General features: G+C 62.8%; 52 protein-coding genes and 1 pseudogene (1 of these 53 running past the window's edge). 28 read left to right on the top strand and 25 right to left on the bottom strand.

The window, feature by feature from the left end; genetic code table 11:
• Positions 1 to 168: 168 nt before the first annotated feature.
• From JNG39_RS04170 to JNG39_RS04195, 6 genes are read left to right on the top strand one after another with little or no spacing between them, the layout of a single operon-like run.
• Positions 169 to 1,275 (top strand): enolase C-terminal domain-like protein, encoded by a 1,107-nt coding sequence (locus JNG39_RS04170; RefSeq protein WP_368309873.1) that lies wholly within the window; start codon positions 169 to 171, stop codon positions 1,273 to 1,275.
• Complete coding sequence (locus JNG39_RS04175) at positions 1,272 to 2,111, top strand: hypothetical protein (RefSeq protein WP_368309874.1); 840 nt, start codon at positions 1,272 to 1,274, stop codon at positions 2,109 to 2,111. The genes JNG39_RS04170 and JNG39_RS04175 overlap by 4 nt, the downstream gene beginning before the upstream one ends.
• Complete coding sequence (locus JNG39_RS04180; protein ID WP_368309875.1) at positions 2,108 to 2,749, top strand: gluconate 2-dehydrogenase subunit 3 family protein; 642 nt, start codon at positions 2,108 to 2,110, stop codon at positions 2,747 to 2,749. The genes JNG39_RS04175 and JNG39_RS04180 overlap by 4 nt, the downstream gene beginning before the upstream one ends.
• Complete coding sequence (locus tag JNG39_RS04185; protein ID WP_368309876.1) at positions 2,739 to 4,379, top strand: GMC family oxidoreductase; 1,641 nt, start codon at positions 2,739 to 2,741, stop codon at positions 4,377 to 4,379. Before JNG39_RS04180 ends, JNG39_RS04185 begins: the two co-directional genes overlap by 11 nt.
• Before the next feature lie 10 nt (positions 4,380 to 4,389).
• The gene (locus JNG39_RS04190; protein ID WP_368309877.1) at positions 4,390 to 5,376 is read left to right on the top strand and encodes an SDR family oxidoreductase; all 987 of its coding nucleotides are present in this window, start codon (positions 4,390 to 4,392) and stop codon (positions 5,374 to 5,376) included.
• Positions 5,361 to 7,121, top strand: a complete 1,761-nt coding sequence (locus tag JNG39_RS04195; protein WP_368309878.1) for a glycoside hydrolase family 15 protein — start codon at positions 5,361 to 5,363, stop codon at positions 7,119 to 7,121. The genes JNG39_RS04190 and JNG39_RS04195 overlap by 16 nt, the downstream gene beginning before the upstream one ends.
• Here the strand turns inward: JNG39_RS04195 and JNG39_RS04200 are convergent.
• The 4 genes from JNG39_RS04200 to JNG39_RS04215 form a co-directional block, all read right to left on the bottom strand.
• Entirely contained in the window at positions 7,118 to 8,896 is a 1,779-nt protein-coding gene (locus tag JNG39_RS04200; RefSeq protein ID WP_368309879.1) for a thiamine pyrophosphate-requiring protein, read from the bottom strand. The genes JNG39_RS04195 and JNG39_RS04200 overlap by 4 nt on opposite strands.
• Positions 8,897 to 9,521: 625 nt before the next feature.
• Positions 9,522 to 9,896 carry a hypothetical protein gene (locus tag JNG39_RS04205; protein WP_368309881.1) on the bottom strand — a complete coding sequence of 125 codons (375 nt, stop codon included), beginning with the start codon at positions 9,894 to 9,896 and terminating at the stop codon, positions 9,522 to 9,524.
• 232 nt (positions 9,897 to 10,128) lie between these two features.
• Positions 10,129 to 10,875, bottom strand: coding sequence for an alpha/beta fold hydrolase (locus JNG39_RS04210; RefSeq protein WP_368309882.1), 747 nt, complete (start codon positions 10,873 to 10,875; stop codon positions 10,129 to 10,131).
• 68 nt (positions 10,876 to 10,943) lie between these two features.
• Positions 10,944 to 12,062 carry a mechanosensitive ion channel family protein gene (locus tag JNG39_RS04215; protein WP_368309883.1) on the bottom strand — a complete coding sequence of 373 codons (1,119 nt, stop codon included), beginning with the start codon at positions 12,060 to 12,062 and terminating at the stop codon, positions 10,944 to 10,946.
• A 155-nt stretch (positions 12,063 to 12,217) separates the two neighbouring features.
• Between JNG39_RS04215 and JNG39_RS04220 the strand changes: the two genes are divergently transcribed.
• The 3 genes from JNG39_RS04220 to JNG39_RS04230 all read left to right on the top strand — a co-directional run bounded on the left by JNG39_RS04220 (position 12,218) and on the right by JNG39_RS04230 (position 16,499).
• A complete protein-coding gene (locus tag JNG39_RS04220; protein ID WP_368309884.1) occupies positions 12,218 to 13,558 on the top strand; it encodes a DUF2254 domain-containing protein in 1,341 nt (446 codons plus the stop codon).
• Positions 13,551 to 14,792 (top strand): cation:proton antiporter, encoded by a 1,242-nt coding sequence (locus JNG39_RS04225; protein ID WP_368309885.1) that lies wholly within the window; start codon positions 13,551 to 13,553, stop codon positions 14,790 to 14,792. Before JNG39_RS04220 ends, JNG39_RS04225 begins: the two co-directional genes overlap by 8 nt.
• A gap of 240 nt (positions 14,793 to 15,032) precedes the next feature.
• Complete coding sequence (locus tag JNG39_RS04230; protein ID WP_368310807.1) at positions 15,033 to 16,499, top strand: SulP family inorganic anion transporter; 1,467 nt, start codon at positions 15,033 to 15,035, stop codon at positions 16,497 to 16,499.
• Positions 16,500 to 17,070: 571 nt separating this feature from the next.
• On the opposite strand, the gene JNG39_RS04235 is transcribed toward JNG39_RS04230, so the two are convergent.
• The 6 genes and pseudogenes from JNG39_RS04235 to JNG39_RS04260 form a co-directional block, all read right to left on the bottom strand.
• The gene (locus JNG39_RS04235; RefSeq protein WP_368310830.1) at positions 17,071 to 17,337 is read right to left on the bottom strand and encodes a hypothetical protein; all 267 of its coding nucleotides are present in this window, start codon (positions 17,335 to 17,337) and stop codon (positions 17,071 to 17,073) included.
• A gap of 80 nt (positions 17,338 to 17,417) precedes the next feature.
• A pseudogene (locus JNG39_RS04240) lies at positions 17,418 to 17,804 on the bottom strand (SDR family oxidoreductase); the annotation flags it as partial.
• 31 nt (positions 17,805 to 17,835) lie between these two features.
• On the bottom strand, positions 17,836 to 18,639 hold the full coding sequence (locus JNG39_RS04245) for a carboxymuconolactone decarboxylase family protein (protein ID WP_368309887.1): 804 nt from the start codon (positions 18,637 to 18,639) through the stop codon (positions 17,836 to 17,838).
• The gene (locus tag JNG39_RS04250) at positions 18,617 to 19,072 is read right to left on the bottom strand and encodes a cupin domain-containing protein (RefSeq protein ID WP_368309888.1); all 456 of its coding nucleotides are present in this window, start codon (positions 19,070 to 19,072) and stop codon (positions 18,617 to 18,619) included. Before JNG39_RS04250 ends, JNG39_RS04245 begins: the two co-directional genes overlap by 23 nt.
• 66 nt (positions 19,073 to 19,138) lie before the next feature.
• Positions 19,139 to 19,549, bottom strand: coding sequence for a cupin domain-containing protein (locus tag JNG39_RS04255; protein WP_368309889.1), 411 nt, complete (start codon positions 19,547 to 19,549; stop codon positions 19,139 to 19,141).
• A 48-nt stretch (positions 19,550 to 19,597) separates the two neighbouring features.
• Positions 19,598 to 19,948 (bottom strand): cyclophilin-like fold protein, encoded by a 351-nt coding sequence (locus tag JNG39_RS04260; RefSeq protein WP_368309890.1) that lies wholly within the window; start codon positions 19,946 to 19,948, stop codon positions 19,598 to 19,600.
• 330 nt (positions 19,949 to 20,278) lie between these two features.
• On the opposite strand from JNG39_RS04260, the gene JNG39_RS04265 reads away from it, so the two are divergent.
• Entirely contained in the window at positions 20,279 to 21,226 is a 948-nt protein-coding gene (locus JNG39_RS04265) for a LysR family transcriptional regulator (protein ID WP_368309892.1), read from the top strand.
• A gap of 749 nt (positions 21,227 to 21,975) precedes the next feature.
• On the opposite strand, the gene JNG39_RS04270 is transcribed toward JNG39_RS04265, so the two are convergent.
• Positions 21,976 to 23,214 (bottom strand): hypothetical protein, encoded by a 1,239-nt coding sequence (locus JNG39_RS04270; protein ID WP_368309893.1) that lies wholly within the window; start codon positions 23,212 to 23,214, stop codon positions 21,976 to 21,978.
• Positions 23,215 to 23,484: 270 nt separating this feature from the next.
• Here JNG39_RS04270 and JNG39_RS04275 point away from each other — a divergent pair, with 270 nt between their 5' ends.
• The gene (locus JNG39_RS04275) at positions 23,485 to 24,528 is read left to right on the top strand and encodes a hypothetical protein (RefSeq protein WP_368309894.1); all 1,044 of its coding nucleotides are present in this window, start codon (positions 23,485 to 23,487) and stop codon (positions 24,526 to 24,528) included.
• Between the two features lie 113 nt (positions 24,529 to 24,641).
• Entirely contained in the window at positions 24,642 to 25,634 is a 993-nt protein-coding gene (locus JNG39_RS04280; RefSeq protein WP_368309895.1) for a hypothetical protein, read from the top strand.
• 38 nt (positions 25,635 to 25,672) lie between these two features.
• Here the strand turns inward: JNG39_RS04280 and JNG39_RS04285 are convergent, their stop codons facing one another.
• The gene (locus tag JNG39_RS04285) at positions 25,673 to 26,797 is read right to left on the bottom strand and encodes a hypothetical protein (protein ID WP_368309896.1); all 1,125 of its coding nucleotides are present in this window, start codon (positions 26,795 to 26,797) and stop codon (positions 25,673 to 25,675) included.
• Positions 26,748 to 27,776, bottom strand: coding sequence for a DNA-processing protein DprA (locus JNG39_RS04290; RefSeq protein WP_368309897.1), 1,029 nt, complete (start codon positions 27,774 to 27,776; stop codon positions 26,748 to 26,750). Before JNG39_RS04290 ends, JNG39_RS04285 begins: the two co-directional genes overlap by 50 nt.
• Before the next feature lie 502 nt (positions 27,777 to 28,278).
• On the opposite strand from JNG39_RS04290, the gene JNG39_RS04295 reads away from it, so the two are divergent.
• The 3 genes from JNG39_RS04295 to JNG39_RS04305 all read left to right on the top strand — a co-directional run bounded on the left by JNG39_RS04295 (position 28,279) and on the right by JNG39_RS04305 (position 32,380).
• Positions 28,279 to 28,881 carry a hypothetical protein gene (locus tag JNG39_RS04295; RefSeq protein ID WP_368309898.1) on the top strand — a complete coding sequence of 201 codons (603 nt, stop codon included), beginning with the start codon at positions 28,279 to 28,281 and terminating at the stop codon, positions 28,879 to 28,881.
• Positions 28,838 to 29,863: a hypothetical protein gene (locus tag JNG39_RS04300; protein ID WP_368309899.1), complete on the top strand. Its 1,026-nt coding sequence runs from the start codon at positions 28,838 to 28,840 to the stop codon at positions 29,861 to 29,863. Before JNG39_RS04295 ends, JNG39_RS04300 begins: the two co-directional genes overlap by 44 nt.
• A gap of 864 nt (positions 29,864 to 30,727) precedes the next feature.
• Positions 30,728 to 32,380, top strand: a complete 1,653-nt coding sequence (locus JNG39_RS04305) for a MobA/MobL family protein (RefSeq protein WP_368309900.1) — start codon at positions 30,728 to 30,730, stop codon at positions 32,378 to 32,380.
• Positions 32,381 to 32,454: 74 nt separating this feature from the next.
• Here the strand turns inward: JNG39_RS04305 and JNG39_RS04310 are convergent, their stop codons facing one another.
• Positions 32,455 to 32,772: a hypothetical protein gene (locus JNG39_RS04310; RefSeq protein ID WP_368309901.1), complete on the bottom strand. Its 318-nt coding sequence runs from the start codon at positions 32,770 to 32,772 to the stop codon at positions 32,455 to 32,457.
• A 38-nt stretch (positions 32,773 to 32,810) separates the two neighbouring features.
• Between JNG39_RS04310 and JNG39_RS04315 the strand changes: the two genes are divergently transcribed.
• Together JNG39_RS04315 and JNG39_RS04320 are read left to right on the top strand one after the other, a co-directional pair.
• Positions 32,811 to 33,281 (top strand): hypothetical protein, encoded by a 471-nt coding sequence (locus tag JNG39_RS04315; RefSeq protein WP_368309902.1) that lies wholly within the window; start codon positions 32,811 to 32,813, stop codon positions 33,279 to 33,281.
• Between the two features lie 210 nt (positions 33,282 to 33,491).
• The gene (locus JNG39_RS04320; RefSeq protein ID WP_368309904.1) at positions 33,492 to 34,118 is read left to right on the top strand and encodes a hypothetical protein; all 627 of its coding nucleotides are present in this window, start codon (positions 33,492 to 33,494) and stop codon (positions 34,116 to 34,118) included.
• A 42-nt stretch (positions 34,119 to 34,160) separates the two neighbouring features.
• Here JNG39_RS04320 and JNG39_RS04325 read toward each other — a convergent pair whose 3' ends face one another.
• Both JNG39_RS04325 and JNG39_RS04330 read right to left on the bottom strand, forming a co-directional pair.
• A complete protein-coding gene (locus JNG39_RS04325; protein ID WP_368309905.1) occupies positions 34,161 to 34,607 on the bottom strand; it encodes a hypothetical protein in 447 nt (148 codons plus the stop codon).
• Between the two features lie 391 nt (positions 34,608 to 34,998).
• Complete coding sequence (locus JNG39_RS04330; RefSeq protein WP_368309906.1) at positions 34,999 to 39,327, bottom strand: hypothetical protein; 4,329 nt, start codon at positions 39,325 to 39,327, stop codon at positions 34,999 to 35,001.
• A 339-nt stretch (positions 39,328 to 39,666) separates the two neighbouring features.
• Between JNG39_RS04330 and JNG39_RS04335 the strand changes: the two genes are divergently transcribed.
• The 5 genes from JNG39_RS04335 to JNG39_RS04355 all read left to right on the top strand — a co-directional run bounded on the left by JNG39_RS04335 (position 39,667) and on the right by JNG39_RS04355 (position 44,223).
• Positions 39,667 to 40,272 (top strand): hypothetical protein, encoded by a 606-nt coding sequence (locus tag JNG39_RS04335; protein WP_368309908.1) that lies wholly within the window; start codon positions 39,667 to 39,669, stop codon positions 40,270 to 40,272.
• Positions 40,265 to 41,011 (top strand): hypothetical protein, encoded by a 747-nt coding sequence (locus JNG39_RS04340; RefSeq protein ID WP_368309910.1) that lies wholly within the window; start codon positions 40,265 to 40,267, stop codon positions 41,009 to 41,011. Before JNG39_RS04335 ends, JNG39_RS04340 begins: the two co-directional genes overlap by 8 nt.
• Before the next feature lie 158 nt (positions 41,012 to 41,169).
• Complete coding sequence (locus JNG39_RS04345) at positions 41,170 to 41,478, top strand: hypothetical protein (RefSeq protein WP_368309911.1); 309 nt, start codon at positions 41,170 to 41,172, stop codon at positions 41,476 to 41,478.
• Positions 41,479 to 41,682: 204 nt separating this feature from the next.
• Positions 41,683 to 43,344 (top strand): site-specific integrase, encoded by a 1,662-nt coding sequence (locus tag JNG39_RS04350; RefSeq protein WP_368309912.1) that lies wholly within the window; start codon positions 41,683 to 41,685, stop codon positions 43,342 to 43,344.
• 54 nt (positions 43,345 to 43,398) lie between these two features.
• Positions 43,399 to 44,223: a hypothetical protein gene (locus JNG39_RS04355; RefSeq protein ID WP_368309913.1), complete on the top strand. Its 825-nt coding sequence runs from the start codon at positions 43,399 to 43,401 to the stop codon at positions 44,221 to 44,223.
• A gap of 476 nt (positions 44,224 to 44,699) precedes the next feature.
• On the opposite strand, the gene JNG39_RS04360 is transcribed toward JNG39_RS04355, so the two are convergent.
• Positions 44,700 to 44,936 (bottom strand): hypothetical protein, encoded by a 237-nt coding sequence (locus tag JNG39_RS04360; protein WP_368309915.1) that lies wholly within the window; start codon positions 44,934 to 44,936, stop codon positions 44,700 to 44,702.
• Between the two features lie 448 nt (positions 44,937 to 45,384).
• Between JNG39_RS04360 and JNG39_RS04365 the strand changes: the two genes are divergently transcribed.
• Positions 45,385 to 45,825, top strand: coding sequence for a hypothetical protein (locus JNG39_RS04365; protein ID WP_368309916.1), 441 nt, complete (start codon positions 45,385 to 45,387; stop codon positions 45,823 to 45,825).
• A gap of 4 nt (positions 45,826 to 45,829) precedes the next feature.
• Here the strand turns inward: JNG39_RS04365 and JNG39_RS04370 are convergent, their stop codons facing one another.
• The 5 genes from JNG39_RS04370 to JNG39_RS04390 all read right to left on the bottom strand — a co-directional run bounded on the left by JNG39_RS04370 (position 45,830) and on the right by JNG39_RS04390 (position 49,249).
• On the bottom strand, positions 45,830 to 46,738 hold the full coding sequence (locus JNG39_RS04370) for an MASE1 domain-containing protein (protein ID WP_368309917.1): 909 nt from the start codon (positions 46,736 to 46,738) through the stop codon (positions 45,830 to 45,832).
• Positions 46,739 to 46,982: 244 nt separating this feature from the next.
• Positions 46,983 to 47,342 carry a hypothetical protein gene (locus tag JNG39_RS04375; protein WP_368309918.1) on the bottom strand — a complete coding sequence of 120 codons (360 nt, stop codon included), beginning with the start codon at positions 47,340 to 47,342 and terminating at the stop codon, positions 46,983 to 46,985.
• Positions 47,339 to 47,938: a hypothetical protein gene (locus JNG39_RS04380; protein WP_368309920.1), complete on the bottom strand. Its 600-nt coding sequence runs from the start codon at positions 47,936 to 47,938 to the stop codon at positions 47,339 to 47,341. Before JNG39_RS04380 ends, JNG39_RS04375 begins: the two co-directional genes overlap by 4 nt.
• A gap of 124 nt (positions 47,939 to 48,062) precedes the next feature.
• Entirely contained in the window at positions 48,063 to 48,713 is a 651-nt protein-coding gene (locus JNG39_RS04385; RefSeq protein ID WP_368309921.1) for a hypothetical protein, read from the bottom strand.
• A gap of 164 nt (positions 48,714 to 48,877) precedes the next feature.
• Positions 48,878 to 49,249: a hypothetical protein gene (locus JNG39_RS04390; RefSeq protein ID WP_368309923.1), complete on the bottom strand. Its 372-nt coding sequence runs from the start codon at positions 49,247 to 49,249 to the stop codon at positions 48,878 to 48,880.
• 110 nt (positions 49,250 to 49,359) lie between these two features.
• On the opposite strand from JNG39_RS04390, the gene JNG39_RS04395 reads away from it, so the two are divergent.
• On the top strand, positions 49,360 to 49,668 hold the full coding sequence (locus JNG39_RS04395) for a helix-turn-helix domain-containing protein (protein ID WP_368309924.1): 309 nt from the start codon (positions 49,360 to 49,362) through the stop codon (positions 49,666 to 49,668).
• Between the two features lie 369 nt (positions 49,669 to 50,037).
• On the opposite strand, the gene JNG39_RS04400 is transcribed toward JNG39_RS04395, so the two are convergent.
• Complete coding sequence (locus JNG39_RS04400; protein WP_368309925.1) at positions 50,038 to 50,526, bottom strand: hypothetical protein; 489 nt, start codon at positions 50,524 to 50,526, stop codon at positions 50,038 to 50,040.
• 345 nt (positions 50,527 to 50,871) lie between these two features.
• Between JNG39_RS04400 and JNG39_RS04405 the strand changes: the two genes are divergently transcribed.
• From JNG39_RS04405 to JNG39_RS04420, 4 genes are all read left to right on the top strand, one after another.
• Entirely contained in the window at positions 50,872 to 51,147 is a 276-nt protein-coding gene (locus JNG39_RS04405; protein ID WP_368309927.1) for a hypothetical protein, read from the top strand.
• Positions 51,148 to 51,255: 108 nt separating this feature from the next.
• Positions 51,256 to 51,810, top strand: coding sequence for a Panacea domain-containing protein (locus JNG39_RS04410; protein WP_368309929.1), 555 nt, complete (start codon positions 51,256 to 51,258; stop codon positions 51,808 to 51,810).
• A 5-nt stretch (positions 51,811 to 51,815) separates the two neighbouring features.
• Positions 51,816 to 52,403: a hypothetical protein gene (locus tag JNG39_RS04415; RefSeq protein WP_368309930.1), complete on the top strand. Its 588-nt coding sequence runs from the start codon at positions 51,816 to 51,818 to the stop codon at positions 52,401 to 52,403.
• A gap of 186 nt (positions 52,404 to 52,589) precedes the next feature.
• Positions 52,590 to 53,405 (top strand): hypothetical protein, encoded by an 816-nt coding sequence (locus JNG39_RS04420; protein WP_368309931.1) that lies wholly within the window; start codon positions 52,590 to 52,592, stop codon positions 53,403 to 53,405.
• Positions 53,406 to 53,483: 78 nt separating this feature from the next.
• Here JNG39_RS04420 and JNG39_RS04425 read toward each other — a convergent pair whose 3' ends face one another.
• A complete protein-coding gene (locus JNG39_RS04425) occupies positions 53,484 to 53,810 on the bottom strand; it encodes a hypothetical protein (RefSeq protein ID WP_368309932.1) in 327 nt (108 codons plus the stop codon).
• A gap of 521 nt (positions 53,811 to 54,331) precedes the next feature.
• Positions 54,332 to 57,007: the 3' portion of a DEAD/DEAH box helicase family protein gene (locus JNG39_RS04430; RefSeq protein WP_368309934.1), read on the bottom strand. Its footprint extends 810 nt past the window's final position; 2,676 of the gene's 3,486 nt are visible here — the last part of the coding sequence; its start codon lies beyond the right edge, outside the window; its stop codon occupies positions 54,332 to 54,334.

The following is a 57,007-nucleotide window of genomic DNA, read 5'->3' on the forward strand; positions in this document are numbered from 1 at the left end:
AAGATTAAAGGATCCCTTGTCGCGCTCTTCACGCCGTCGCACAGCTCAAGTTGACACCGCCGTGGAATAGAGCAAGTCGCAGGAGCTTACGTTCGTATTGCCTTCTATGAGCCACCCTCGTACGCTTTGACCACGCCCTGTCCACGTTAGCGCAGCTAGCGTCGACGAATGGCTGTCGCTGTTTCCCCTTCGGTTGATGAAGTCCACGCGCAAGCGTGGACCGTTCCTACGCCCGAGCGCGAGTCTGACGGTACGCTCGGGTGGGCCTCGACCACCTTGGTCGCGGTACATGTTCGCGGCGGCGCATTAGCCGGATTCGGGTACACATACGCAAGTGCCGCAGCGGCGGACCTTATCAACGAGGTGTTAGGTCCCGCGGTTCGCGGTGCAGCCCTGACCGGCATCGAGCGGATCTGGGATCTTTGCTGGCAGCGCACGCGAAACCTTGGTCAGCCCGGCTTGGTCGCGATGGCCGTCTCCGCCCTTGATGTGGCGCTGTGGGACGCCAAAGCGCGCTGGCTCAGCTTGCCGTTGGCTCAGCTACTGGGGCCGCTGAGAGACGTCGTGCCCGTTTATGGCAGTGGCGGCCTAACCAGCATGACCGTGTCGGAGCTGAAGGCGCAATTAGGTGACTGGGTTCATGAGAACGGTTGCCGAGCCGTCAAGATGAAGATCGGCGCCGACCTTGAGAAAGATCTGTCGCGCGTGGAGGCCGTGCGCTCCGCGATTGGCGACGCAGCCCTCATGGTGGACGCCAACGGCGCCTATGCGCGGAAAGACGCGGCGAGGCTCGCACATGAGTTGGACAGCTTAGGCGTTATCTGGTTCGAAGAGCCGGTGTCTTCGGACGACGTGGACGGCCTAGGTCGCTTGGTGACAACGGTGCCGGCGGGTGTAGCCATCGCCGCTGGCGAATACGTCTACCGCCCCGACGATGCACTTCGCCTGCTGCGCGCCGGCGCGGTCGACGTCCTGCAAGCCGACGCTACGCGATGCGGAGGGATCACCGGCCTACGCCGCGTCGCTGCGCTGGCAGACGCGTTCCATGTACCGCTATCGTTGCACTGCGCACCCGCACTGCACCTTCATGTCGCCTGCGCGCTGCCGGGCCTGATGCATGTGGAGTGGTTCGTTGATCATGTGCGCATTGAGCAAGCATGGATCGATGGGGCGCCGTCTCTGCGGAACGGTGAAATGGCGCCGAACTGGAGCGAGCCGGGGCATGGCTTAACCTTGAGGCCGCCGGTCGACGCCGACCAATGGAGGGTGCGATGAGGGCGCTCGCTGCCATCGCGTGCGGGGCGTTGTGCCTAACCTTGGCGCGGCGCAAGAAGAACGTTGCGGCGCTCGGTGCGAACAATCGGTTGCGTCAAGCGACCGCGCTCTTGGCCACATCAGTCCTGACCGACAGTGCCATGGAGCATTACCGCGGATCGTATGCCAATCCTGCCATGGTCCTTCCTCCCGCCGCCGCAACACTGGCGCTGGCGGCCAGCGCCACCTCAGGGAGCGAGCCCAGCCATTGGCGTTCTTCGATTTTCGCCGCGGTGGCGGCGACCGGCATGCTCGGCACGGGCTTCCATCTCTACAACATCACCAAGCGACCAGGCGGATGGAGTTGGCAAAACCTCTTTTACGCCGCGCCCGTGGGTGCGCCCGGTGCGTTGATGCTGGCGGGACTATTGGGTGTGAGCGCAGAGGCGATGCACAGGCGGCCATCCAGCGGGCTTGGGCGCATGGTCGCGTTGCTGTCGGCGACGGGTATGGCGGGCACCTGCGCTGAGGTCGCGCTCCTACACTTTCGCGGCGCCTTTCAACATCGCGCGATGTATTTGCCGGTGACCATTGCGCCCTTGACAACCGTGGCCCTGCTCCACGCTGGCGTAGCGAATCATCCGACGTGGCTGGCACGGTGGGGCCTACGGACGACCGCTTTGCTCGGAATGGCCGGCAGCGCATTCCATATCCGAGGCGTTGCACGCAATCACGGCGGATGGCGGAACTGGAGTCAGAACCTTTTCAATGGACCGCCGGTGCCCGCGCCACCGGGACTCACCGCCTTGTCCATTGCCGGTCTGGCAGCGCTAGACGTACTGGATCAATCGCCATGAAGGTGTCCCGATATCCTGGGTACGATGTGCTGGCCAAGCGGAACAGCCCATCGTGGGATGCGATCACCCGCCAAGTCATCGAGGATCGGTTGCGGCCGACGGCCCCTGCGAGATTTTGCACGGCCACCGAATGGGCCATCCTTCAAGCGTTGTGCGACACCGTGGTGCCGCGCGATGCGAATCACGCCCCGATACCCACGGCAGCGCTGGTTGATGCGCGACTTTCGATGGATGCACGTGACGGCTACCGAGACGCGCGTTTGCCGCCGCTCCAGCAGGCGTGGCGTATTGGGCTTTCTGCATTAAATGCGGCGTCCAACCAGATCTCCGGCGTAGCTTTCAGTCGTGCTTCGAGCGAACAGCGCACGGCGCTCGTTGCACTGATGGAGCAGGGGCTGCTCACGGGAGATGCTTGGAAGGGCATGCCCGCAGAGGTGTTTTTCAAGCAACGCGTGCTGCCCGATCTATGTGGCGCGTACTACGCGCATCCCCATGCTTGGAACGACATGGGTTTTGGCGGTCCCGCGAACCCACGCGGGTATGTGCGTCTGCAAGCCGATCGGCGCGACCCATGGGAGGCGATCGAAGCGGGTGAAGATCCGGAACGGGTCGCACGGCAGAACCGTCGTGTCCGTTGAAGCACTGGCAACACCGCGAGGCAAGGACGGTCGGGCGCCCGATGTGATTCGGCCCGGCGCCTGGGTCCCGATGCGGGAATATCGCGACACGGATGAGATTGACTTTGCGATCGTAGGCAGCGGGGCCGGCGGGGGCACGCTGGGATGCCGATTGGCCGAAGCGGGTTTCCGCGTGGTGATGTTCGATGCGGGCGCTTGGTGGCGGCCGCTTGAAGAGTTTGCGTCGGACGAGACCCACCAGCGGAAACTCTTTTGGACCGACGAACGGCTGGTTGATGGGGCCAATCCCCTCAAGCTCGGGCACAACAATTCGGGCAAAGCCGTCGGAGGCAGTACGGTGCATTTTGCCATGGTGTCCTTGCGCTTTCGTCCAGAGTGGTTCAAGGCACGCCGTCTTCTCGGGTATGGCGTGGATTGGCCCATCGAGTGGCAAGAAATGTGGCGCTATTACGCGGAAGTCGAACGAACTCTGCGCATCGCCGGGCCAATTCATTATCCTTGGGGCCCTGCGCGGGGCCGATACCCGTACCGCGAGCACGAGCTGAACGCCGCAGCGCACGTGTTGGCCCGGGGTGCCGAGGCGATGGGTATCCCGTGGACGCCTACGCCCCTGGCGACGCTCTCGGCCCCTGCGGGCCTGGCGCAACCGTGTGTCTACCGGGGCTTTTGCGTGTCCGGGTGCGCCACCAATGCCAAGCAAAGCGTGCTGGTCACTTGGATTCCTCGGGCCCTACAAGCCGGCGCCGAGGTGCGGGATCTGGCGATGGTGGGCCGCATCGAAATGAATGCGGCGGGCCGCGCGACCGGTGTTCACTACCACCGCGAGGGCCGCTGGCGGTTCCAGCGCGCGCGGCACGTGGTGGTGGCTGGATATGCCATCGAGACACCGCGGCTGTTGTTGATGTCGGCGACCGATCGCTATCCGGACGGGCTAGCCAATTCCTCTGGCCTCGTGGGAAAAAATCTCATGGTGCAAGCGAATCAGGCGGTCTGGGGCGTGATGCCGGAGGAGATCCGCTCGTACAAGGGGCCGCCCTCGCTTGCGCTGACCGAACACTGGAACTACGAGGACAATAAGGACTTTTTTGGGGGATATGCATACATGAGCCAAGGCCCATTACCGGTGCTGTGGTCCTCGGCGCAAAATGGCCGGGGTCTGTGGGGGCAAGCGCTGCAGGACGAAATGCTGCGCTACAACCATGTCGCTGGGCTCAAAATGGTCGGCGAGATTTTGCCCAGCGAGCGCAATCGGGTCAGCTTGGCCGACGAGCCCGACGCGCTGGGCCTACCTATCCCGCGCGTGACCTTCTCGTTGGGCGAGAACGATCGGCACCTCATCGCGCATGGATTGGGGTTCATGCATCAAGCGCTGGCCGCCGCAGGTGGCCAGGAGATCTGGCGCGAGACCGACGATACCTGCCATCTGAACGGAACGGCCCGCATGGGTACAACACCGGAGGCGAGCGTGGTCAATGCCGACTGCCGCAGTTGGGACATTCCGAATCTATGGGTCTGCGACGGATCGGTGTTTCCGACCGTTGGCGGGGTCAACCCATCCTTGACCATTCAAGCGATCGCATGCCGCACGGCCGACCGTATCCAAACTCTGGCAAGCCGCGGTGAACTTTAGGGAGCCACTCATGACCACACGTCATCGTCCTCAAACCGTAGTGATCACCGGCGCATCTGCGGGAGTGGGCCGCGCCACCGCCGAGGCTTTTGCCCAACGGGGCGCCAAACTGGCGCTGCTGGCCCGCGATGGCGAGGCCTTGGCGTCCTTTGCGCGGGAGCTAGAAGCGCATTGGGGCGTTGAGGTGATGACGCATCCTGTCGATGTGGCCGATGCCCGCGCGGTAGATCGGGCGGCGGATGCCATCATGCAGCGATTTGGCGCCTTCGATGTGTGGATCAATAACGCGATGGTGACAGCATTTGCGCCACTGTCCGCGCTGTCCGCCGACGATTATCGCCGGGTGACCGAGGTCACCTACCTCGGCTTCGTACACGGCACGATGGCGGCGTTGCGCCATCTGCGCCGGCGCGGGAATGGCGTCGTGGTCCAGGTGGGCTCGGCCTTGGCCTACCGAGCGATCCCGCTTCAATCCGCTTATTGTGGCGCAAAGCACGCGATTCGAGGCTTCACTGACGCGGTCCGATCGGAGCTTTTGCATGAGCGCAGCCAGGTTCGCCTGACGATGGTGCAGATGCCCGCACTCAATACACCACAGTTTGACTGGGCTGCATCGACGCTCGAGGGCGCTCCGCGCCCTGTCCCGCCGGTCTATACGCCGGAGGCAGCTGCGCGTGCGATCGTCTGGGCGGTGGACCATCCGCGACGGGAAGTGTACGTCGGGCGCATGACGGTGCTCGCGGTCGTGGCCAACAAGTTTTTTCCAGGCCTGCTCGACCGCTATCTGGCGCGCAACGCGTTTAAGGCACAACAGCGTGCTGATCATGTTGGACCACATTCCGGAAACCTGCGTGAAACAATGCCGGGCCATCGCACACGGGGCAGCTTCACCATGGAGACATCGCGCCGTGCCCCCATCCGCATGAGCGACCGCAGCTTGGCTGTCGTTGCAGGCGGGTTAGCCTTAGGTCTCTGCGCGCTATGGCGCCGCCGGTGACCCGAGCGTTGACGACTATTGAGGGGCATGCCCTCCTCGGGGATGGGCGCGCAACGGCGCTGGTCGATCGACATGGCACCGTTGACTGGCTGTGCTGGCCTCACTTTGACAGCGCGCCCACCTTTCGAGCATTGCTTGGAGAACCGAAGGATGGGTCATGGTCACTTCGTCCCCAGCGGATCGTGAGTTATGCCCGCGATTACCTTGCGGACGCCTTGGTGCTGCAATCTTGGGTGCGCACAGAGGACGGTGAGCTTGGCATCGTGGATTACCTCGCCTGGAACACAGCCACTCCCACGTTGGTGCGTGAGATTGTGGGTGTCGAAGGCCAGGTGGAGGTTGCGGGCGCGTTGAGCATCCCCTTGTCACATGACCGATCGGGGCCCGCCAGAACGACCGAGGGATGGCGTATTGATCAGGCCGGCGGATCTCTTTACCTCCTCGGTGCAAACGACTGGGTGTGGGACGCGACCGGCTTTCACCTGACCTTCCATGTGGCGGCCGGTCAACGGCGCCGCTTTTTCCTGACCTGCGGTGACCCCGTTGTTGCTGCACAGCCGGATGGTATGACCTCGGAGGGCACGCTCGCGGCGTGGAAAGCGTGGGCCACGCCGGTGATTGCAGCGTCTCTGTTCGAGAACGAGGTGCAGCGTTCCTTGATGGTGCTGCGAGCCTTGATGGACCGCGAGACCGGCGGCATTGCCGCCGCTGCAACGACCTCGCTTCCCGAGCATCCGGGGGGTACGCGGAACTGGGACTACCGGTATTGCTGGCTCCGAGATGCCAGCTTTACGCTCCGCGCGTTTGCGCTGGCCGGATGCCGCGATGAAGCCGCCCGTTGGCGAGATTGGCTGCTACGCACGGTAAATCCTGAGCGCCTTCAGGTGCTCTATCGGACGTCCGGCGATCAGGCTGCGGGCGAACGTGAGTGCGAAGATCTGGAAGGTTACCGGGACTCGCGACCCGTGCGCATGGGCAACGATGCGCTAACCCAGCATCAAGGCGATGTCGCGGGCGAAGTCTTGGCGTCCCTCTACGAAGCGCGCTGCCACGGCCTTCCACCTGACCCCGCCGCATGGCACTGGGAATGTTCCTTGGTCGACGCCATCGAAGCGTCATGGCAGGCACCAGGACATGGCCTCTGGGAAGTGCGCGGCCAGCCCAAGCACTACACGTCGTCGAAGGCCTTGGCGTGGGTAGGCGTGGATCGCGCCATTCGCACGGCCCTCGAGTTTGGCCAGTCCGCACCGCTGACACGTTGGCGCGGTCTGGCTGACCGCATCCGTGCAGACATTCTGACGCACGGCTACTCCTCCGGTGAAGGTCGGTTCGTGAGCGCCTACGGCGAGCGATCGCTGGACGCGAGCTTGCTTTTGCTGCCACTCTACGGCTTTCTGCCGCCGGACGATCACCGGATTGTAGCGACTGTTGACGCCATCGAAAGCCAGCTGATGGCCGAGGGATTGCTGTATCGCTACACCGCTGCCACATTCGACGATGGCGTCGGTGAAGTCGAGGGGACCTTCACCGCGTGCGGATTTTGGTTGGTGCAAGTGCTTGCGCTCCAGCGGCGACGGCACGACGCCCAACGGTTGGGGCACCGTCTGAGACGGCTTTGCAATGATCTGGGATTGCTCAGTGAGGAATACGACGTGCGAGAAAAGCGCGCTTGCGGCAATTATCCGCAAGCGCTCTCACATGTGGGCCTCATCAACGCGGCCTACGCGCTGGACGCACTGAACTAGGCACCCAGGCCCGCCCACACCTCGCGCAGGGCCTGTCGAACCATGCTGCCGGCATTCGGATCGCCCGCAGCGATCGATGTCATAAACGCGCGCGCTTGCGCGAATGTGATGTGCGGGGGCAGCGGCGGCACATTGGGATCGGTCACGAATTCGATCACCACGGGCCCCTGTGTGGCGAAAGCTTCCTCCCACGCATCCAAAATGTCCTCCGGGCGCTCGACCCGGATACCTTTGAAACCGAGCATTTCGCCATAGCGCGCGTAGGGGAAGTCCTCCACGTCCTGCGCTGCGGCAAATTTGGGGTCGCCGGCAAGCGCGCGCTGCTCCCACGTCACCTGATTGAGGTCTCGGTTTACCAGGACCATCACGACGAAATTCGGGTTGGACCAGCGCCGCCAGTACTGCTTCACCGTGACCAGTTCGGCATTGCCGTTCATCTGCATGGCGCCATCGCCGACCACGGCCAGGACGGGACGATCAGGATGGGCCATCTTGGCGGCAATGGCATAGGGCACCCCGCTTCCCATCGTAGCGAGCTTGCCTGAAACCGATGCCATCATGCCCTCGCGTACCTTCATGTCGCGAGCGAACCAGTTGGTGTGCGAGCCACTGTCCCCGGTGATGATGGCACGGTCAGGCAGCGCCCTGGATAGCTCCCAGAATACGCGCTGCGGGTTGATGGGCGATGCCGGCTCCAGGGCCTTGAGTTCAAGCGCCCGCCACCACTTGCGCACGTTGACCTCGATGCGCTCGCGCCAGTCCGAGTCGTTGCGAGGTTTGAGCAGAGGTAATAAGCGCCGCAAGACGTCCTTGGCATCACCGATCAGATTGACTTCCGTCGGATAGCGCATCGACACATTCCGAGGTGCCAGATCGATTTGTACCGCACGCGCCTGACCGTCCTGGGGCAAGAACTCGGAATAGGGGAAGGTCGTTCCGATCATGAGCAGTGTGTCGCAATCGTCCATCATGGACCAGCTGGGCTTCGTGCCCAAAAGGCCGATCGACCCGGTCACGTAGGGGATGGCGTCAGGCAAGACCGCCTTGCCCAAAAGGGCTTTGGCCACGCCGGCTTGCAGCTTATCGGCGACCAGTGCGACTTCGGCCCCCGCCCCCAGCGCGCCCGCACCGACCAGGATGGCCGGCCGCTCGCCCGCATTGAGAATATCGGCGGCGCGCTGGACTTCGACTTGCGAAGGCACGGGGTGGGCGGGCGCTTCTCCGACGCCGGAATACACGTTGCCATGGGCTCGCGGAGGGCTCTTGATCGCAGGCATCTCTTGGACATCGTTGGGCACAATGATGCAGGCGACAGCGCGGTCAGCCTGCGCTATGCGAAACGCGCGGTCGATCACATGACGCACCTGTGCCGGGCTGACGACGGTCTCGACATAACTGCACACATCCTTGAACAGTGTCTGCAGGTCAACTTCCTGCTGATAGTCGCTTCCCAGTGCTGAGCGCGCCTGCTGGCCCACGATGGCGACAACCGGTACGTGATCCATTTTGGCGTCATACAAGCCATTGAGGAGGTGAATAGCGCCGGGACCCGAGGTGGCCAAACATACACCCACTTCTCCCGCGAACTTGGCATGGCCGCCGGCCATGAAGGCGGCCATTTCCTCATGGCGCACTCGAATGTAATCAAACCGGTCAGCAGCCCGGCCCATCGCACCCATGATGCCGTTAATGCCATCTCCCGGGTAACCATAGATGCGATGGACGTGCCATGCGCTCAGACGTTCCAGTAGAAAGTCGCCGACCGTCTTGCTCATGATGCGCTCCAGCAGTGCGAAACCATCAGGCTGCGCCGCGCTACATGGAACACGCGTGAAACTCTTGCCGTTATGCCGTTATGCCGCAATGAATTGCGAAGCGGTCCGTGTCGCACCAGCCTTGTGAAGGCCGCTCACGCCGGTCCGCGCTGCAAGCACATCGAGTTTGGCAAAGGTTGTAGAGGCGAAAGCGGACGACCGCGCTTGGCCTAAGCCCTCATCGGAGCCAGATTTGCCGCCTATTGCGCATCCATGACCGAGCGAAATCTGGGCTCGTCAGGCGATAGACGACCTACAAATGGAGCGAGTTCTTACCCAAGCCTTTGAAAAGTACGCGCTCCAGGCGTTAGCTCCCGCCTAGGCATCGTCTCGCTGCCGCACCAGGGGGTGGGCCGTGTGGGCTCTTGCTTGCCGCAAGTTGACGTATCGACACCGACGGCAGTCACAGGGACGCCGTAAAGAGTGACAGGGGTGTATTCTGACGACACGTGTTCCTATCCCGCTACCTGATTGTCCGAGCCGGGCACGTGCGGGGGCAAGCTTCCGCCGCGGCTACTTTGGGCTCATGTTGGCGGTGCTGGATCTCACCGATAGCGAAGGCCAGAGGGATCGTGCCTTGCCGCAGTCAAGCAGCGGTATGGGCTTGATCGATCGCCCGCGTCAACTGCTCCAGGTCAAACGGCTTGAGCAACCGAACGGCCGTCAGGGGAGCATCTTCGGTCGGCTCGTCTGGATCCGAAAGCATAATGACGATGGCCATGCCTGGGTTCTTGAGGCGGGCCTTCGCCAAGTAGGCGCCGGATCGGTCCTCCCCGGGGGCTGGGACGGCGGCGATCAGGAACTCGACGCGTTCGCGTGCGATGACGGAGGCCGCTGCGCCGGTGTGCGTGGTCGCCACCAACACATCGTAGCCGCGTGCGCGCAAAAAATCGGCCACGGCGTCCGCGACGATGGCGTGAGGCTCAATCACGGCAGCAAATAAGGACGGGCCGTGGGTCATGGAGGTCTACATGACGGCGGAATGCCGAGCGCCTGCCAGTTTAATCGGTTTACGAGCGAGAAGTGAAACTCGATGGCCTCCCTGCTTTCGGGCAGGGGCCTGTTGCCCGGACAATCACGCGCTCCCGCTGCCAGCGTGCAGCCGAGGTGCCACGCCCCAGGGCCTGTGGACACCGGGCAGCCCGTCCAGACCCCTTGCCTTGGGGCATTTCATCGACCAAGGGCAGGATGGATCATTGAATGCGAGCAAGCACCTGGGCGACGACATGGGCCACCGATTCCGGTCGCTCGACGACCATGGCGTGTCCCGTGCCCGCGATGACAAACTCCTGCGCCGCCAGCTCGCGCAGCCGGGGAGGCACGCCCAAGCCCAGCGGCGTGCGCTCGCCATGGATGAGAAAGGTCGGCACATGAGCCATCACGCTCATGACATCGGCGGCATAGCCCGGGCGCAAGGTTTCCATCAGTACGGCACGGGCCGCTCCGTGGATCGTCTGGGCACCTTGGTGGTCCAGCCACTCGCTCAGTCGGGCAAGCGCCATGTTGGACAAGCGGTGCTCATCGGAGGCCAGCAAGCTGCCCGGATTGCGTCGAGCCGCCGCGAGCCAAGCCTCCACGCCACCGACCGTCATCGGGGCAAGCCGCGAGGAGAGAAACGCGTCGCTGGGTGCCAGATTCCCTTCGGCGCTGACGACGGCAGCGACTCGCTCCGGGTGGTTGTGGGCGTAAGCGATGGCCACGGCTGCCCCAGCCGAATGGGCCACCAGCACCGCAGGCGTGGGCCCCGCCTCTCGTTGAATCCACTGCCTCAGATGCGCCGCTTGGTGGGCGATGCTCACGTGTCCGATTGGGGCTTCAGCAAAGGCCCCATAGCCCAACAGATCGGGGGCATAGACCCGGCTTGAAGACAGCCCCGTGGACAGCTCCGGAAAACGCAGATGCCCAAGGAACCCATGGATGTAGACAACTGGCCTGCGCATGCGCTTCCTCCCTGACCTTTTATCGGCCAAATCGCACGTCCTTGCAATGGGCACGCGGCCAAGGCATCTCACGCGGCCGGGGATCCCTCGCTGGCCGCGACGGCCTTCGCAGATGCGCGCGTCACCGCCACAGGTTCAGCCAATAGGAGTGTGCGGGTGGGGAAGGCGAATTCGATGCGCCGCTTCACGAATGCCTCCATGAGCGCCAAATTCATTGCTTGCTGAGCGTCCATGTAGCGGTTGAAGTCGGGATTGGTGACAAAGTACACGACCTCGAAATCCAGCGAGCTTTCTCCAAACCCCTTGAAGTGCACCCGATCCAGGCGCACCTCCGGCGTGGCCTCGGCTATCGCGCGCACCATGCCGGGAATGGCGCGCATCGTGTCGGCATCGGTATCGTAGGTCACGCCAAAGCCGAATACGATGCGCCGCTCACGCATGCGGGCATAGTTGTGCAGCGTGTTGCCCAGCAGCTCGGCATTGCCGATGATAATCTCTTCGCCGCTGATCGCTTTGATGCGGGTGGTCTTCACGCCAACATGCACAATGGTGCCGGCGACATCGCCGAAGGTGATGAACTGGCCGATCTCAAACGGCTTGTCGAGCCCGATGGACATGGATGCGAACAGGTCACCCAAAATGTTTTGCAATGCCAGCGCGACGGCCACGCCTCCCACGCCCAAGCTGGCCACGAACGCCGTGATGTTGACGCCTGCCACGCTGAGGGCTGCTAAGAGCAAGGTGGTCCAGATCATGATGCGGGCAAACCAGCTCATCATGGACAGTACAACCGGATTGTGGCTGTGCGCGCCATCCGCTTCGGCTGCCAAGGTGCCGGTCGTCCAAGAGCGCACCAAGCTATTGGCCCACAGGCCCACCTGAATCGCGATGGCGACAGTGCCGATCAAACCGATGAAGCGACTTGCTCGATCGGACAGACCGAGGGCCTGGGTGCCAAGCACGAGAAATGCGATGAGCACGAGCCACCAGCGCGTCCGCGTGGCCGCCACGCCCAAGGCTCGCGCAACGGTAAGGTGGCGTTGGGCCAAGGCACGCGCGGCCAGATGCAGGGCGGTGAGGGTGACTAGGGTGCCACTTGCGGCGGTGGTGGCACCGACCAGCCAGCGCCAGGCGGGAATACCGAGAAAGGTGACGTGGAGGGCCCACTGGTGAAACGAGTCGAACATGGATGCTCCTTGTTGCACCCGAGAGGTGCTCGTGGCAAAGGAACGCGGCATGATCGCACGGTGGGTGTGGACGCCACGTGGGCACGGGTGACGTGCGCCGACGCTGGCGCAGCCGCCCCCTTCCCGCTTACAGTCATGGCTGCAAAGGGGAGCGCATGAAAGCACGCATTCGGCAATGGTGGGAGCAACTGCGCGAGTCATTCTGGCTCGTTCCTGCCGTGATGGTGCTGTTGGGCATCGGTGTGGCCTTGGCGCTGTTAGTGGTGGACCGCCGCGGTTGGGTCCCCATGTCGGTGGGCGGTTCGTCCTGGCTGTATAACGGCGGAGGCACGGGAGCGCGCACCTTGTTGGGGGCCATCGCGTCCTCGACCATCGGCGTCGCAGGCACCGTGTTTTCCATCACCATAGCGGCCCTTTCCCTGGCAGCGGGACAAATGGGTCCGCGCTTGCTGCGCAACTTCACGCGAGACCGCGGCAATCAGTTCACCCTCGGCGCCTTTCTGGGGACCTTTTCGTATGCACTGATGGTGTTGCGCAGCGTGCGTACCCAGGAAGAAGGGGCATTCACGCCCCATGTGGCGCTGTCGTTCGGCATGCTGCTGGCGTTTGGTTGCGTGGCAACGCTGGTCTATTTCGTCGGGCACATGGCCTCCCGCATCAATGTCGATACCGTCATCGCTTTGGTCAGTGATGATGTGACTGACGCGCTCGAAGCATGGGTGGTCGACGCCTCCGCCTCGCCTCCCTTGAATGATCGTGCCTGGGATGACGCCACCCCCGTGATCGATGGCCGAAGCGGTTACCTTCAGCAATTGGAGGAATCCCGCCTGGCGGATTGGGCGGCGGAGCACGGCACGGCGCTGCGATTGCTGGTGCGTCGCGGTGACTACATCGCTCCGGGCGCGCCCGTAGCGCTCATGACCGTTCCCGTGGACGGCGCGGCCGAGGCCATCGCGCAAGCCACCGCTCTGGGCGGATCGCGCGGCAGCTACGGTGACGTTGAGCAAACGGTGCGCCAGTTGGTGGAGGTGGCCGTCCGCGCGCTGTCGCCGGGCATCAACGATCCGCATACCGCGATGAGCGTGCTCGACCGGCTGGGCGCTGCGCTGTGTGGCTTGGCCGGCAAACCTTTGCCCGGAGGGGTGCATTCTCGCGGTGGCCGCGTGGCGCTACAGGTGCCCACCGTGACCTACGAGAGCCTGTGTGCGGTGATGTTTCACATGATCCGGCAACATGCGCAGGGCAATGCAGCCCTGTTGATCAAATTGACCGATGTGCTGACGGTGGTACTGTCCGCCGAGTCCGACGCCGGCCGAAAGGCCGTACTCGACGCGCACATTGCGCAAGTGGGCGCCGACGCCGCGCGAAGTCTTACTAACGAAGGCGATGCAGCCGAGGTGCGCCGACGCATTCGCCGCTTTGAAGCCTTGCGCTCGGCCGGTGGGGCCCAGCGCGCAACGGCCCGGGCTCTGCTGGGGACGCACGATCATGCTTGATATCGCGGCGATTTGCCTGGTGGTCACGGCTCTTCTTGCCTATGTGAACCACCGGGTCCTGCGCTGGCCGGCCACGATTGGGGTGATGGCAATTGCGCTCCTTATTTCACTGACCATTGTCGGCTTGCACGCGTTGGGCGTGGATCATGGCCTCAAGGCTTACGAATCGTCTTTGCTTCAATCACTCGATTTCTCGGAAGTGCTCATGCAGGGGATGCTGTCGTTCCTGCTCTTTGCGGGAGCGCTGCATGTGGATCTCGGCACGCTCAAGCGCTATCGAGGGCAAATCGCACTGCTCGCGGTGGTGGCCACCTGCGCCTCGACAGTACTGGTTGGATTCGCGATGTGGGTGCTTTTGCCGATGCTGGGCCTGCCTGTGCCGCTCATGGATTGCTTGCTGTTCGGGGCGCTGATTTCTCCCACCGATCCAATCTCCGTCATGGGCATCCTGAAGTCCATTGGCGCACCCAAATCGCTGGAGTTGGTCATCGCCGGGGAGTCGCTCTTCAACGATGGCGTGGGCGTCGTGCTCTTCACCTTGCTGTTGGGCGTGGCGGCCAGCGGGACCATTCCCACGGTGGGCGAAGCGGGGTGGCTGTTGGCGCAGGAAGCTGGCGGCGGATTGCTCTTCGGCGCTGTTCTCGGATGGGCGACTTACGCCCTGCTCAAGAGCATCGACCAGTACCAGGTCGAAGTACTCCTGACTCTCGCGGCGGTCATGGGGGGCTATGCACTGGCAACGCACCTGCATGTCTCCGGTCCGTTGGCGATGGTGGTGGCTGGCCTGATCGTGGGGAACAGCGGGCGGGCTCGGGCCATGTCGGACACGACGCGGCGATACACGGACATGTTTTGGGAGCTGCTCGACGAGATCCTCAATGCGGTGCTTTTCGTCCTCATCGGGATGGAAGTCGTCGTGATCGACTGGTCGCCCTCGCTGGTGGCTGCCATCGTGACCGCCATCGGCGTGACGCTCGTCGCTCGTCTGCTTACGGTGGGCCTGCCCGTGGGTGCGCTGTCCGGGCTGTTCCGGTTGCCCGCAGGCTCCTGGCGCGTGCTGACGTGGGGCGGGTTGCGGGGAGGCATTTCGGTGGCGTTGGCGTTTTCGTTGGCCCGTGGCGACGGGCGCGACACGGTTCTCGGCCTGACCTACGGTGTCGTCGTGTTTTCCGTATTGGTGCAGGGCCTCACGGTCGGTCGCGTGGCGCGTACGGTGTGCGAGGGGCGCGCTTGACACTCTAGGGGCCAAGTCCACGGGCGGCGAGACACTTTCAGGGCTGCAATGGTTTCGTGCTTCATCATCGAATACACTTAGTGGTCGTCCTCCGCCCGGATCCCGCCTTGACCACGCCACCGTAACGCCGGCACTGTCTGCTCGCACTCCCTGAAGCGGAGCGGTGTGTTTTGTCGTGTGTCTTGTGTGCGGGAGGCGTCCAGCCTCCCCGAGGGAATCCCGTTGAAGACTCTTTCGCATCTGCGCCAGCAGTGGCTGGGTAACGTGCGTGGCGATGTCCTGTCCGGCATGGTCGTCGCCCTGGCGCTCATTCCCGAGGCCATCGCCTTTTCCATCATTGCCGGCGTCGACCCGAAGGTCGGGCTTTACGCATCTTTTTCCATGGCGGTAGTCATTTCGATCGCCGGCGGACGCCCGGCGATGATATCGGCGGCCACCGGCGCCATGGCGCTCGTGATGGTCACCATGGTCAAGGATCACGGCCTTTCCTACCTGCTGGCCACCACCGTCCTGACGGGGCTGCTGCAGATCGTGGCAGGCGCATTGAAACTGGGTTCGCTCATGCGATTCGTGTCCCGGTCCGTGGTGACCGGGTTCGTAAACGCCCTGGCCATCCTGATTTTCATGGCCCAGCTGCCAGAATTGATCGGGGTACCTTGGCTGGTGTATCCCATGACCTCCGCCGGCCTGGCGATCATCTACCTGTTTCCTTACGTGACCCGTGCCGTCCCGTCGCCCTTGGTGGCGATCGTGGTCCTGACCGGCGTAGCCATGTTCTTCCATCTCGATATCCATCGGGTGGGCGACATGGGGGCTTTGCCTGATGCCTTGCCGACCCTGTTGTTCCCGAATGTTCCCTTGACCCTCGACACCCTGAAGATCATCCTGCCGACGGCGGCCACCCTGGCGGTGGTGGGCCTGCTCGAGTCGATGATGACCCTTCAGATCGTCAACGACATGACCGATACCCGCAGCGACAAAAACCGGGAGTGCGTGGGGCAGGGCGTGGCCAACGTCGTCACCGGCTTTATCGGGGGCATGGCCGGCTGCGCGATGATCGGACAGTCGGTGATCAACGTGAAATCGGGCGGACGGGGGCGACTGTCCACAATGGTCGCAGGCGTGCTCTTGCTGATCCTCGTGGTCTTCGGCGCGCCGCTGGTCCGTCAGATTCCCATGGCGGCTCTAGTCGCCGTGATGATCATGGTGTCCTTGAGCACCTTCAACTGGCGTTCGATCAAGAGTCTGAAGACCCATCCCACGGCGTCGAGCGTCGTGATGCTGGGCACGGTCGGGGTCACCGTCGCCACGCACGATCTGGCCAAGGGCGTGCTCGCCGGGGTGGTCCTCTCAGCAGTCTTCTTTGCGCAGAAGGTGGGTAAGGCGCTCGATGTCGACAGTTCGGTGCCTCCCGATGGAGACGTGCGGACCTACACCGTCACCGGCCAGGTGTTCTTCGCCTCGGCCGAGGCGTTTGGCGAACTCTTCGATTTCAAGGAAGAGGACATCGTCTGGGTCCGCGTCGATGTGACAGGCGCCCAGTTCTGGGACCTGACCGCCGTCAACGCGCTGGACCGCGTCGTGCTCAAGTTTCGCCAGGAGGGAAAGCAGGTGGAAGTGGTCGGTTTGAATGCGGCCAGCGCCGCCTTGGTGGATCGCCTGGGAACCCATCACCAGGAAAGCGCCAGCGCCCCGATCGGGCACTGACCCGACTCAGAAAGGGAAGTGTCGATGTCGTGGAGGACGTTCGACGAACGGCAGCGGCTTGCGCTCCTGTTCGCACAATGGATCTAGTCAACAAAGTATCGCTTAGAGTATCGCTTGCGGTGAAGCGAACGCTAAAAAATCGGTCTCAATCAACATAATGTGCTGCCCGAACGCAAGGCGCGCATGAACGCGCTGGCGGTAGCGTTTGGCTTGAGGTTGCACACGCAGTATGCGGAGGCAGCCTTTGATTGGACAGCAATGGATCGCATCCGAAAGCGCCGCAGTGCGGTGGGGGCTCGAATCACGCGGCAAAAGAAGCGATGAATGTGCTGCAGCCTCCCGATGTGCTTGTGCCGAACCCCGTCGGTCCAGGCCCGACACGCCAGCAGGACAGCCAGGTGCGCGCATCAAGGCCGTTGACGGCGCGCGGCGCCGAATTGCCCAAGTCCTCGGGAGACGTCAGGACCAAGCGAAAGCCCGCTAGAAGGCACGCTAATGATACGCAGAGGCACCCCTCAAGCATGGCCTGTGCGGCGTCGCTCTTCTGGCGGCACGGCATTCCGCATTCCGCCTACGACGGCTGCTTGGCAGGGCCGACTGTGAACTCGTTGATTGTGGTGTCGTCGGGCTGATCGAGCGCGAAGGCCACGACGTTGGCGATTTGGTCTGGGGAAATGCCGTAGGTGTCGTACAAGCCCTGCATCTGGTCAAGCGACTGCTTGTCGCTGATGGTCGCCAGCAGCTCGGTATTGATGGCGGCCGGGTAGATCCTCGCCGTGCGGATGTTGGTGCCTTCCATGGCGGACTCGATACGCAGCACTTCCATGAAGTCGCGCACGAACGAACCATTTCGTGCCGATAGACGGCGCTGCCTGGATAGGCTTTGAGGCCCGCCACCGACGAGGTGGCAATGACGTGGCCGGACTTTTGCGCAAGGAACTCCGGCAGCACCGTCGCAACGCCATTGAGCACGCCTTTCACAATGACATCGACAATCTGGTGCCAATCGTCGCTCTTCAGCGCCGAAGTCGGCATCAGGCCGGCGTTGAGAAAATGGCGTCCACGCGGCCATATCTGTCCTTGGCAAGTTTGACGATGGCCTCGTTGTCAGGCTGTTTGGACGTCCAGATCCTGGTACACGGATTGGCCGCCGTGCTGTCTGATTTCATAGGCGATCCGCTTCAGGTTGTCTGCATGCCGCGCGCCAAGCCCGGCCTTGGCGCTTTTGCTGGCGAGCAGCTTGGCCGTTGCCTCGCCGATTCCGGACGACGCGCCGGTGATGATGATGACTTTGTCTTTGAACATGAGATTTTATGCCTTTATCTATTCGAGTGGGCTACTGCTTGCCGTTCGGAAGCGTTGCCAGATGCCGATCCAGCGCCTTGTTGGCGCGGCCGGCCATGTCAGCATCCACGCGAGACGACAGCACCTGGGTGACCTGGCGCAACTGGCCGGCCGTGATGCCGACGTTCATGCTGATGCGCATGTGCGCCTGCAACTGCGACTCGGCGTCGGGCAGCGCCGAGAGCATGGCCACGGTCGCCAGTTCGCGGCTTTGCCAATCCAGGTTGTCGCGCTCGAAGATGTCGCCGAACAGGTGCGCACGCAGGTATTCGTTGGCGGCGGGCGCGAAATCGAACAGCGGCCCCTGCACCGGACCGCCCGAAAGCCTGGTCTGGTTGGCCGTGCCGGCGGCCAGCAATGCGTCGCCTTTGGGGATGGGGCGCCTGGGTTCGCGCCCCGGCGCATCCCGGACGCCGCGCTGCTTGCGCGCCTCCAGCACTTTCATCAGCTCGCCCAGTGCATTGAGGCTGCGCGGGAAACCGGCGTAGGCGTAGAGCTGCACCAGGATTTCTCTCGCATCGCTCACGGTCATGCCCGCGTCCAGCCCTTGGTTGAGTGCGGCATTGAGCTTGGCCACATCGGCCGCTGCGGCAAAGGCCGCAATGGACACAATCGCCTGCTGACGGGCCGAGAGGGGGACGGAGGCGCTGGGGGCGCTGGTTGATGTGTGGTTCATGGGCTTGCTCTCCTGCGAGTGGGCGATCTGGCTCCATGCCGTGACCAGGCCCAGGGTGATGGCCAGCGCACCGACGCGCGGGCGGGCTGTGCGCGCCTTAGCGGGCTTTGTAGTGCTCATCGGTCACTTTCTCCATCCAGGTCACGTTCTTGCTGTCCACGGTGCCGGTCACGGCCAGGTGCGTCATGGCGGCATCGGGTGCGGCCCCGTGCCAGTGCTTGACGACGGGAGGGCACCACGCCACGTCGCCGGGGCGGATGACCTGCACTGGCTTGCCCCATTCCTGGGTCAGGCCTACGCCGGATGTCACCACCCGGCGCTGTCCTGCCGGATGCGTGTGCCACGCGGAACGCGCGCCGGGCTCGAAAGTGACTAGCCCGCCGGAAGCGTTGATGTTCTTGTCGGCGGACCAGATTGGATCAATGCGCGTGCGGCCGGTGAAATATTCGGCGGGACCGGCCATCGAGGCCTGGTCGCCCGCGCGAGTAATCTGCTGTGCGCCAGCGGATGGATTGGTCTGCGGTTCGGCGGCCAGCGCTAAGCTGGCGTGCATCCCCATCGCGCACAACGCAAGTCGGAGAACTGAGTGGATGAGGTCCTTTCTTGAAGGTGAAACGGCTCAACCGCCTGGCGGGCCGGCAAGGTACTGTTCGTCAGTGACGTGCTCCATCCATTCGACGTTTTTGCCATCCAGCGCCTCCTGGATGGCGATGTGCGTCATAGCGGTGGTCGGAGAGGCGCCGTGCCAGTGTCTGTGTCCGGGTGGGCACCAGATGACGTCACCGGCGCGGATTTCGACGATGGGCTCGCCCTCGCACTGCGTCCAGCCCGAGCCGGCGGTGACGATGAGGGTCTGCCCCAGCGGGTGGGTGTGCCAGGCCGAGCGGGCGCCCGGCTCAAAGGTGACGGCAGCGCACGACACACGCGCTGGCGCGGGAGGGTTGTTCAGCGGATCGATGCGAACCGTGCCGGTGAACCACTCGGCGGGGCCCTGGGTGGAAGGTTGAGATCCAGCGCGTTTGAGTTCCATGGTGCGGTCCTTTCAACAAATAGGGTTGGGTGTTGCGGGGAATCGGTCTTATCCGGCCACTTCGATACGTGCCTTCAGAGGACCGGCGGTGCGCAGCACCTGGATGTCGCCGTCGATGCGACCGAGCTTGACCAGGCCGGCGGAATAGTTAAGGCCCTTGTAGAAGATGGCCAGATTGCCCCAGGGCGCGTAGTAGGTGATGTCGCCTATGGAGGGCGTCATGCCCGCCGGTGCCCCCGCTGTGGAGAGCTTCGTGGGCATCTGCGCGATCTTCTCGGTGGCGGCGTAGTCCTCCAGGTCCAGCGCCAACGGCAGCAGGGCGAGAAAATCGCGGACCGCAGCACTGTCCTCCAGCGTCGCGGAAAGCATGTGTCCGTCGATCGTCAATCGGATGTCCATGGAGGTGGTTCCATCGTTTAGTGTTGTCGAGCTGAGCAATGCTGCGGACCGAGGCGCAGCCATCCCTTCTCGGGCATGGGCTGGCGTGATAGCCCATGCCCATGTCAATAGCAAAGCGACAGATGCACTGGAAAGCTGCATCGGTTTCCTCCTGCGTGGGTCGCGCTTGGCGTCACCACGCCATGGGCCCGCTTTGCACCGGTATCGATCGCTTACGGATCCGAGAACGCGCTTCAGCTGGCGACAAACGGCCCGCATAAAACTATATTGCGCTCGTCATTGATTGAGAATATCGTAAAATCGATATACATCAGTGAAAGAAATTCACCAATGGCAAGAGAGAACCTCAGCGACCTGCAAGCCTTTATCGCCGTGGCCCGCGAGCGCAGCTTCACCCGGGCGGCGGCACAACTTGGCCTGTCGCGTTCGGCGTTGAGCCACGCGATGCTGTCCCTGGAATCCCGGCTGGGAGTGCGGTTGCTGACCCGCACCACGCGCAGCGTCTCCACCACGGAAGCCGGCTCACGGCTACTGGATGCGGTGGCGCCCCGGATCGACGAGATCGAACTGGAATTGGGCTCGCTGGTCGCGCTGCGCGATAAGCCAATTGGCACGGTGCGCATCACGGCGCACGACCACGCAATTACGACTGTACTTTGGCCGCGACTGCTGGCCCTACTGCAGGAGTACCCCGACATCCACATCGAATTCAGCGTGGACTATGCGTTCACCGACATCGCGGCGCACCGCTTCGATGCAGGTGTGCGCATAGGCGATCGCGTGGACAAAGACATGATTGCCGTGCGTCTCGCGCCCGACTTGCGCATGGCCGTGGCCGCGTCACCAAGCTATCTTGCGGGAAGGCCGAGGCCCGAGACGCCCCACGATCTGACCGAGCACCGCTGCATCAACCTTCGGCTGCCGACGCACGGAGGCTTGTACGCTTGGGACTTCGAGAAGAACGGACAATCCGTCAATGTCCGCGTAAACGGTCAGGTCACGTTCAATAACACTTTTTTGATGCTTCAGGCGGCGCTCGACGGGATGGGCGTTGCCTTCGTGCCGCTGGACACCGTGCAGCCGCACATTGAGGCCGGCCGGCTGCTACCGGTGCTGGAAGACTGGTGGCCGACGTTTCCGGGCTACCATCTGTACTACGCCAACCGCAGGCAAATTGCGCCAGTTTTGTCCTTGGTAATCGACGCATTGCGCTGGCACGCCAACAGGCCATCCAACAATCCCATTGGCCACGAGGCCTCCGGTGTATCGCGCCGATAGGCTGTTTTACCCGCTAAACGCGGCAAGCTGGTGAAGGTTCGAGACTTAGTGGAGCACTTGCGAGAGGTGGCCTGTCGTTTTAAAGCGATGGCCCGAACACGTTGAACGGCGGATGGTCTGCTGATGCTCGGGTCCGGGAAAGCTGAATCACCTGTACAGCTTCGACAGGGCGCGTCTTAGTTTCCTTCGGAAACCACGCGCCCTACGGGGTGAGCAAAATGCATGAGCCAGGGCCAACCGCCAAAGCGTCGCGCGTTTCGGTGGCGAAGGAGTCGTCGCCTCGCATCGTTGCATGGCCACGCACGAGTCGGGCGCGTCGGCCCTCAGTGTCTTGTATGCGCGGACAGACTCGTCGGCGTCGTGCCCTACAGTCGCCATCGCATCGCTTTCGACGTCCTCACACAGCGCTGGGCGAGCGATCAACCGAGGCGAATGAACCATCGCTCGGTGCGTCGCGCGCTGTGGTAGCTGCCGCCGCATGGACAGTCAGCGTGTGCGACGGGTCACGGATGAGGCGTGTCGATGGTGGGTTCGTCGAGCAGGGGAAGCCCGCCAACCACCAACGGTTGGCGGAAACTATGGCGTGCTCCGACGGAAGCATCCTGAGCAGCATCGGCAGCGACATCGGCGCCGACCCGCAACGTCGGCAGTCCGGCTCAGTCCATCGATGCGTGCGCCTCGTCGAACTGGCCCTTCGGCAGGTAGAGGCCATGCTCCAGGCCCGTCCGCTTGCGCGGTGAAGGCGCAGGTTAGGGGGCGGGAAACAGCACCTTCGTCGGCTTGGCCGGCTCTGGGTTGTCGGTCGATGGCTCCGGCGGGCACGCCTGGGTCGCGACCACCACCTTGGCATCGATAATCCAGGTGGTCTTTGGATCGCCCTTCTGACGCACGTAATACTGGGCGTCGGTCGGAAAGACGAAATTGAACGGCACCGTCTCTGTGCCGCCCGTCGTCGCCAGCAGCTTAGAAAGAACAGGATCTTTCTCCGCGTCGCGCAAGACGAAGACGGTGCACAGCCGCATCGGCGTCGAGGTCGACCCCAAGGCAAAGTGCACCAAGCGTGCGCCCATCGGTTGAACGAGCCCGATGCCCGCCAGCAACACGAAGGTGAAGCACACCATGTGTTTGAGGGCGTTGGGATACCACCCCCGAAAAACGTTATGACCAACGAATAGTTGCGCGCCGACGATGGCCGTCATCGCCAAAAACATCCACACCACCGCTAAGCCCACGTCGGCCGCTGCCGCACTCGGCGTCGCCTGCAGCACGACCAACAGCACGGCAAAGCCCACGTAGTTCTGCATCAGCAGCGCCACAAGCAACAGCAGTGCGAAGCCCTTCATCGAGAAGAACCCCAGGCGTCCAACGATCGCGACCAATCCCCATCCACACAGCCACTCGAGCGCCAGCAGCACACCCATCCATACGATGCCGTGCCACACCGGGTCATCCGGGTGGAGAACGTTCCACCACACGACACTGCCCCAACCCAAGACGCTCAGGATGGCCGATGCCCACCAATGGACACGTAGCCATCGACCACCTGGGCGCCAGCACGTTGTAGCGCTGCGCGGGGTCGTCAACACCCCAAACAGGTCGACCATACGTCGCCCAGCTTTGCCGATCGGCTCGACGAGCACGAGCGAAGGAAAGAGGAGCGTGGACAACAGCACGATGGCGACACCACACACGACCGCAAAAATAGCGGGCAGTGCGCTGAGCACACTCGCACTGGCAAAGCTCACCGGCACGCCAAATTCCCGACGGAAGTCCCCCCACAAGAACGCGGAGATGGCGATGGTCAGCGCAGCCAGAGGTGTCGCCCGGTCGGCCAACCACTTGAGCAGCTCCGACACGCTGGCAAACAGCGTTGTGGGCGGTGCCACGGTGCATGTGACTGTGGAAGGGCAGGCGACGGTGGGAGCACCGCAGCAGTGCGGTACAGCCTGAGAGGGGGCGGCCGAATCGGGCAGCGGGGGATCGTCCATGTTCGAATCTCCTTGAAAGCGATACAACGACATCGGCCGAGCCGAGAAAGACTTGAGCGAGACGCCACCGCACCGCACCCGTGCCGCCACGCCCAGACCCAGGCCTAGAGCCAGGGCAGGCCTGGGGCAGCGGCCGCTGCGATGTGGTCTGCCAGAACCGTCGGCCGCCGACTAAGCGTCACGCGCGGACATCCTCGGTGCAAAATCGTTGACATTCGGCTGGACCACGAATGCGATAGTGCGCCCCCCCCCTGTTCTCGTATGCCGCGCATGACTGTGAATCGATTTACTGCCACCGTCGAAGCGATCGCCGAAAGCCTGGTTGGGACGTTTGACTTGCGGTTCAAGCGCGAAGTCGCTGAACAGGCTTCGCCGGTGATGCGGTGGTTGGACTTTCGGCTGCGCCATGTAGCGCCGATGCCGCGAACCGTGGTGGCGTCCGATCGTTTTCCTGTGCGCTTGCCGGCCGCGGCCGCGACGGGATTGCATCGGTTGGTCAAGATGTTCGAGCACGGCCACGATGTGAACCCTTACCAAGGCCGCGGGTTACGCCTGCGCAACGATACCAGCGACGCGCGACGGCACGTCCGCACGGACTTGCTCTACGCCGACTGGGGCATTCTGCATTTCCATTTGCCCAACGGCCCTATTCCGAAGGTCCAATACTTCTCAAAACCCTCCGATTGGCTCGCGTTTTGCCTCGTGGCCGATGAGCAAGTGGCGTTCATCGATGTGTGTGCCCACGGAAATCGCGAGTCCTTTTCCGAACCGGCCTTGCTGGCGACCGCATTGCGATCGTGGCCCGATTTCGCCGAGCGGTACCGGGTGAATGGGGTTTCGGGCGAGGATGCGGCGTCCGCATCCATCATCCATCGCTCCCGCGAAGGGGGGCTCAATCGGTTCTTTGTCCATGACGGGGCGGTATACGCGGGTCCAGGGGGCGGGGTGATGACCTCAGGGGTGCCGTTGGTGGTGGTGCGCACCCAAGACCGGATGGCCGATCTTGTCGATCAACTGGTGACCCAGGTCAGCGACCCGGACGGCTACTACCGCACCTATCCGACGGTGCGGAACGTCGGCGACCCGCTCTTCGAGTTGCGGCTGCACGAAGATGGGTTAGGCCTGTTCGAAGCCTGCTCCCGAACGCTGTTCCGGGCCGACTCGGCCCCCACGTCATCCCATCGCCAAGGTTTGCTGGGCTTGTCGGATCTGCTGGTGCCGACTTGGTGCTTGCCACAGCTGCGGGCCGCCAAGGCGAGTCTCGACGCGCTGTGGTGCGAGCCAGCGCCACCAAGGTCAGCGCAGAGCGATTGACGTGTCGAGCATCGCTTGCGCGGCCCGCGGACATCGCGTGCAATAGTCCGCATGGAGACTTCGGCACGGCCGCACCGACACCATTCCATCGCACACTGGCGGGGCACGCATCAATGAAGCCCCGTACACGCGCGCGAGTCTGGTTTTCGCTCATCGCGATATGGGCCGTCGGCTTCGCCGTGGCCCATGTCCTCGATGGACTGTGGGGCGCGGCGGTATTCTTGGGCGGGCCGGTGGCCGTGTTGCTGTGGCGAGTGGTGCCTCGGATGCGCGGCCTCTTGCAACAGAGCCGTGAGGGCCTCGAACGCACCGGACGCCGTTGGCGCTACGCCTTAGCCGAAGCGGACGCTCTTTACGCCTGGCCGCCATGGCTTCGATTGCTCTGGTATCTCGCGGCCTTGCTGTGCCTGATGACCGTGCTGCTGATGCTCATCGTGCCTCGGGGGATGGTGGTCGATGTGGTGTCCGCTACGGCCGGCACGTTCGTGATGGTGGTGGCTGCGATTGACGTGCTGAACTTGGCGCGGGTGGGGGTGCGCCGGGGCGCTGCCCAAGGGCTTCGCATCGGACTGGCGTCCGTTGGCACCGCCATCGTGGCCGCCGTGGCTCTGTCCGTGGCGCGCAAGACCATCTTCGCCTGGACCGGTGAGGATCCTTCGGCGTTTCCCGCCTCGGTCACCTTGTTGACCGCCGTGCTCGTGCCTTTGGGTTGGCTGGCGCTGTTGGCCGCGATGAGCGTGCTGCTGATGCTGCCGATGATGCTGATCACGCTGTGGCAGATGGCCAACACGAGGCGCATCAACCGAGAAGGGCACTTCCATGCGCTGCTGGTGGCGTGGCGTCCGTTCCTGGTATGCACCGTGCCGCTCTATTTATTCAGCCAGGTGTGGGGATGGCGCGATCAGGACTGGCCGTTGCTTCGACAATGGGGCACGACGGCTGTGGTGCTGCTCGATTACTGGGATCGCCCCGTCTGCGGCGGCGCCCGCGGCTTGGCCAACCGCGTAGAAGAGGACCGCTTCTCGGTCGTCATCGGTGGCCACAATCTGACGTGGCGATTCAGAGCCGTGGCGTGCCCGACACGCGACGGGGGCGCTCGACGTTAGCGACGCTGCGCCGCGCCGCAGGATGCAGGACCCATGCATTAAGGCAGCAAAGAGCGGAGGTCTTGTTGCGCCGTGACATCACCCGGATTTCCAAAGGTGTGATGTCCGCGGAATGCGAAGTCGTTGACCGGTCGAAAGGGATCCGATTTGAGTTCGATGTCGAACCGGCTGAGGCGGTTGCCGAACTTACCGAGTGCTATTCCGGTTACCGACGCTGCGCCTGCCTTGCGCAGGAACGCGGCTGCGACACCAAAAGACAATCCATAAGTCGTGCAATCGTCGATCACATACACGTGCCGCCCGTGGACGCTCCCTTCGTAGACTGGGTTGAGGTGGATGGTGCGAATCTGCTCGGTGGGGTCTTCGCGGTTCGCGCCTGGCGCCTTTGACCGCTTCGTCGAAGGGTGGTGGCGAATGAACAATGGCGTGTCCCGACGCGCCATCTGGTATCGGCCGAGTGTGGTGCGCAGGCGATGGCTGAAGTCGGAGAGGACTTCTTGATCGGTGTTGTTGCTGCTGGACGACGGATAGACGCCCCAAAACTGATTTCTGACGGTGTGCACTTGGTCACCCATCAACGAACGCACGGCCACCGCCAGCAGCGGATTGAGTCCCACGCCGCCTTGCTTTGCCGCGTGGGTGATGCGTGCGGCGAACTGTTGTTGTTCGGCCTCCACATATTTTCCGGACAAGTCTGCGAGCGCGCGAACGCCATAGGTGGGGGCCGTCGCCGTGAACCACCATTTGCCTTTCCAGCCGTCAATGAGCTGCAAGGTCTGCACCAGTTCGGCCGCGTGCGCGACGTGGATGCCAAGCGATTTGACGTCGGGGTCTTGGCTCCAGCCTCCTGCGATCAGGATGGCCCCTCCGTTCTTCCCCATGCGCATGTCTTCGGCGCTGGATGCGAGCACGAACAATTCATGGGGCGCGACGCCGAGTTGAGCTGCCTGCTCCATCACGACGCGGCCACTTTGACGGCCGCGGCGCTGGATGAAATGCACGTTGGTGCCCGCAAATGCGGCCGCCGACCAGGGCGGCTGTGGATGATTCGAGACCAGCACCACCGGCGTACCGCCTGCTGCGAGGGTCTTTAACGCATTCACCAGCTGTTGGTCAGGGTTCCCTGCGATGCAAAGCGCGCCGGGCGAGGTCATCAGCATCATTGAACAGCTCCGTGTCATTGGCCCGATCCTGCCGCCATAGCAGCGGGAGTAGGTTTTCGTAGTCGCTTTTCCCTGAAAGCACATGGACGTGCTTCAGTTGTTCCGCGCTCACCCGTAGCAACAGCGACTTCTCGGTGTCGCTGCCGTGGGTGAGAATTTGATTCGCTTCGATCACAGGAGCACCGTCGGCGATGTCTTGTTCGGTGGCTCCCGCGACCGCTAGCCATCGCCCATAGCGCAGCGCAGCGCGCGACGCATGCAGGCTTCCGCCATTTTGTTTGGATTGGACGAGCACCACGCCGTTGCTCAGGGCGGCTTGAGTTCGGTCGCGCTGGACGTAGCGGAATCCAGCTGGCTTGGTCCCAAATGGGAACTCGGTGACCAGCGCTCCGCCGCCGTCGACGATGGCTTCTGCCACCCCGGCATTCTCGCGTGGTGCAATCGTCTGAAGGCCGTGCGCCAACACCGCTACCGTGTGACCCTCGGCTTCTAGGGCGCCGCCATGGGCAAACGTGTCGCACCCCACGGCCAACCCGCTGACCACGCTGCAGGCATGCTCGGCAAAATACCGGCCAAGGCGCCACGCCGTGGACGCGCCGTGTCGGGTGGGGTGCCGTGTTCCAATGACCGCAACGGACCGCTGGATGAACGGCATCAGCATCCCGCGGATATACAGAACCGGTGGCACATCCGGATTCGAGCGCAGGGCAGGCGGATACTCCGGGTCTAGGGGACCGATAATCCTGGTTTGAAATCGGCGCGCGGCTTCCAACTGGCCTACGAGAAAGTCGCCCGAGGCCACCCACTCTTCTGAGGTGGCTGCCTTTTCGGCCACGTCAGCTGGCAACAAGTCCAACGGGTCACTCGGCAGCGTGCCTCGGCGCGCCTGCTCCAATGCCTGACGCAGGAGCACCGTCCCGACGCCGGGCGCTTGGCTCAGACGGAGGAGGGCGGCGGTGAGTGGGCTGACGTCACTCAATTGCTGATCGTCCCTGGCGAAGTAGCGCCCCCATTCTAGGAGTAGTCCAGTGACGCCGTCCACGTGAGAGTCTTGCCTGTTCGCGAAAAAGCTTGGACGTAGGTGCGACACCCTCGTCGCTGAATCGTCCGTGGGCGCACAGGCGCGCCGACTGAGGCTTCGTCGTACTAGTATTCCTAGGGTCTCGGCCGAGCCACCGACGCTGCGTTCGGTCAGCCGCCGGCCTATCGCCGGCAACAACACGCCTTCGAAGGTCATGACGATGGGGCGGGCATCATTGCTTCGGCTAAGCCGTCGGCATCGGCTCGGGTCAGTCATTTGGCTTACCCACGAAGCGGGCCGCTAGGCCGTGCCGTGGTTCCCTCGCTGGAGCCACATCCTGGCATCCCCGCCCATGTGCTGCCGACCGCCGACGCCGGGAACCCATCGCTTGACAGGTTCCGGCTTTGCTCTAGCTTGTGGATCGCGCGTCGCACGCGTGGCGTTAGGACGGGTCGATGCCTTGGCCATCGGGCCGCTCATTCCTTTCTCAACTGATAAAGCCCAGGCCATGCGCTCATTGCATTCACCCAACCTCCGCGATGCAACACGCTATTTGTCTAGTGTGGGCCTACGACTGGAACGACTCGTCGGGTCTACTGCCCGATATCGGCTCTCGCGCATCGACGGCGCGGGACGGGTCGAGCATGGATTGACGCTTGGCGAGATCTGGAATATCTGGGAAATGGATGCCAACGGCTTGCTCATCGACGCGGCGATTTACACCCGTGTTAAGGAGCTGCCGATCGGTGACCCGGGTCTCGATGCGGCGATTCAGTGGGTCCATGAGGGTGGGGCCGTTCCTCCCGTGCTGTGGCGGACCTCTGCCCGACGCGCGGGCACACGCCGCATGCCTCCTGGCTGGAAAGAGACGGTCCGGCCATGGATGGCAATACCGCCGGACAACCATTTGTCTTTGACCCCTTCATTGGCCGCACTTCTCCGAAATGGGCTGCAAAACGACCTCAAGGATCGCAAGCTGTGCTTGAATATCGGGCAATCTCATACGGAAGCTGCGATCGATGGAAGCCGCACAGATCAGCGAACAGGGCATGAAGCGCCTTAGTCGGCTCGGTTTGCCGGTTACGCCATCGCTCAATGCACTTGGCGTAGCCTTCCGGTCTGCATGCGCGAAGCTGGACCCACCGTCTCAGGCGATGTTGGATGAGCCTGGGCTGACGACAATGTTCTTAGGTGTTTTGCGCGAAGCGGCAGATCTCTGCGCGGAAGAATTTGGCGCCGATGGTGTGGCCGGCTGCACTTGGGTGCAGTACTCGGCGCAAGGCCCAGATCTGACCGAGCCACGCACCGGCGCCGACTTCGCCATCGTCGTTCGCCTGGGGGCTGGGGTCTCGCGCATGGCCATTTTTCAGGCGAAGAAAGGCGTCAGCGAGACGCCGATGGTGCTCCAGGTTCATCGGATGTCCCCAGCGTTGAAGGCAAAAAAAGATGAGCCTGCGGTTCAGGAAGAACCGCAGTTCACGCGCTTGGTCCGATACAGTTGGCAGCTGATGGGTCGGGCGGCACATGCCACGATCGACCTGTCACCGCTTTCGTGGGTCCACTACGTGGCCTACAACCGTGCGAAACCGCCCGAGACATTTAGCTTGGATCAAATGGGTCCGGTGCGAGACGAATATGCCCGACGCACTGCGAAAGGCATGGACAAGGCCAACTCGATATCCCTTGCCGGCATGACGGCACAGCGCTTCGCGGATATGTTAAGTGCCGCAGCCGAAACACCCTACGATCTGGAGCGGCCTCTTTCTGGCTGGATGGATGTGCAGGATACGGATGTGGACGACCGTATGGTCAAGCTTGCCAAGCACATGGACATCTATGTGGCACGTGATCGCACAGCCGGACCGGTACCAGAGTTTTTACCAAAAACACTGCTGGAGCGTGGCCGCATTTTTTCTGTTCCGAGCGATGCGAGGCCTCCTTCGATGCCTGCAAACGAACCGCGGCCTTTGGTTGGCAAAGACATCGACGATGGGCATCGTGAGGAACTTAACCCACCAAGACGGAAGCGGCGTAAGACGCTCTGACGGGCCGTGCGCCAGCTCGCCGTTAGCGACGTAGCTGACTCAGAGATCTATCGTCTTGTGGACGACTGTCATGCACGCCCCTGGTTGCTGGCAGGTGGCGCCCACTGACCCACCGTGCACAACTGGGCATTGAATCCAGGCTACAAACGCGGGGACTGATCGCCCGCAACAACACGCCTTCGAAGGTCATGTCGACGAGGAGGTCGGGTACCATCGCGTCGGCCTCACCGCCGACATCGGTTTGCTCAAGTAATACATGTTGCCCAAAGAGACTAGCCTCCAAGCCGTGTCTTCAGCGAGTGGCTCTTGCTTGGCCAGCCACACATGCTCCGAGGCATCATGGGATAGGTAGAAGCGTCTAGTATGGCCATGATGCGTTCGGCAGCGCGAGCGTTCATCCGGTCCACTTGGACTGCGCTCTCGACGGTAGCGACGCCGCGCGTCGGTCATCGGCCCACTGACGCGGCCGCATGCGGGATTGCGGGCACCCCATGCCTCCGGTTTGGTCGGATCAAGATCAGCGCCGGCCACGATGAGCGACGCGTCAAAGCCATGCGGCCTTCGCTGCGATCGTCTCCCGGCGCGCGCTAGCTGCACGGGTGGCTCGCCCACCTTCTCCACGAGGTGCATGCGCGACGCATGCGAAGACCTGTTCTTGCCGACGGTGCAGTGACGAACAGTAAGCGCGCGAATGCACTTCGCATATCTGAAGATCGGATATTTAGTTCAGCTTGACCACGGGGCGTCTTCGAGTTGGATGGGTCGCGGAAGTGTGCCCCTTCCGTAAACGCCGCATCGCCTTCATGCCTGCCAGCTCTGGCGGGACGCAGAAGTGCGGCCCCAACTTTTTGCAAAGGATCTTTCATGCTGCATGCCCGACCGCATCTCAACACCCACAATCGCATCGACGGCCATTCGGCCGTGGCTGGGGCCGCCTATCGCATGGGCCTCAAATTGTACGACCGGCGCCTCAAGCGCAGCTTTGATTTTCGCAAACGCAGCGGCAGTGAAGTCGTCTTCGCCACGACAGTTGCCCCGGCCGGCGCGCCCGTGTGGGCGACCGACCCGCTCGAATTGTGGAATCGCGTGGAGGCGGCGGAGCGGCGAAAGGACGCTCAGCTTGCAAGAGATTATCGCGTGCCACTACCCCTCGGACTGACGGACGAGGCTGTTTGCGCCATGGCCATTGAACTCGCGGAATACATCGCCAAGCGCCTGACGACCCCGGTGTCCATCGGGGTACACCGCGACGCGCCGATCACCGCCTTTGGCGAGACGAAGACCGAGGCGGAGGTGGGATGTCATGCCCATCTGTACTTCCCCACCCGTAAGATCTTGCTCAACGAAGACGCCACCAGCGATGCTCAATCAGGCGGGTCAGGCATGGGCGACAAGCTGACGTTCTTGTCGAACAAGGCGACGTCCGGCTACTTCGTGGAAGACGCCAACCGCGTGTGGGCCGAAACGGCCAATCGTTTTGCGGCAGCTGCCGGCATCACTCCGGACTATGACCACCGCAGTTATCGTCGGCAAGGTGTAAAGATTCGACCGCAACCGCGATTGGGCGAGGCGGCGACAGCGATGGAGCGCGCCGGGCAGCGGACCGAGCGAGGCGACCGCGTGCGAGAGGCCCAGGTGATGGCCGAGGTGTATCAGCGCGCGCACGCGGCGCGCGCACAGGCGAAACGATCACCGGCGGAACCCAGAACGAATCCGTCGGCTGCGCACGTGGCGAGTGATGCCGCGGGTGCCCAAGCCAGTCATGTGGGCACGCACGCCACTGCGTCCCAAGCGAACGTCAACGCTTCGCAAGCCACCGGCAGGGCGCCGGCGGGAGGCGCAACGCAGACCCTCTTCGAACGGTTCAAGGATCTCTATTGCGCAGGCGTACATGAGGGCATCCGTCCGCAAGACACGTATGTCTATCGCTTGGTGGACCTCATTGATCGGGCGATGCGGCGCATCGACAGCATTGGGCATGTCTTGTTCGGGTACCGAAAGGCGTTGGCGGAGGCGACGACAGCGCACTTGGATGCCAAAGGAGCCTTGAGCGACTGGCGCAAGGGTCCGCCGGACACCTACGAACACCACGAGCGACAACCGCTCTGGAATAGAATGGTTCAGGGCATGGGGCAGTGGATGAATCCACCCGATCCAATCGTGGTCAAGCGTCAAGCGCAAGAGCGGGCGCAGGTGGAGCAAAGGCTCGTCGATTGGGTCGATACCACAGCCCGACGCGTGGACGATCTGAAGGAACAGATGCAGCCGCACGAACGCCGAATCGTGTCTTCCAGAGCCGCGTTGCGTCAGAATCTCCGGGAGCTGCGCGAGCAGCACGAAGAGGCGGTGCCGTTGTTGATGGCGGCCCTCCTCGGCGGAGAGCGCAACTACATCGAGGGTTATCTGGCAGACGTACTCGTCGAGCCCAGCCCCGACGGCGCGGAAGGGGTACAGTCGGGAACAGGTCGACTGGGTGCGCCCAAACTGGTACTGCGACCGTTCCGGGGGCACGCATGAGTCGCCGTCGCGATCATGGGCCTGTGAAAATTCGATGCACCAGCGGGCGGGCGCCAGCGAACCCACACGGCTCCTCAGGGAGACAGGAGGCCCTCGACGGCGCCCATCAGGGCGGCGTACGCGGTGCCTACGCCAGCACCGGGAGGGCCTTCAGCAGGATGGAGGGCTTGGCACATCGCGCGAGCGGCGCGTTCCACGGCCGTGAGCCCGAGCATGCCTCCCCAGGTGGCCAACAGACCTGCCCGGAACCGAGCTTCCTCCAAGTCACCGTCGAGCAAGGTCTCGCCCAGCACTCGGACCTCATCGGCCAGTGCTGGCACCAGCAGCGCATCATCGGCGTCCGACAGGTCCATCGGGGAAGTGTAGACGACGCCGAGTCCCCGCGCCGGCATGCCACGACCCTCGAGAAGGCCCGGGCAAGGAGTGCGGCATGAACCAGTCGAAGGTGACCGCCTTTTGTCTAGGCTCGCGGGATGCGCTTGATCGGCAGATCCTGGCGATGGACGACGACCGATTCGACCGCGCCTACGCGGCTTGGGCGCGCTACGATCGACGGCAGCGGCGCGTGGAGCATCCCGACGGTCATCTGGACCCGAAGGGGCTCTGGATGCCGTCGGTCGAGGAACAAAGCGAGGTCGTGCGCAACGCCCGCATCCCCACCGTGTCGTATCCCACCGCCTACCGGGTGGTCTGCCGAAGCTTGCAACATTGCGTGGCGCTTGAGGGCGCGGATCACGGGGATGCGATTTTGGTGAAGTATTGGATTCGCGGCGTGGAGTGTCGCGTGCGCGGGCCAGTGGCGGATGCCCGTGCCTACCGTTCGGCATGGAAACTCGAGGAGGCGTTGGCGAACGCGGCGCCGCCGAGACCTCCTCCGGTGCCACGACGGCCTCGACTGTAATGCCATGAGCGGACAGCGGGCCTAAGGGCAGCCGTCCGCTCCCGGGCGGGTCAATCTGATGCTGAAAGAGATTTCATGCGTACTGCCGCTGTGAGCCGCCGAGACGCGGGACGAGGCGTTCGCGCGCATGCCTATTGCCCTTCGTGGCCGGTGTCGGATAATCCGCCAGGGAGGCGTCGGGGCCTCAATGTCAAAGCGGAGCTGCGAGCGATGGCGTTACAACAGTCGGTGGTGCCAATCCACTGGGGGTATTTTCTCGCGCTGGAAGACGATCTCTACACGCTGGCGCGCTACGTCGAGTTCTCGCCGGCCAACTACGAGACCTATTCCATCGAGATTGCGCGCTTGCTGCTCAGTGCATGCGCCGAGGTCGACAGCATCCTGAAACAGCTTGTTGAGAAGGTCGGCTCAAACGAGCGAGCGCGAAACATCGTCGATTATTTCGACCCAGTGACCAGCTATTCCGATAAATTCGTGCCCTTTCGCATGGCCATTCCACGCCACGGCCTGGAGCTGCACCCGTGGATCGACTGGAAGCGCGATCAGCCACCGGCGTGGTGGTCCGCGCACAATAACGTAAAGCACCACCGGCACAGCCGCTTCGACCAAGCGACCCTGAAGCACTGCCTGAACGCCATGGCGGGGCTCTTGGTGGCGGTCCTGCATCTGCACGCGGATGAGGCCAGCAACGGGACGTTGGTCGGCCTGCCCAAGTTGTTCACGGTGCCACCCGACATGGGCGGTGGCCAGCGGTGGGCCGAACTGGGCCATGTGCAGCTCTTTTATCTGCGCGACGACGAAAATCCGATGCGCCGGATGGGTGGGCAACCCGCGTAATCTCGGTCTTGTGGCATGGATGCTGCCAGCGATGGTCCAGCCTCAGAGCCGCGGCTTTGTGGCAGGCAGGGCTGAGATGTCGAGCGTGCCGTCCAAGACCTCCGCTTCATGGTGCGCCCGCGCTTGATCCAGCCGATGCTGATAAATGGCTTCCGTGATGCCTTGGGCAAACTCACGACTCAAGGCCGCCGCTCGCACAAGGTCATGCCGCGACAGTTGCACATAGCGGCGTTGTGCGCCCCGAACATGCTGGGCGTGGGCCCGAAACGTATCCACCAAGCCGTCTGGCATTTCGCCCTCGGGCGGCTGCCCCATCAACAGCCGATAACAATCCAACCGGCAATGTCGGACCGCGAACGCAGCGTCGCGGCGCATGACCAGGTCGGCGCGCAGATCTTCGGTGGCGCATCGGCGCAGATTGGCGATCGCGTGCGCCCTCGAGGTGAAGAGGTGCGCATCGCTGGCACCGGACGGCAGGTCACGCTCCATGAGTACTTCGGATCCGGCCTTTAGTGTGCTGAGGCGGAATCCACACGCTTCCAGATGTTTGCGCCAGCGATCCCAGTCCAAGGGGTGATGCCGGGTGTCAGGCGCAGCGGGTCGAGTGCGGCTATGAGCCGACGTGGGCGCCGTAGGGATGGCGCACAATGGGCGAGGGGTGGACGCCATGGGGATTCTCATCGAAGGCTTGGGCTGACGGGCAACCTAGGCCATCGCGATGAGCTGTCAACCGCGATCGGATCGGAGAACGCGAGATCGGTTCGAACGTGTGACTTAGGTCACTTCACTTAGCGTCGTTCAGTCGCCCTTGTCGTGCTGTCCCGTTGTGCCGCCCTCCATCCGTGCGTGGCACGCGGGAATCGTACCGCCGCACACCCCATCACCGGGTCTTTCGCTCCCGAGGCAACGGCGGCAGCAAACACATGACATGGGTCGTCAGGCGAACTTCTCCGAGCATCAGCCGTTCGACGCGCTGTGCTTCGGTGGCCAACAAGTCACGAAGCCCGTCGATGTCGAGGCGCTCCCCCGTATCAGGATGATCCCAGTGCCGCTCACGACCCACAGTCACGAGCAGGCACCCGGCCTTTCGCTCATCCAGCCGCAAATATTTTTTGACCAATTGCTCGTGAATGGTGTCGCGCAGATCTCGACCCGGACGTTCGTTGCCAATCTTCAGCTCGATGACGCCAGTTTCTGGCGTGGACGTCGAGATGAGTCGAATATCCGTCTCTTTATCATCAGCCGTTGTCATCTCGTGGCCGACGGTATAGGCGCCGTGGGCCATTGTCTTCAAGGCACCGCCAATAAGCTTGCGCATCTCCTGTTCATCGGTGACGTTGCACCAGGTCTGGCGCGGCGACCCGTCGCTGTTCAATAGATCTTCCAGGTCATCCAGGCGATGCTGGAGCATTACAAACATCTGCTCACGGTTCTTCGGTGCCACCACGCCGGAGGTCAGCAGTGCGAAGGCCTGTGTTGGGGTCAGCGGCTCACCCTCGGTTTCAGTGGCCGCACTCTGCAGACTGAGAGCCCGTGCGCGGTCGGCGTAGTCTTGCAAGAACGGTTCGCTGGCCACGGCCTGCTTCGCGTCCCATCCGTCTGGGCCGCGCGTGTCCAAAAGGGCGGTGAGCAGGGCGTTGCGGGCATACTCGGCCGCGTCTCGCGCACCCGGACTAAATACACCCACATGATGCACATCGTCGACCGGGCGCACGTGAGCGTAGGCCAAACGAACAAGGGCAAGCAACATTGCGGGCGTAAAGGCAGCGTCGCGGGCATCCACGCGCGCCGTGCTGTCATGGTCGCCAAACAGCTCACCGATCAACGCGGCGCCAGGTCCCAGGCGCTGGATTGAATACCTGGCCAACCGCTGCTCTAAGTACGGCAGCGCGGCTGCGGCGTCCAAGCGGAAGAGCAGGTGAAACCAAAGCGGCTCCCATCGCTTCCGGGAAGGTCCCTGAACGGCGTCAACGCACAGCGAGCGCAGATGCGCCTGCGCCGCAACGCTGCCTTCGTCCATGATTAGGTACAGCAACTGTCGAACGCCGGAGGTGGGCGCCGCCACGCGGCGACGCGGCATCAGTTCGTCCCCGTGCGCAACGAGCCACGCTTCGAGGTAGGGCAAAATCAACCTGCGGACGGCGGCAGGCGCGTTCCTGAGGTGTTGCAGGGTGCTCGCGTGGCGGGTCGCATCGTGCAGGTGGACTAGCTCGTCGTCGAGCAACGCCACCAGCACGGCGAAGACCGCATTCGGATGCGCCGCGATGAGGTCGGGTAACCACGGCGGAAAGCGGTTTAGTTCAAGGGGAATGTAGCGGGCTGCCAAGGTCGCTTCATCCGCGCTTAGTTGAGCCGCCCAGCCATGGTCTTCGCTTTCGGCCGTCAGTCCGCCATTGCCCATGCCCCACACGAGCAAGGTCGTGCCACGCGCATCCTCCGGACGCTCGTGGGGAAGCGTGGGTTGGTAGGCTCGCCAGGCGCGGCCCATGGCAGCCTTGAGGTGAGCAGTCGCTGGGCGCCCAAACGCGCGTTCAAAAAACGGTCGATCCCACGTCGCCACACCACCGTTTCTATGGGCGGTATACCAAAGGCGCCACGCCGTTTCATCGGCGCGATCGGCGCTGAAGGCTTGCGTTGGGTGATGAATGGCTTCGTCGACAATGGCCTGAAGACGAGCACGCGCCGCCTTCGCGTTGGCGGCGCGAGTCTTTTGTCGGCGCTCGTCTGCCGCTCGATCGCGTGCGATGGCGCGCACGCGTTCGGGCGTCACCGCCAAGGCAGCCACGCGCGTCGATAACACAACGTCATCGGCGGTGGCGCGCAGCACGCGCGAATTGAGGCTTTTGACGGTCATGCTGGGAGGCACCGCGCCGTGCAATAGCGCTTCCAAGGCGATGGCACGTGCACCGTGCGGCGCGTGGGTGTCTTCCAGCAACGCCAAGAGCCAGGTGCCGTCTTCGGGAGCGCTCAGCGCCACCAGGCCCGTTCGACGCATCGCGTTCAGGCGATCCCAGGCAGTCCCTGTGGCATGCACTCGGGCGAGCAAGACATCGGTCGCGATCAAGCCAATGCGCTTGAGGCTCGCAGGCCAGGTGCTTGCAGCGGTGCGCAACCGCAAATCGTCAGCATCATCATAGTTATCGCGGTAGTAGAATTGTGCGGCCACAATCGACGCAGCAAAGAGCGGGGCCGAGCGCGGGGTATCGTCCAGATGCCGCGCGCACGTTGCGAGCAGCAGCGAAACCAAGTCGGGCGTTCGATTGCGGTAGGCCGGATATTCATTGGGGTCCCAAACGGCAGCCTGCGCTACCTCCGGTGCCAAGGCTTCGCGCAATGCCGTGACATACGCATCGTCCAACTCGCCGCGTGTGATCTGTCTGGTGAGCACGCCGCACGCGGTGTGGGCGGGGCGCCGGCTGCCGGTCCCAACGCGGACAAACAGATCGACCAGCTGTTGAGCGGAGAGATGCGTCGGAACCAGACGCATCACCATGGCGACGACCGTGTCATCCGGGCCCATGGCGTGTCCGTGGACGAGACGTTGGGCCAATTGGGGCAGACGTGCATCGTCGTGCGCGATCAGCACTTCCATCGCGAGGACGCGATCCACCCCGTCGCCGGCCGGATCGATGGCGATGGCATGAGCGATGTCGGCGGCTTCGGATGAGGGTGAAACGGCGAACAGCCGCAGAAACAGATGGCGAACGTCGGGATTGAGGAGGCCCTTGTGCCATCGCGCAGGCAGCGGGTCCATTACCTCTGGGCATCGGAGGCGCATCAGTTGGGCTGGCGGGAATTCGACACCTTGGCGCCCCCGTTGGGCAACTTGATCCACATACTGAAACAGCGCCTTGGCCCGGTCGGCGCCGCTGAGGCTTTCCGGATCGCCATATTGGAGCAAGGCTTCGGGCTGTCTAGCCAGAATTTCTGCGAACACATCGGTGTTGCGCGCTGCCATCCAGACGGCCGTGGGGCGCATCGCGGGCTTTAGCACATCGAAGCCCTGAGGCGTGGTGGCGAAGAGCTGGGCCGCCACATCGCGCGGGCGCACGCCGCAGTCAAGCATAGCCTGTAAGGCTTCGGCGGCCAGATATTCGACCACCGATCGGTGGTGCATGCGGACCCGGCCATAACCTGCGTGGCCGAACAATCCCCGTTGCATCAAAGCTTGGATGGCCTTCGGTTTCCAGTCGGCGAGGATATCTCGTGGGTTGAGCACGGTGTCGCCATCGGCCTCCCGTTCCGAATCATCGCCATACCGCAGGGTCAATCGACGCGTGACCATCATGGCCAGCGCTAGCTTACCCGCCCCCTCGCGCGCGCGCTTCTGAGACAACTCACGGTCGCGACGGTGCTCATTCCTGCGCAATTTGACTTTGACGTTGAGATCCACTTGTTCGCGATGGGCCAGCAGTCGTCCCGTTTCAATCCACGCGTTGGCCAGTTCGATCAGATCCTGAGGACGCTGGGCGTATGACAACGCCTGCTTGGCCTCAAGCGCTGCGACGAAGTCCGCCGGATTCTTCACGCCGCGGTTGGCGACGAAGGTGGTGATCTCAGCCACAGTCAAGTCAGTCAGAGAGACTTGGCGCAGCGGGGGCGGATCTTTTGGGGCATCCTCGCGTTGCACGGTTTTGCGTTGGCCCATCGCAAGGTCCACGAACTCAACGCCCAAAGGTTCTGCTTCGGCGTCTTTGTCTTGACGTTGGGGGACCGGCAGGTGTCGAAGCAAGGCATCGCGGTCGAAGGCCGTGGGGCGAGAGGTCGCCACGATGCGCACCCGTTCCAGGCGAGGCCCCAGTCCTCGACTGACCGCTTTAAGCGCGTGATCGAAGGACGCTTGGGTCAGTTCCAATTCGTCGATGGAATCCAGGAAGAAGGTGGCGACGCTGGCGCCGTCAGCCTTCCACGCTTCGAAGCGGACAAGCTCTTCTTCGCCGAACAGCGAATACAGTTCTCCGTGGGTCAAATTGGACAGCTCAACCCAGAAGGCCGCCTCGCCGCGGGCCACAAGGCGTGCGCACTCGGCCTCGCATTCATGGGACTTGCCCGTGCCCGCCTCGGAAACAATCAGGACGCGCGGGGAGGCCAACAACTCGGCCCAGCTGATGCCGCCACGATCCCATCCCCAAGCCCACGCGGCGTCTTCGTCGCGAGGAGTGGCGTCGCTCAGATCGTGAAATCGGCGGACGATATCAGCAGGGGACATGGGTGATCTTCCTTGGACGGGTGGTGACGGGATCGAGCCGCCGGAATATTAATCCATCGCCCATCGCCCATCGCCCATCGCCCATCGCCCAACGCCGCAATGGCTTGACGGGGCGCATCCATCCTTTCCGCGCCAGGCCAGCGACCTGCATCCGACCCTCAGCCTGCCGGCGTTGGCCGTCACTGCGCGTGAATTTTGTCCAAGGACGGCGGTACGACGTCACGCACGTCGGTGCCTCCGCCATCGGCTTTTCAGTCAACGACTTAGTTGAGTTCGCATTCGGAGTTACGCCGCTTTATAACGTGTGGATCTGTAAGAGCTTTTTAGGAGATCTAGATCATGAACAACTTAGTGTTGAGAGCTGGATCGACCTCGTCCACCGCACGTAAGGAGGCCAAGTTGGAGCGTTCGGTTGCCCAGGTGATCGAAGCGGAACTGAGTGGACCGTCAAGCCAGCTCGACGCACGAGTGGGGACGTCGGATTCCCCCGGCGCGTCGGCGGCAAGTCCACGCTGGCCCAAGCGGCGGATGAAGCGCGTGCGCCCATGGTCCGATGCCTGGCTGAGCCCCACCGAGCAAGTCGTGCTGCGCCTCATCCATGTCGACCCCCGATTGACCGTTCCCGACCACGTCGCGCGCTTGCGGGACCTCGTCACGGTATTCCTGCCCGCGGCATCGCGGGCAGAGGTCAAACGCGCATTGAAGGACCTGCACGGCCTGCAAGCGGCGGGCGCCATTGATACCAATGCGTTCGTGGTCGGCGACCGCGTGGCCCTGCCGGAGCTTCCGGTGTGTCGGCGCATGTTCAACGGCCTGGTGCGGGCCTCACAGGAGCAACGGTGGCCGGCGGGGCAGATCGAACGCGAATGGCCGACGGTTCAACACCTGCTCGGCCAAGCGAACGCCGCATCCGAGCCCGAAGCATTCGGAGGCCACTGTGCGTGATCTCCGATTCGAATCCTGTGCGAGCCTTCCCGGGTTTTTTCTGCGCGACAGCGACTATCAGCGATCGCTCACCATCCGGGAGCAGTGCGAGCGGCTGGACGATCTCATGGCGACCATGGACCGTTATGAGGTCACGCGGACGGCCCAGGTCTTGACGTCGCGTCGCACCAAGGTGCCACCGCCGCGCAGCACCGACGGCTTCTGGCGCGAGCGCCGCTGCATCGATCGGCTTGCCACGAGTCACCCTTGGCCGCCGCTGGCATGGTTACTTAATTTTCGCGACCAACGCCAACGGGCCCGCCCAATGGACCAGCTCGGCGTCGCGGTGCTCGTCCCTCAGGATGGGGAAGCGCCGATCCAGCAGCAGCTCGTGGACCCGAGCCCAGTAGGCCGGGTCGGGACCGGCATCACGCAAGGCATCGATGAGGTTCTGGCAAGCGATAGAGTCGAGTTCCATGGCCCAAGTTCGTTGACCGCAAGAAAGCCCTTGCAGCTTGAGGCATCGACTGGGCTAATGGAAAGCCCCTCTGCCGAACCTGCACATCATCTCTGGCTGCCATCGTTCGGACGGCGCGACCCCGTGTTCGAGTTGCTGCAACTGACCGAAGATTACGATCCGCATGCACTGGACCAATATTTAGGCACGCTGGGGCACGCGCAGTTGTATTTGGCACGAAAGCAAGCGCACGCAGTGGCTCACGCCGCGACCTCAGAAGCGCGAGACGGGGCATTGCCATGACCTCGCCAAGGCCCACGCGACCGCTGCTCACGTTTTCCGCAGGGCGAGCCGATACGCGGAGGAGGTCACCGCCGAGCGCGCCCATCTCCACCGAAGCGGCAACCCGCCACATATCCTCGGCATCCCTGAAAGCGGTAGAGCGGTGCGTACTTCTCTTGGTGGATGCCGATCCGCTGCTGGCCACACGCGATCACCGGCCTCGCCTGTACGTGATCCTCGCGCTGTTCATGCCGAAGCGATCGCACCAGCGTGTTGCCCGCGCATTGGCCTACCTACGTGAGCTGGCGCTGATCGGAAAAGTGAAGTCGCAAGCGTTCGGACCCGATACCCCCTCTACCAAGCCCAACCGTGCCGCTTGTAAGATCCTCTTCGACCTGCTGCAAAGCGAAGGCGAGTACGCCAACGAATCCGCGCCATCGCGTCGCGATCGGCTTGCGCGATTCATGCGAATGTTTGGGCATCTCTGATTCACGTGTGGGCTTGCAAGCGTTTACGTTGCATACGTCATTGCAAGGTTGAGCGTCCAGCGCGATTGCTCAAAAAAAATCGCTTCCTGCAGCGTGGATCCCCTTGACGGCCGAGCACGTTATGGGACGGTGATGGTGTTCCCCCCGGCCGGAGGGAACCAGCTCGGTCCTGCCAGGACCGCCATCACGAAAAGGGACAGCCATATGCATCGTCAATTCAAAGGTCGCTTCAAGCGACCAGCCTCCGCTTGGCCAGAAGAAAGGGTATCAGCCCAGCAGCACCACGCAAATGACGTGGTCCGTAGCTTCGGCGCTGCCGAGCCTCCGGCCTCCCGCACCCGCTATTACGCCATCGCCGAGAATGGCATGCGGGTCTCGACTCGCAGCAACCGCAACCGCGACGATGTCCTTGACGAGCTGCGGCAAAAGGCCGGGGGCTCCCCGCTGGTCAAATGCTGGCACAACGGTGGAGAACACGGAGACAGCACGCTCGCCGGTTCGCGACGGCAAACGCCTTCCGAACGGCACCGCGCCGTGATCACGCATGCGGTAAAGCCGGAGGTCCGTGAGGCGCCCACGCCACAAACGGCCGCCCACACCGTCTTGGGATTGTTGCATGCGCAAGTGACCCAGGCCGCGGCGGATCCTAAAGCCTCCGCGTCGGTGGCAGTCATGGCCCCCTTGGTGACGCTCTTAGCCCAACAAATGGCGCAGCCGGGCGAGGCGATGGCCGGCAGCGCGCGCATTGCTGACCGGCTGGACCGATGGCTTCGGCAGATGGGTCAGCGGGAAACCACGCGCAGCTCCATCGACGCGTGCTTGCACAGCGCGTCCCTCTTTGTGGGGGTGAATGGCGACTTACCCTTGAAGGACATAACTCGGGCCCACTGCGAGCGCTTCATCGACGCGCTTGCCGTCTGGCCCCGCAACGCCAGCAAACGCCGGGCATATCGAAACATGTCGGTGCCTCAAATCATCGAGAAGGCCGTGAGCTTGCGCGATCGGCCGATCGACCAGGTCACGCAGCAAAAGCATGTCGAGCGCATGCGTAGCTTTTTTTCGTTCTGTGAGATTCACGACGAGGTGCGCCCGAATCTGCTCTACCGCGTCCAATTGGTATCGCGAATGCACAAGAAGCAAAAGCGTCAACACCGACGTCCCTTCACGCTGCAAGAGCTAGCCTCGATCTTCTCAGTCAGTCATCCAGCGCGGTTTCGAACGCCATTTCAGTTTTGGATGCCCATCGCCGCTTTCTATTCGGGCGCTCGGGTGAACGAACTGGCTCAGCTGTATGTCGATGACGTCCTGCAAGTGGACGGGCGGTGGTTTTTCAGCTTTAGCATGAGCCGCCCCGAACAGCGCATCAAGAACGCCTCGTCCATCCGACTGGTCCCGATCCACCCGCATCTGATCGATCTGGGCTTTCTCCGCTTTGTGCAGCAGGCGAAGGCCTGGGGGAGGGCGAAGTTGTTTCCCGATGTGATCTGGGGCCGCAACGGACCCGGTGAAACGGTCTCTCGCTGGTTCGCGAACATGGTGCGCCGCGAACTGAAGATCACCGATGCGGGTCAGACCTTCCACGCGTTCCGAAACACCTTCATTTACTACGCCTCGCGCTCGAAGATCCCATTGCCCGACTACAGCGTGCTGACCGGGCACGCGATCTACGACAACGTGCTACAAGAGACGTACGTGCTCGAGCATGATGCGGCGGAACGCTGCGCGATCTATGACCGCATCCAGTTCCCGGTCATCACACACTCGCGATATGAGCCAGCGGTTTACGAGTGGGTCTTCCGCCGCGCCAAGGCTCTGGAAGAACGCGAAGAGCGCCTCACCGCCATTTTCGGCCATCCGATCGTCTGATCAGACCGCCGCCGGCCCCGGCCGGTAATCCCCAATCCTGCTAGGAGATTCTTTATGCATTTGTTTCCGTCCCCTGTCTCTGACTCATCCATCATCGTGGCCCGACACCGGCCGCCCGTCGGTGCGGTGAGCACCGAGCCCGACCCATCGCGCCGCTCCGGTCGCTTGGATCTGAGCCACGCCCTCTCCCCGAGCGATGTGCACGACCTGCTTCTGCACTGGCCCCTAGAAGATGCTGAAAAGCCGTGGCATGTCTTTGCGCCGCGGTTGATGTTGGGTATGGCGCTGACCGCCAAAGACATTGCGCTGTTGGACACCCGCCAGTTTGCCTTTCGGCATGGGCGTGCATGGTTGAGTTTTCCCAAGCACAACGAGCTGGAGCAGTCGCCTCGCGCCGTCCGCTCGGTGCCGTTGCACGTGTCGCTCGAAGCCCTCCGGCTCCCTGGCTTCGCCCATTCCCGTTACTTTGCGGAAGGCCGGGAGGGCCCGTTGTTTCCAGACCTGGCCGAGGCGAAGCGCCCCGGCGACGCCATTGACAGCTGGATGCGCCGATCCACCCGGTGGCTGGCGGACGCTGGCAGGCACGCACCTACACCCCGCGACCTGCGAGCCACCTGTGCGCAAGCGGCGTTGGACGGCGGCGCGTCGGTGGATGCTGTGGAGACCTTGATGGGCCTTCGGGTTTCGTCCTGGGACGACCGGGGTCCGACCACCCAGCAAGCCAGGGCCCAGCTGCAAGACGAGCGACTACGTGAAGCCGTCGAGGCGGTGCACTTGCCGGGGCTTAATCCAGCAGAGCTGGCGCTGTCGCGCGCGTGCTTGGCGCCCTCGGTGCCGGGCCGCATTCGTCGAGCCCCCTCTGGCAATCCGGTGGCATGAACTAGCGGTCGTCCAGGCAGGCGCTTACGGGCCGGATGGTCCATCGCGTTCCCTCGATATTTCCCTTCATCACTGAAGTTCCCGTGAGCCCTCTCACCACCGCTAAGCGTGCACCCCTCACCCGTCGCCGTCTCAGCCACATCAATGCTCCGACTCCGTCGTCGCACGACCTTGCGTGCGACAGTCCCAATCCCAATCCCCTGCAGGGCCAGCTCGATGCGTTGAACAAGAACATTTTGACGGAGGCTTTGCGGGTACGATAATTGGCGTCGCCAAGGGTTTTGTCACGTGAAGGCAGCGTGCCATGCGGTGGTGGAACGGTGGGCCAAGGGTCTTCGTTAGCCATTCCTGGACCTACGCTGCCGACTATCCCGGCGCTTCGCTTGAATGCGCGGGTAGGGGACCTAGACGTTCCCTGCGCACGTCATAAGGCTTTCTTTCCAACCTCAATTCTGCCAAAAACTCCATGGGCCAAGTCATGTCGTCGGCAGCCAGATGTGGTTGGTCCAGCCATCCCTTCGGCACCGCAGGCGTGTTCCAGCGCGCGCGAAGAGCGACGGGATGTGGCAGCCCCAAAGCATGCGGGTGAGCTTGCCGGGCGTCACGATATCGCCCAGTGCGTGGGCCTGAGCGTCCGCCGTGAGGTGGCCCAGTTGCTCCAACTGCGAGAGCAGCCGTGCCAGGTTCCAATGTCGATACGGTTGAGTGTGCATTCCCCCGGGTACGATGGGCATGCATATAGGGATGCGCCTAATTACACGACTTGCCGGAAATGCACCAATGTCGTTAACGCAGCCTCCGGTGCGGGAGGAGGGAGTGCGAAGAGTGGAGGATTAGGACAGCCGCGGCCGAACGACGAAGGCGCGCGATAGGCGGGGGTCTCTGCTGCAGGATGGGTTCGCCCAATTTGGGTCGGGCGCCATAAACCGTGCGTTCGTAGGCTCGCCCTGTTTGCAGCGGCCACCTTGGGGTGGAAGACGGCCGCTGCAATCACCACGCCTCGACCCGCGCGGATCGGCACGCAGACGTAGGGTGCCGCAAGGCGCTTCTCAGGTTCGTGAAGACCTAAACCTGGGAGGCGTGGAGCATGAGTTACGTCGGTGAGGCAGGACGGCACGCATCCATCGATACTCTTCGGACACCAACCCAAGAGAATCCGCCATGCGTCCGAATCCTCGTTCTTTTGCTTTTCTTTCCGTCGCGTTCGTTGCTCTCCTGACCAGCGCGGCCCACGCCGGTACCCTGCCGGCGACCGGCTTGGGCCAATCTTGGCCCAACGCGACCGACGTGAGCGCCAGCCCCCGGTTCCATGTCTATGTGTTCCAGCGATCGGGTGTTCGATATGTCCAAGTCAACGATGCCGCGGGCACCGTACGTGGCGCCGTGGCGGTGGTCGATGACCAAGCCTTGGACCTGCCGGTCGGTGTGGATGCGAACCGGTGGTCCGAAGCGGCCGCCGGTTCCGCCACGGCGGGAGAGACTGTATATCGCGATGAGGCGGTTTCCATTGCGGTCTCACCCCAGCCGGACGGCACGATGCGCCTGATGGCCGTGCCGGGCGAATGCACCGATCCGGGCAAGTGCAGCAAGCGCGACAACTGACGTCTCAATCGCCCGATTGTTCCGGCGGTGTCGCGCGATCGATCACTGGCGTGTGCGACCGGGCACTGATCCAGAGCGTTATGGTCAATGCGATGGTCAGGATCAGTTGGACCTCCATCGTCTGAGCATCCATGGCATCGGGCGCAGTCACCGCCAAAGCGATGCTCGCGCCCATGCCGCCCAGCGCGGCGCCGTGCCAGCCGTGCCGCCACGCCAAGCCAACGACTGGCCAAAGAAGACCCAGGCGCACGAGCTGCTGAGCGCCATCCATCGGCACCGCCAAGGCCAAGACGGTGATGAGGGTCAACGCCGGCATGGCCCAGCCAACCGCGTCGCGCAAGAGCGGGCTGCGCCACACCACTCCGGCGCTCAGCGGCAGGTGCGCCAGCGCCCGATAGCGCTCGTGCAGGGCCAGGAGGACCGGAGTCAACGTCAGGGCACCGAGGTAGGCCCCGAGCAGCCAGGCGGCGAAGTAGCGGAGGGGATCTTCCGACCATCGGCCGGGCGCATGCATCAATGCAGCCACCAAGCTCGCGGTCATGATGGTCGCGGTGATGACGGACACGGCCAGGGTGGCCCCGAGGATGACGGGCATCCGCACGTGACCATCGGCGTCAGCGAGCGTCCCTCGGCGCCGGATGGATGCCAAAACGGGCCACCACAGCACGACGGTGGGCACCGAGGCCAGGATGGCCCACGGAATGCCAAAGGTGTGGGCGCAAAAGAGGGCGTTCTCGACCAAGGGCACGGCCTCACCCAGCGCCAAGGCCAGCCAAAAGCGTTGCGGCAGGAGGAGCATGCACGCCAGGCGTAAGCCGGTGGTCAGCAGAAAGCTCTCGTAGGAGACGTGGTAGACAATTTCGTAGACCGCCTCGTAAGCGGCGGCCACAGCGACATACTGGCCCCATCGCATCCAATGCGAGACCTTGCGTGCGTCGTCCGTGCTCCTGCGTCCATTCACCCCTGGGCGTGCTCCTGCGTGTTGGGTTAGCGTCTCGCCGAGAGGATGCCATGGCCGCATGGGCCCACGGGAGTCCAGCGGTCGCCTGGGCCGTGCTGTCTTGGCGTTTTGCCGAATCCGCGTGGCGATGGATGGCCCACCATTGCCGAGACGCTTCACCGATGTCCGTCGCCAGACGAGTCTCCCATGGCGTGTGTCATTCTCCGCCGAGGGTTCGCTGGAGCCACACCGTGCGCTCGGGCTCCGACAGCAACGGGGCCAATGCCCCCCAGGTCGTGCGAAGTCGCATCACCGACTGGGACGCGCGCACCGTGGCCTGTTCGGCGGCTTCGCCCAGATGCCCCCAAGCCTCGCGCCGGGGCGCGATGTAGCTGATGCGCCAGGCATGGAACGCGCGGACCTCCGTTGCGATGTCGGCTTCGAGCCGGGCGCAGCGGGCGAGGGCGTCGCGACGATACATGGCGAAGTTGGGATCCAGCCGCTGCGAGCGCAGGTTGTTCGCGCAGTGGGCCTGAACCTGCTTTGGGCTGTAGCGCGCAAAATCCATGGTGTTCATCGCACGAGATCCTTCAACGAGAGGGCAACGGCTGGCGCGGGCTCGAGCCACGCGTTGACCTGCGTGCGCTCCGGTGCAGCCACGTTTCGCGCGGCGTCCATGCGCAATGCCGCCGCATCCAGGCCGCACTCGGCGATCAATGCATCCAGACGGGCGCGCAGCTGGTGCTCCAGATGGTCGACCGCGTCGGCAAACTGGGAACCTGCGGCCTTGCGGGCGTCGAACCACGCGGCGCGATCGCGCAGCTGTTCCAGTTGGCTGACTTCAGCAACCACGGCGGTCGCGGGCTCATCGATGAGCCCGGCGAACTCGCGCGAGCGCCGCACATTGGCGTGGAACTGCGCCACCTCGGTGACCTGCACATTGGCGGCCAAGAGCCACGCATCGGCCAACTGGGCCAACAGGCTGGCGTGGTGTTCCATCGGTTCGACCGCGTGACGCAACGTGGCGCTCTCGGCTTTCGCGGCTCGCCAGCCGAGGGTGGCAGCCGGAGGTACACCGGCTGACGCACGATTCGCGGTCGGGATGTCGCCGCTCTTTCCACGAAACAGGGCGGCGACGGCACGGCCCAACCGAAAAGCGACGGACGCGGTCATGGGCGAACTCCACGCGATGAGGGGACGAACCGGGGCAGGGAAGACCGGGGCTTGCGACTCCGCCTGAACCGGCGGCTGCGGGCCAAGGCGAGGGCTGCGCACCTCGGTCAGGACGAGACGGTGGCTAGGGCGCCACGGTGGCGGTCAGCAGCGGGGTGGTGTGGCCGTCGACATAGAAGTTCTCGATGACCACCCGCGACGGCATGACCGTCAGCTGCGGCTCGCCACTCATCAGCGTGCCGCCCACCACCTTCCCGTAAACCACCATCTGGATTCGCCGCCCCAGCGGATTGCTGCCGAGCGTGTGCTCGAGGGCGCGGGCCTCGGCTTCGTTCGCCGGCGCGTAGCCGGTCAGGCCCGGACTCGCGGCAAAGCGGACCTGGGCCCCCGTGTCGCCCAGGTGCATGCCGCGCCCTTCGCCGATGAGGTCGCTGAAGTCGTAGCGCCCGTGATCGATGTCGAACGCCGGCATGTGGGTCACCACGGGCGGCAGCCGAACGTAGGGGTTTGCCTTGGCCTCGTCGATGGCCTGCTGGAGCTTGGCCTGCACCGCGGTCAGCGCGTCGCGCTTGGCAAAGGCATCAGTGGCCGTCTGATAGGCCGGGTCCAGTCGGTTCGCCACCGCGGCGGCATCGATGGGTGCCCCCGTGACCGCATAGTAGAGCCCGACCCAGCGGAGGCCGTCGTGGTCCGGGACCATGTAAGCCTCGAACGGCTTCTCGGCGGCGGTAACCGCCGGCGAACCTGTGATCTGGCCCGAGTTAGTCGTGGTCACGGGCGCGGTCGGAGGGGACGCACCCGTCGCCGCAGTTGCGGCCGTGGCGGCATGAGCCGGGGAGGTGGAGCGCGGCGTTGGAGAGTTGGCGTCGCTCTGGGAGCATCCCGCAAGAATGCCCGTCAGGAGCGCGGCCAGCACCGAGCGGAAAAGAGTCGCAGGCATCAGCGGGCCTCCTTCTGGACCACCACCATCCACACGGTGGTGCTGCGGGGCGTGCGAGTCGCCGGGTCGGCACCGTAGTCGACCACGACGGGCTGCACCGAAGCGACAGACCAACCGGACTGGGCGAGCTGGGTCAGCGTGCTATGCCCGGCCTGTGGGCAATCCAGGGTCGTCGAGGCCGTCAGCTTATTCGGCGCATCGCTGGAGATGGCGGGGGAGTAGCAGACGTCGGCCTGGCTGCCAGTGGCTGCAACTGCCGAGCCGCTTGCGCACCAGGCGAAGCAGGCGAGCACGGCAACTAGCCGGATGCCGGGTCGGAAGCCGGCGAAGGCTGGTGAGTCGAAGGGCTGGTGGCGAATCGGTGCGGGCATGTCCGTGGCTCCCCTGACTGATGGTGGCGCGCATCGTGGATCGAATAACCTGAACATCAGATGATTTCTGGTGGAGCATACCTTGACGGGCCGCAGCGAGCGAGCGGCCCATGCCAGCATCCAAATCCATCGATCAACCCGAATACCAACTCGTTCTGGACCTGATCCGGGCCGTGCGGGTGGAGGCAGGCCTATCCCAGCAGGCGCTGACGGAGCGCCTCGGTCGGCCACAGACCTACGCTTCGGACTGCGAATTGGGAGCCCGCCGAATGGATGCGCTGCAACTGCACCAGTGGTGTGTCGCCTGCGGGACATCGCTGACGAATTTTGCGAGGCGTCTGGAGGCCGCGTTGTCCAGCGACGAGAAGGCTCTACCAGAGAAGCCGCCGCAGCGGGTGCCGCGGAGGAGTCCCTCTTGACGTGCTCATCTACGACCTGCCAACGCGCTAGTCGACGAGGAGTCATGTCGAGTAAATGGTGGCAACTTCCGCGGCGCGATGGCGCCATCGTAGGTACCGTCCGAGCGCGGGCCCTGAAGACGGTGCTGCATTGCTCCGGGGCTTCTGTTCCCTACCATGTTGGCAGGTGCCCATAAAAAAGGCGGCCATCGGCCGCCTTCCCGTATGCTGCATCAGTGTGGATCTATCAAAGGCCCGCGATAGCCACGCCAAGCGCGAGAATCGTTCCAATAGCACCGCTAATCGCAGCGATCAGTGAGACTAGCGCGCGCTTGGCGCTCTCCATCGGAAACATGCGTTGAGCTAAGGCTGTCATAGCTATCTCCTAACTCATTGAGCTGTAGACCAAAAATGGGCGGCTGCGAGCAGCGCTGCTGCTCCAATGGTAACGATTGTACTCCAGAACGCAACTGCGTAATAACCAAACCAGTTCCTAGCCGATTTTGCTTCCACCACTTTAACCGCGTCAACCGCGCCATTAGTTGCGAACACCCCGGCGGGAAGAGTGATCAGAGCAACCCCAAGTAGAAAGGCGATCGTCCAAGCGGGGGCTGCTTTGTGCCCTTTGACTAGGCCCTCCGCAAAGTCTGAGACCGCGGCAAAGCACATTACGAGCGCGACCCACCCCAACTGACCATCTTTGAACAGAAGCACGTAGCGCCGAGTACGCAAAGCGATTTTCCGCTCGGCGGGGTCCAAGGGCTTTTGCATCGATACGCGCATCAAGAACATGCCGAAAACCGGTAGTCCTATAGGTAGGACGATATTCACAAATATCCACACCCACTCATTTTGTAACCACTCCAGCCATGTTTCCATAATGCCCCTCTGTCCTATTCCCAGCGTGAATAGTAGCTCGTTTAAACAGGTGTTATCCCGGATGAATAGGGGGGGCGCTAATTGAATCTCTACCGAGACGGGATGAGCCGCCGCTCGAGTATTCGTAGGCGATAACGGAGTAGACCTCGCCCAGCGGCTCGGCCGGCAGCAGAACTACATCAGCCAAGGCGAGACTAGCCAGAAGCGCCTGGACGCCCTTTAGCTGTTGGATTGGAGTAGGGCCTGCGGCCACACACTCGAAGAGTTTGGGGCAACGTTGGAGAAGCGGTTGGCCACAGCTGGGTTCTCCTAACCGGGTTCCCGCGAGACGGCTAAGCTGGGGCCATGGCCCCCGACGCTTCCGCCAAATCATCTCTCGCTGATCTCTCGGCCGAAGGCATGCTGTTGGCCGAATGCTTGATGACCCGAAACTACGACGAGGCACGGCGAAGCGCCCAGCTGCTTCGGCATGGCGCACGGCAGCTTGAACTGGGGAAAGTCCAGCGGCTCGCCGAGCGGGTCATTCTCTTGCTGGGCCCCGAAGGGGCCGACCCATCGCCCGGGCTCGGGACAGCCGTTTTGATGCTGGCCGCGACCCTTGAGGACACTGGGACGCCGTAGGGCGGCAGCGCGAGCCTCAAGCGCCTTGAAGTCGGTGAAAAAGCTCACATTTGGTGACATACTGCATGCCGTGGCACGCAAGTCGTCACCAACGTGGACGGGGTTGTTATGGCCAAGGCATATTCGCCGCTTGCGATTGCGAACGCCTTCCTGGAGCGCGCTAAGCGCGATGGACGGCCGCTTTCGAACATGAAGCTTCAGAAACTCCTGTATTTCGCCCAGGGCCATTCGCATGCGCTGCGGAAAGGGCGCTTGATCGACGCTGACCCCGAAGCCTGGGACTACGGTCCGGTTTACCGCACCGTTTGGAATGAATTCCGCGACCGTGGTTCGTCCCCGATCGACCGCCTGGCGGTTGGGATGGACGAAGGTGCCTATATCTTCGCCGAACCCGGCGAGACCTTCGACCCAATGCCGACGCCCAAAGGCGAACAGGTCAACAGTTTTCTGGATGCCGTATGGAAGGCCTACGGTGACAAGAGCGCCCTCCACTTGTCGGACCTCTCGCACGTGCGTGGCGGACCGTGGGATGTCACCCGGAAAAAAACGGGCGGCGCTCGTGGCGCGAAAATACCAGACGAACTGATTGCCAAATACTTTGTCGATGCGCGAGAAAAGCGCATGGCGAAGCGTGCAGAAGAACAGGCGGCTGACGCGGACTGACCTCGATGCACGGAAAGGAAGCCGGAGACCATCCAGGGGATGAATCAGACGACGCCTATGAGCGATTCCTCCACGATATTGAGGAATCACTGCAAGCGCAGGATGCGGCCGAGGCGGCCGAGCATGCGCCGGTCGAGGACGCACCGCCCACCGATTCTGACTACTTTGTCGAATGGGACGAAGGCCAACCGTCGTGGGAGCAACTCTGGAACAGCAATCAGAGCCTTCGCCGTGCGCTCGGCGAGCTGAAGTTCGCCGACGAAGAGGCGCGCGAAGCGACCAAGCAGAAGACAGAGCGACTGAAGGCGAAGGTCGCGGCGTCGGTGACCACAACCGAACTGCGCAAATGGGGCGCCACCAAAGCCTATTCCTTGGCTACCGGCAGCATGAGCTTCTGGGTGGTCATCATAGGGTTTCAAGCCGCCATGAAGACCGCAACTGGTGTCGCGCCACTCGATAACAATGTCTTGATCGCCATCACCACCGGCTGCACCGTGAACGTGCTCGCCGCGTTCTTGGGCGTCATTCGCGGCCTCTTTCCGCACAAGCCAGACCCCTCTCGTCGGAAGCGGAAAAGTCCGAAGGCGCGGTGAGTGCGCCCGAATGCGCAGTTCGCATCCGCCTATGACTTCGTTCGCGGAGCTAGCGGGTAATCATCGTTCGATCACCGTGAAGGGGCCAAGAGATGCATCGGTTGTTTCCGCACGTCGTCTATACCGCAGATGCCATTACCCGAAACGAACTCTCGAACAAAACGGTAGTTCACCGAGCCCGTTTATATGGCTACGTTGATGTCGCGTGTGCGCGATCTTTGGCATCTTATCGGAGGCAAGTGCCGCGCCTACGCCCAAGTGGTCGATCCAAAGACCGAGCAGTACTACGGCATCGATGTGGTGATTCATCTTCACTCACCCGATGGCCACAAACTGCTGGCACTTGAGGCTAAGCGCCCGACATTCCCGGAGCCGCGAGGAAAGTGGGACTACGTCACCAAGGGTACGCAGTCTCACTTTTCCCAACAATTGGACCGGCAGATCGCTCACATTGACCCGTCCGTGGTCTTCGGCGGCCTGTTTCTCGATGCCCGACCCCATTACGCGCCGGTTGCGGGGTTTGACCCGCTAGGTAGCTTGTTCTGTGACTCACAAGCACTGAAGAACCACGAAAATGCGTTCATGGCTAAACGAACGACGCATCCATATTGGACCAATGCGGACGTAGCGTCGTTGGTTGCAGCTAATCCGCTCTCCGGTGCCACACCGCCGCTGGGCCATGTGCTTAACCTTCAAGAGTTGCTGCAGAAGATCATGGATTGCGGCCAAGGTGGTCGGATTAATGCCCGAAACTTTCCTAAAATTCTGACAGCGATGGCTCGTGCGCGTGCCGCGGCGACCAGACGGGAGGGTCAACGCCCCCCGTCAGACAAGGATGTGGCAGCTCAAATTGCGTACGCCTTCGGTTGCGCGCAGGTATTGACGCTGGAGATCGACTGGTTCAAGGGTGATGGCGCGGACGTGGCTCGACTACGCCAATGGAACCTGTCGCAGCGGAAAGCAACGCCTGGATCACGAACAAAAGCCCGCCGTCGCAGCTGACATTGATATCTCTACTGCGGGGCCCGCGCACCTAGATTATCAGTGCGCGGGCCGCTGAAGATTGAGAAAGGTTTTGGTCTATGCGATGAGAGCGGAAAGCTGGCGCTCGACATCAAGACGGCCGTGCATGGGCAAGACCGGCGCGCCAGATGCATTGGTGATGACCGGGCGATGCGACTCAAAGACATGTTGCGGCGGCACCCAATGCACTTCCGCGCCGTGGGAATTTAGGCTTGCGGCCATGGTGGTCATCTCTTGCTCAACCGTCTCGCGTTGCGTGACACGGTTGGGCGCCAGATGGAGTTGGCGAAGTACGTCGAACAAAAGATAGAAACGCGACGCAGCGACCTGAATTTCAGGCGACATAGAAATGATCTCGATGAAGTAAGAAGATGCCCAATACACCAGGGCTTCGGCAACAGCGAGATCGGGCCATCAAGGTCAGCATGCGCCGCAGCGGATCGGTGACGTTGAGGGGGCGAAGCATCAGCCGTTACGTAGTGAATAACATCGCTCTGCGCGAATTGCAAATCGGCGCGCCAGGCTGGTTCGGGAGGTTTAGGCACCACCTGTCGACACCCGTGAATCCATGCCAGCCGCAACCAGGGGCCGCCGGGTCATTCTGCTGTTTGAATTCAGCCAAGGTGCCGACCCGGCCGACAGTCGCACGAACCAGGTGCGTTGCTGAGGTATGGCGTCGGGTGCCGCTTCGTATAAGTCATTGAAGCTTAGGAAGATAAGAGTTGGTGCGATTCCGTGGCCCGCTCTACCCCGCCCTCGGCGTGGGCTAAGTCCTTGCATGACACGTCCATCGGCAGCCGACGCTTCTCATGTGAGACGCTGTGCCCGCCGTGTCTGTAGTGCTTCGCTGCGTTGAGTTTCTCGCTTAGAGCGCTACTAGAGCAGGCAGACAAGCGACTTCGGCGTCACGCGGCAGCGCGACGGCTGATTTCGGCCAACGCGTCAACAATGGCGTTAGCGTCGCCGTCATCGAACGTTCCGTCGAGCCCCTCGTGATGCAGGCTCGTGAACGGCGGATCGTAAAGCTGGCCGGCGTCCATCACCCCGAACCGAGTCAACCGCTCGATGATCAGCTCCACGAAGCGAATCTGAAGGCTGCTGTAGCGGTTCTCGTCCAAGAACTGGCCAAAGGCCTCTTTGGCAGCATTCCGATCAAGCCCCACCAGCGAACGGATAAACATCGTCAGCGGTTGCTCGCGGCCATAGCATGACTCGAAGCGCTCGCGGCTCTCCACGGGGTCCGATTCGTAAATGAAGCGTTCCAGTTCACTCAAATCGGTCGGCGTCAGTGCCTTGTTGTGCTTGAGTTTTGCAATGGCGATATGGCTTTCGTTGGCACGGATGTAGGCCTCAACTTTCTTTTTGTACTGGGAGAGATTGATGCCCGTGCTGAAATCCTTCAGAACAACTTCGGTGGCCTCACCGATCTCGTCGGTCAGGACCGTGTACACCGGCTCGATGGCCCTGCGCTCAATGAATTGAATCAGGCCGCGCAGTTTGCGCCGCACTTGGTCGATCATCGGCAGCGTGACGCCCTTCCAATAGTCCTCGGTTTGCAGATCTTGGATCAGAGCCAATTCCGCGCGCACGGCCGGAATGGTGTCTTTCCCTTCAAGCTCTGCGGCCAGATCAACGATCTTATCCCGGTTGCTGGTGAAGTCCGACGTCGATCGAATCAGGGCGAGCTGGAGGTTCAGGCACAGCAAATCAAAGAGCTTGGCTGTGATGTGTTCTGGCGCGCGCTCGCTGGGGAGTCCAGCGACGTGCATGCGAAGGTCGCCGAGCGCTGAATCATCCAGAGTCTGCCATGCATCGCGTTCCGCGAATCGAACGACGTGCTCACGCTCGGTTCGCACGATGAAGTTGTCCTGATTCATCGCGGCCACTTCGTCGTGCAATGCATCTTTGGTTTCAGACCTGAGCGTCACCCATTCCGCTTCAGGACCCCAGCTTGGCGTTGGGGTGATGGACGCATGGCTCTCCTTCGGGGCGAGTAGCACAATGAGATCCAGGCGGGCCTTGAATAGGCGCTTGCCCAGAGGCTCCGGCGCGCTTCCGAGGGCGCCTCGAGGGTTCTCATTGAAGTATTCAAAGTTGGCGCAGAAATCGAAGATGTAGAACTCGGTCTTATCGAGTCCAGGTCCAAACAGACCGGGGCATAGTCGCGTTCCTCGGCCGATCATCTGCAGGAACTTGACCTTGGAACGCACGGCTTTGAAGAAGACCAGATTCAGGACCTGGGGGACATCGATACCAGTGTCCAGCATGTCGACGGAAATGGCGACCTGAGGCAGTCGGCCGACCTTGCTGCTGAAATCGTCAATGAGATTCTGCGCGTAGGTCACCGCATGAGTGATGACCCGTGCAAACTCGCCCTTGTAGTGCGGGTAGTGATGATCGAACCGCTGGGCGATGAAATCGGCGTGGCGTTGATTGACGGCAAAGATGATCGTCTTGCCAAGCGTGTCTCCCCCGTCGACCTTGAGGCCGTTGACCATCAGATGCTTGAGCATCTTGTCGACGGTGTCTTCGTTGAACAGTTGCTTATTGACCTCGGATGCGTAGATTTCGGTTGGCGCGCCGTTCTCTTCGTCTTCGCCGGCGCGATCGCCCCAATCCAACGAGTCCCAGTGGTCTTTTTCCGCCTCGCTCAAATCGCTGTAGCGGATGCCCTCTCGCACAAAGGTAAGTGGCACCGAGTGGGCTTTGGGTGGGACCAGGTAGCCATCGGCCACCGCCTCTTCGAGGCCGTAGGCGTCGGTCGGTACGCCGGTCTCCAGTCCGAACAGGTGATAGGTATCGCGGTCGACCTCGTCGCGAGGGGTCGCCGTCAGCCCAACCAAGTAGCTGTCGAAGTAGCGGAAAATGGCGCCATATTTCTGGTAAACGCTGCGGTGTGCTTCGTCAATGATGATGAGATCGAAGTGGCCGACCCCGTACTTGCGTCGCTCCCCCTCCATCTGGTCGATGAGCCCCATCATGGTGGGGTAGGTCGACAGGTAGACGCGTCCCTGGCCATCTTTGTCGGTCACCAGATTGACCGGGCTTGAGTGCGGCAGGTGCGCTTTGAACGCGTTCGCGGCCTGATTGACGAGGGCGACACGGTCGGCAAGAAACAGCACACGCTTGACCCAATTGGCACGCATCAGCAGCTCGACGAGCGCAATGGACATGCGGGTCTTGCCGGTGCCCGTGGCCATCGTCAGGAGGCCCGCTCGGCGCCCATGGGCCAAGGCCTCGGTCATGGCTCGAATGGCACGCTGCTGGTACGAGCGCTCCACGATGTTGTTGTCGATGGGAAGTGCGCTGACATCCGTCTGGAGGGCCCTGCGCTGGATAGCAAGTTCCAGTTCCTCGCGGCTGTAGAACCCTTGGACCTCGCGCGGCGGCGCGCGCCGGTCGTCCCACAACCACGTATGGTTGCCATTCGTATAAAAGATGAGGGGGCGTTGGCCGGTCATCGTGGCAAGGCAGTCTGCGTATAGCTTGGCCTGCTGACGGCCGATTTCGGGGTCCTTCAGGCTTCGCTTGGCTTCCACCACCGCGAGAGACGTGCCGTTTGCTCCCCACAGGACGTAGTC

It is taken from the genome of Luteibacter sp. CQ10, from assembly GCF_040900725.1.
Lineage (GTDB): Bacteria > Pseudomonadota > Gammaproteobacteria > Xanthomonadales > Rhodanobacteraceae > Luteibacter.

Bases quoted from the DNA above. Each gene is read 5' to 3' on its own strand.
- JNG39_RS04410 (WP_368309929.1), top strand. From the start codon at position 51,256: ATGGCCAAGGCATATTCGCCGCTTGCGATTGCGAACGCCTTCCTGGAG.
- JNG39_RS04355 (WP_368309913.1), top strand. From the start codon at position 43,399: ATGCATTTGTTTCCGTCCCCTGTCTCTGACTCATCCATCATCGTGGCC.
- JNG39_RS04330 (WP_368309906.1), bottom strand. From the start codon at position 39,327: ATGTCCCCTGCTGATATCGTCCGCCGATTTCACGATCTGAGCGACGCC.
- JNG39_RS04415 (WP_368309930.1), top strand. From the start codon at position 51,816: ATGCACGGAAAGGAAGCCGGAGACCATCCAGGGGATGAATCAGACGAC.
- JNG39_RS04350 (WP_368309912.1), top strand. From the start codon at position 41,683: ATGCATCGTCAATTCAAAGGTCGCTTCAAGCGACCAGCCTCCGCTTGG.
- JNG39_RS04250 (WP_368309888.1), bottom strand. From the start codon at position 19,072: ATGCACGCCAGCTTAGCGCTGGCCGCCGAACCGCAGACCAATCCATCC.
- JNG39_RS04320 (WP_368309904.1), top strand. From the start codon at position 33,492: ATGGCGTTACAACAGTCGGTGGTGCCAATCCACTGGGGGTATTTTCTC.
- JNG39_RS04260 (WP_368309890.1), bottom strand. From the start codon at position 19,948: ATGGACATCCGATTGACGATCGACGGACACATGCTTTCCGCGACGCTG.
- JNG39_RS04370 (WP_368309917.1), bottom strand. From the start codon at position 46,738: ATGCGATGGGGCCAGTATGTCGCTGTGGCCGCCGCTTACGAGGCGGTC.
- JNG39_RS04180 (WP_368309875.1), top strand. From the start codon at position 2,108: ATGAAGGTGTCCCGATATCCTGGGTACGATGTGCTGGCCAAGCGGAAC.
- JNG39_RS04245 (WP_368309887.1), bottom strand. From the start codon at position 18,639: ATGAGCACTACAAAGCCCGCTAAGGCGCGCACAGCCCGCCCGCGCGTC.
- JNG39_RS04200 (WP_368309879.1), bottom strand. From the start codon at position 8,896: ATGAGCAAGACGGTCGGCGACTTTCTACTGGAACGTCTGAGCGCATGG.
- JNG39_RS04305 (WP_368309900.1), top strand. From the start codon at position 30,728: ATGCTGCATGCCCGACCGCATCTCAACACCCACAATCGCATCGACGGC.
- JNG39_RS04375 (WP_368309918.1), bottom strand. From the start codon at position 47,342: ATGAACACCATGGATTTTGCGCGCTACAGCCCAAAGCAGGTTCAGGCC.
- JNG39_RS04195 (WP_368309878.1), top strand. From the start codon at position 5,361: ATGGCGCCGCCGGTGACCCGAGCGTTGACGACTATTGAGGGGCATGCC.
- JNG39_RS04300 (WP_368309899.1), top strand. From the start codon at position 28,838: ATGGAAGCCGCACAGATCAGCGAACAGGGCATGAAGCGCCTTAGTCGG.
- JNG39_RS04405 (WP_368309927.1), top strand. From the start codon at position 50,872: ATGGCCCCCGACGCTTCCGCCAAATCATCTCTCGCTGATCTCTCGGCC.
- JNG39_RS04315 (WP_368309902.1), top strand. From the start codon at position 32,811: ATGAACCAGTCGAAGGTGACCGCCTTTTGTCTAGGCTCGCGGGATGCG.
- JNG39_RS04225 (WP_368309885.1), top strand. From the start codon at position 13,551: ATGCTTGATATCGCGGCGATTTGCCTGGTGGTCACGGCTCTTCTTGCC.
- JNG39_RS04275 (WP_368309894.1), top strand. From the start codon at position 23,485: ATGACTGTGAATCGATTTACTGCCACCGTCGAAGCGATCGCCGAAAGC.
- JNG39_RS04220 (WP_368309884.1), top strand. From the start codon at position 12,218: ATGAAAGCACGCATTCGGCAATGGTGGGAGCAACTGCGCGAGTCATTC.
- JNG39_RS04280 (WP_368309895.1), top strand. From the start codon at position 24,642: ATGAAGCCCCGTACACGCGCGCGAGTCTGGTTTTCGCTCATCGCGATA.
- JNG39_RS04210 (WP_368309882.1), bottom strand. From the start codon at position 10,875: ATGCGCAGGCCAGTTGTCTACATCCATGGGTTCCTTGGGCATCTGCGT.
- JNG39_RS04205 (WP_368309881.1), bottom strand. From the start codon at position 9,896: ATGACCCACGGCCCGTCCTTATTTGCTGCCGTGATTGAGCCTCACGCC.
- JNG39_RS04390 (WP_368309923.1), bottom strand. From the start codon at position 49,249: ATGCCCGCACCGATTCGCCACCAGCCCTTCGACTCACCAGCCTTCGCC.
- JNG39_RS04175 (WP_368309874.1), top strand. From the start codon at position 1,272: ATGAGGGCGCTCGCTGCCATCGCGTGCGGGGCGTTGTGCCTAACCTTG.
- JNG39_RS04420 (WP_368309931.1), top strand. From the start codon at position 52,590: ATGGCTACGTTGATGTCGCGTGTGCGCGATCTTTGGCATCTTATCGGA.
- JNG39_RS04190 (WP_368309877.1), top strand. From the start codon at position 4,390: ATGACCACACGTCATCGTCCTCAAACCGTAGTGATCACCGGCGCATCT.
- JNG39_RS04270 (WP_368309893.1), bottom strand. From the start codon at position 23,214: ATGGACGATCCCCCGCTGCCCGATTCGGCCGCCCCCTCTCAGGCTGTA.
- JNG39_RS04310 (WP_368309901.1), bottom strand. From the start codon at position 32,772: ATGCCGGCGCGGGGACTCGGCGTCGTCTACACTTCCCCGATGGACCTG.
- JNG39_RS04265 (WP_368309892.1), top strand. From the start codon at position 20,279: ATGGCAAGAGAGAACCTCAGCGACCTGCAAGCCTTTATCGCCGTGGCC.
- JNG39_RS04255 (WP_368309889.1), bottom strand. From the start codon at position 19,549: ATGGAACTCAAACGCGCTGGATCTCAACCTTCCACCCAGGGCCCCGCC.
- JNG39_RS04215 (WP_368309883.1), bottom strand. From the start codon at position 12,062: ATGTTCGACTCGTTTCACCAGTGGGCCCTCCACGTCACCTTTCTCGGT.
- JNG39_RS04170 (WP_368309873.1), top strand. From the start codon at position 169: ATGGCTGTCGCTGTTTCCCCTTCGGTTGATGAAGTCCACGCGCAAGCG.
- JNG39_RS04285 (WP_368309896.1), bottom strand. From the start codon at position 26,797: ATGATGCTGATGACCTCGCCCGGCGCGCTTTGCATCGCAGGGAACCCT.
- JNG39_RS04365 (WP_368309916.1), top strand. From the start codon at position 45,385: ATGCGTCCGAATCCTCGTTCTTTTGCTTTTCTTTCCGTCGCGTTCGTT.
- JNG39_RS04400 (WP_368309925.1), bottom strand. From the start codon at position 50,526: ATGGAAACATGGCTGGAGTGGTTACAAAATGAGTGGGTGTGGATATTT.
- JNG39_RS04325 (WP_368309905.1), bottom strand. From the start codon at position 34,607: ATGGAGCGTGACCTGCCGTCCGGTGCCAGCGATGCGCACCTCTTCACC.
- JNG39_RS04360 (WP_368309915.1), bottom strand. From the start codon at position 44,936: ATGCACACTCAACCGTATCGACATTGGAACCTGGCACGGCTGCTCTCG.
- JNG39_RS04395 (WP_368309924.1), top strand. From the start codon at position 49,360: ATGCCAGCATCCAAATCCATCGATCAACCCGAATACCAACTCGTTCTG.
- JNG39_RS04335 (WP_368309908.1), top strand. From the start codon at position 39,667: ATGAACAACTTAGTGTTGAGAGCTGGATCGACCTCGTCCACCGCACGT.
- JNG39_RS04380 (WP_368309920.1), bottom strand. From the start codon at position 47,938: ATGACCGCGTCCGTCGCTTTTCGGTTGGGCCGTGCCGTCGCCGCCCTG.